Here is a 55479-nt window from a genome sequence, read left to right as displayed (position 1 = left end):
AAGAGCGGTGCAACCGGAAGCCTGTTCCGGGTTGCGAGGCTGCGTATCTTACGCTTTTCGCCTCCAGAGTCAAGCGTTTATTTTCGCTTTTCTCCGACTTTCCTCAGCGGCTTTTCTCAGCTCAGCGTCGGTCAGTGGTGGCGCATTATAGGGAGTTTTCTGAGGCTGGCAATAGTTTTTTTGAAAAAAAATACCGACCGCTTACTATTGCGCCAAATTTAACTTAAGTTGGTAGTTTTTTCAGCATCAGAAAGCCATATTCGCGTAAAACGGAACGTAACGCCTCACTCTCTGGATCTATTTTTGTACAGTAAGCTAAATTATCTGCCGTTGTTAAAAACAAATCATTCCGATTTTTAACCAGCCAAGCGGTTCGACGCGCGATTGCAGCCCCTGAATCAATTAATCTTGTGCCATCCGGTAACACTTGTGACAGTTCTTCTGCTATCAAAGGGAAATGAGTGCAACCCAAAATGACAGTATCCGGCGGCTCTTTCATTTTTAACCACGGTTTCAATATTCTTTCCAGCTCTTGTAGCGGAATGTTTTCTCCGTGCAGCTTCTTTTCTGCTAACTCTACCAGTTCAGCAGAACCTATCGAATGCACCTGACAATCCGTCGCAAATCGGGCGATGAGTTCTTTGGTATAGTCTCGATTCACCGTTGCGCGTGTCGCCAATAATCCAACAACGCGGTTACAACTTAATTTGGCTGCTGGCTTTATTGCCGGCACCACACCAACGACGGGGAAAGAAAAGCGCTCGCGCAGAGCAGGCAAGCTGACTGTACTTGCTGTATTACAGGCAATAACTACCGCAGCCAAAGGATGTTGTTGCTGGATACCATCAACAACTTGAACGACTCTTTCGATAATCACTTCAGCTGTTTTCTCGCCATAAGGAAACGCTGCATTATCGAAAGCATATATATAGTGGTGATCCGGCAAGAGTTGCCGAATCTCTTTATAGACAGATAAGCCACCCACACCAGAATCAAAAACCAGAATCGTCGGACGGGTGGCCTTATTTAAATCGGAGGTCTTGTACAAATCAGAAGTTGTAACTGCCTGTAAGGTAGTATTCTCTTCCTGGGGTACGATAGCCATAGGCTGTCTCATAATTTTTATCAAACAGATTAGCTATTTTAGCATGAATTGTGAGGCGGTTAGTGATTGGATATGAAGCATTGATATCCCACAAACTCACTCCTCCTACTTTCATTCTTTTTGGAGGATATACATTGAAGTCTTGATCATAGCGCTGACCAATGTATTGGTAAGTTATCCCCCAATCAACATTGAATGCCTCCCAATCTAACTGATATTTAACTTGTTGTTTTGCCCTGCGGATTAACTGCTGATTATCGTCATCGCGTGGGTCAACATACTGTAGCGTTAGTTGATGCTGGAATATGCCGGTATCCATTGTTCCCGTCCATTCAACACCTTTAATTTTCGCCTTACCGATATTTTCATAGTGGCCATTGGCAAAATTTATTAACTGCTCTATATCATTACGATAAACAGACAAGCGCCAGCTCAATGTTCCGGTCAATCCTTCAATACCAGCTTCCCACTGCTTACTTTTTTCTGGTTTCAGCGCGGGATTAGCCCCCCAGCCATATAATTGCCCAAGTGTTGGAGCCTTAAATGCCGTTCCATAAGAAGTAATGAAACGATAACCGTCCATGAATTCCCAGCTTATCCCTGCTTGTTGGGTTGTATTCCAATCATACTCAGAATGATGGTCTGAGCGCACAGCGCCTTCCAGGGTGAAATTATTGATTTTTTGCTGGGCGGTTAAATATAATCCCGTATTATCCACTTCCTTTTGCACGGGAATAAAGTTGGAGCCTGCAGCAACTGATACTCTTTTCCAATCAATACCACTACTGATCGCACCATGACCCACTTGCCATCGATTTCCCCACTGAACATTGTATTGCTTGGAATTACTTAGACTGGTGCTTTGACTATAACGTCCACGGTCAGAGGAATGATTATAATCTTTTACATGACTATAACTGGCAATCAGTTGGGAAGAGTAACTCCCTTGATTAAATTGAAGCCCGGCATCATAGGTACGACTGAATAGTTCACGAGTATCCGCTTCACCAAAACCCCATGCATCATAATCTGTCCGGTTATTAATCCCATACACCCGAGCAAATCCCCTCATCTGCTCATTGATTTTATGGTCTATTTCCAACCACAACATTTTGCTCATAAAGCCATCGCGATCTGGCTGACGATATTCACCGGCTTTACCATCAACAATCACATCAAACCCTTTGGTATAGGTATAACCTGCGGCTGCGGTCAATAGAGTATCTTCACCCAACTTCTGCTGAGTAGAACCGTTATAACTCTGATATCCGTTAGAACCGATCCCTGCATTTAGTGTTGTTCCGGGCTGTTCACGTTTCGTGATGATATTGATTACGCCTCCGATAGCATCGGAGCCATATACAGCGGAACGTGCACCCCGGATATATTCTATTCTTTGTACCATTGAAATCGGGATCTGACTGAAATCAGCCGACCCTGAAATGCCCGCCTGATTTAAACTGCTCCCATCCACCAGCACGAGTGTATGGTTTGAATTCGTGCCACGAATAAATAAAGACGAGTACTGCCCCATCCCGCCATTTTGGGCAATATCAACACCAGGCAAGCGACGCAAGACATCAACCAAGCTATTGGATTGCCAATGATCGATATCTTCACGGGTGATTACCGTCGTTGGTGCCAAAACTGAAGAAATCGGTTGTTTAAAGCGATTGGCTGTCACGATCAACAAATCTTGGTTATCAGCAGTTGCAGAAACACTCCAACCAGAAAACGCCGCTGCAAGCGCAGCAGATAAAAGAATATATTTTTTATTTATCATGATACTTATGATGAGAAAATGGCATGTAACAACAAAGAGCCATGCTACGATGAAGCCAATGGAGTGTCCAGAATGGTGCCCTTATTAAAAAGCGTACTGACACACCAGAAAACTGGACATCCTTCCCGCTTGCCCTAAAATGCCGCACAGAAATTCATGCCGCCCGGAAACTTTTCTTAACGCGACTATACGAGAACCAGATGATGCAGAATGTTTTGCCAACGGAAAATTATGAAAATCAATTGATGGAAAAGGCCCATCGCTTAAAAGAAATGATGGCCCCATTTAATGCACCAGAGCCTGAAGTTTTCCGTTCCCCAGCATCACATTACAGAATGCGAGCAGAATTCCGTATTTGGCATGAGGAAGATGACCTCTACCATATTATGTTTGATCAGCAAACCAAACAGCGTATCCGCATTGAGCAATTCCCGGTTGCCAATCAGCTCATCAACAATATGATGCAGGCGATTATCGCTGGCGTAAAAGATAACCCTGTATTGCGTCACAAATTATTCCAGGTGGATTATCTTTCTACCCACAGCAACAAAATCATTGTTTCCCTGCTTTACCATAAGAAATTGGGGGACGAATGGCGTGAGCATGCCATTACTCTGCGCAATCAACTAATTGCAGACGGTTTTGATGTTCAGCTTATCGGCCGTGCGGCAAAAACCAAAATCATGCTCGATCATGACTATATAGATGAAGAATTGCCGGTTGCGGGCAAAACCATGATTTATCGTCAGGTCGAAAACAGCTTCACGCAGCCAAATGCCTGCATCAATATTCATATGTTGGAATGGGCGATTAATATCACCAAAGGCGCTAAAGGTGATTTGCTGGAATTGTATTGCGGTAATGGTAATTTTTCTCTGGCGCTGGCACAGAATTTTGAGCGGGTATTGGCGACAGAGATTGCCAAACCTTCCGTTGCCGCTGCTCAATTTAATATTGCAGCCAATCAGATTGATAATGTACAGATTATCCGAATGTCAGCGGAAGAATTTACACAAGCCATGAATGGTGAACGCGAATTCCACCGGCTACAAGGAATTGATTTAAAGAGCTATCAATGCGAGACCATTTTTGTTGATCCGCCACGAAGCGGGTTGGATGAAGAAACAGTTAAAATGGTGCAAGCTTATTCCCGCATTCTTTATATTTCCTGCAATCCGGAAACTCTCTGCCAGAATCTGGAAACGCTGACACAAACTCATCAGGTCAGTAAACTGGCACTCTTTGACCAATTCCCTTATACCCACCACATGGAATGTGGCGTATTACTGGAAAAAAGAGTTTAACCCACCTAATCACAGTTCAATTAAAAAACGCCACAAGGTTAACTCTGTGGCGTTTTTTTATGAATCATTCTCAAAAAATAATCAATGCTGGCTTTCTGATTTAAATGACCCCAGCTTTTTGCGCTGTTTTACTTTCAGGTAAATCCAAAACACCAAAACTGTACCGATGATGACAGGCAAAATATTCGAGCCAATTTCTGGGTGTTGCACCCGAATAAAGGCACTGTATACGAACATTCCCAAGAAAAAGCATCCCGTGGCCAATTTGGGTAAACCTTCAGCCATTGGATAATTCAAATAACGTTGATGGAGACAATACAAAGAGAGAGCCAATGTGATAATCGGGAAAATGGAAAAAGATACATATGAATTGAAAAACGCAGAGAAGGTTCCATGTGTGGCCAACCCAACGATAAGAGCCAGCAACATCGTGCTTTTATCTTGGCGGTATTGTTCCATCGTATTATTCTCCTTTCATTATTATTCAGAGGATTTAGGAATCGCTTTAGGGACAGTGTTTTTTTCTTGCTCACGACGATACCAATAATAAGCGCCTTTGGAAATCATCCGGAGTTGCAAAACTAAGCGCTCTTCTAGGCGGCGTCTTTTTTCCTCATCAATATCAAGTGCTTCAGCACCAGCACTAAATACAATTGTCACCATCGCCTCGGCTTGTATCTCGGTAAAATGACGTGGCATATGGCTTGCTTGCTCAAGATAGTCTGCCAATTCGGCAATAAAATGTTGGATTTCCCGTGCGACCGCCGCACGAAACTCAGCCGATGTGCCAGAACGTTCGCGCAGCAACAACCGAAATGCGTTGGGATTATTACCGATGAACTCCATAAAGGTAGAAACAGAAGTGCGGATGACACTGCCACCCTTTGCGATACGTTGACGTGCCTGGCGCATCAATTGGCGCAACATCAGGCCACTTTCATCCACCATTGTCAGCCCCAGTTCATCAACATCCCGAAAATGGCGATAGAAAGAAGTCGGCGCAATACCTGCTTCCCGGGCGACTTCCCGAAGGCTCAGGCTGGTAAAACTGCGTTCAGCACTGAGTTGGCTGAATGCCGCTTCAATCAAAGAGCGACGAGTTTTTTCTTTTTGCTTTGCTCTAACGCCTGTTACGTTACTCACAACAATCCTGATCTATCCGGCTCTATAATGGAGCAAATATAACAGATTCTGCTAAGTTTGCTGTGATTGTTCTCTTAAAGATATTATTCAACGCATTTCGGTTTTATCGCTAAACAATAAGATAAAAACCTCATGTTGATTGGGTTATTACACTAAGTAATGTTAAGATAGAGTTGTTATTTTGTGTAAAAACAGGTCTTTCCTCTATGCAATATACTCATTTTGATGCCATTGTGATTGGCTCTGGTCCCGGGGGGGAAGGAGCAGCAATGGGGTTGGTAAAACAAGGCAAAAACGTTGCAGTTATAGAACGTTACAATAACGTCGGTGGCGGATGTACCCATTGGGGCACAATTCCGTCGAAAGCCCTCCGCCATGCCGTTAGCCGTATTATAGAATTTAATCAAAACCCCCTCTACAGTGATAACTCCCGCATCCTTCGCTCCTCATTTTCTGAAATTCTTCGCCACGCTGAAGTTGTTATCAATCAGCAGACCAAAATGCGCCAAGGGTTTTATGAACGTAACCGGTGCCGAATGTTTGCTGGCGAAGCGACTTTCATTGATGAACATCGGGTTAGTGTGCGTTATGCCGATGATAGCGTTGATGTCTTGAGTGCAGACAAGATAATCATTGCCACCGGTTCCCGCCCCTACACCCCGCCTGATGTCGATTTTTCTCACTCCCGCATTTATAACAGCGATACTATCCTGCAACTGGAACATGAACCGCACCATGTGATTATTTATGGTGCCGGGGTGATTGGTTGCGAGTACGCATCTATCTTTCGGGGGTTGGGCGTTAAAGTCGATTTAATCAATACCCGGGATCATCTGTTGTCTTTCCTTGATCAAGAGATGTCTGACGCTTTGTCTTACCATTTCTGGAATAGTGGCACGGTCATCCGCCATAACGAAGAATATGAAAGGATAGAAGGTGTTGATGATGGTGTAATTGTTCACCTGAAATCCGGTAAAAAAGTTAAAGCTGATTGCCTGTTATATGCAAATGGGCGGACGGGTAATACCGATACGTTGGGTCTGGAAAATGTTGGCCTGGAAGCTGACAACCGTGGCTTACTGAAAGTAAACCGTGTTTACCAAACCAGCAATGAAAACATCTACGCAGTTGGCGATGTCATTGGCTACCCAAGTCTAGCTTCTGCTGCCTATGATCAGGGGCGCATTGCCGCGAAAGCAATCACAACAGGCAATGCAAACTTTCATCTGGTAGAAGATATACCTACAGGGATTTATACCATTCCTGAAATCAGCTCCGTAGGGAAAACCGAGCAGCAACTGACGTCAATGAAAATTCCTTATGAGGTAGGGCGCGCCCAATTCAAACACTTGGCAAGGGCGCAAATTTCAGGCCTGAATGTCGGCAGCATCAAGATCCTGTTCCACCGTGAAACAAAACAGATTTTAGGGATCCACTGTTTTGGCGAACGCGCTGCGGAAATTATCCATATCGGCCAAGCCATCATGGAACAAAAAGGTGAAGGCAACAATATCGAATATTTCGTTAATACTACCTTCAACTATCCAACAATGGCAGAAGCCTACCGTGTTGCAGCTCTTAATGGGTTAAATCGGCTATTTTGATGTCTCTTTGAGAGCGTCGAAATAAGCCCCCATTTTTGCCCCGATTGCCTCTGCCAATTGCTCATAGCGACCACGCAGAGGCGAGCCGGGACGGTAAACCAATATAATTGAACGGCTGGGTTCTGGTTCAAAACATTTCAGATAGCAAACGCCATCACGTTTGTTTTCTTTTGGAACTGATAATTCTGGTAGTAATGTAATGCCACTACCCGCCGCCACCATATTGCGCAACGTTTCCAGACTGGTTGCCCTGAAATGTGTATCTTCTTTTGCCCCTGCCTGAAAACAAAACCCCATTGCTTGATCCCGCAAACAGTGCCCGTCTTCCAGCATCAATAACTTTTCGCCGGAAAGTTCCTCCATCTTGATTTGCGTTCGTTCTGCCCACTTATGATCATCATAGATAGCCAATCTCATTGGTTCATCAAACAAGGGAACTTCAATAAATGCTTCCGTCTCTTTCACCTGAGCCAAAATGGCGCAATCAAGCTTTCCGCTATCGAGCTGGGCCAACAAATATTGGGTTTGAGCTTCGTGCAGATACATTTCTAATTTGGGGAACAATTTATGCAGTTCAGGAATGATAAGAGGAAGAAGATAAGGCCCGACGGTAGGAATCAGGCCAATGTGCAATGGCCCAGACATGCTTTCACCTTGAAGTGAAGCCATTTCCTGCAAGACCTTCACTTCCCGCAGGACAGTTTTGGCCTGATCCACCAACAGCATACCTTGTTGGGTGAATAATACCTTGCGGCTCGTACGTTCCAGTAACATTACGCCCAGTTCATCTTCCAATTTGCGGATTTGCCCACTCAGCGTCGGCTGGCTGACGTGGCAGGCATCAGCAGCCCGGCGAAAGTGCCGAAATTCAGCAAGTGCCACAAGGTATTCCAGATCGCGGATATTCATTCCCAACCTCAGTATTTGGTATTAATGATATTTTTTGATATCAATAATAGTATTGACCAATAAATCATTATATCCATGAGGATAAAAAACTATCAACCGCTTGTGATTTCAGACATTTTTTGCTTAATGCGCTGCTTCGCTTGGGCAATCGCTTGTTTCACTTGTTCCTCCGCGACGCCACCTTTTGCCTGACGCTTATCCAGACATGACTTCAGCGATAAAATGTCATAAACATCCACTGAAATAATCTCACTGAATTTCTGTAATTCAAATAAAGAAAGTTCCTCCAGCGCTTTTCCTTTCTCAATAGCCGTTACGACAACTTCACCAACGATATGATGCGCTTCACGAAACGGGATTCCGCGTGCCACTAAATAATCCGCTAATTCAGTCGCATTGGCATACCCCTGCTTGGCTGCTTCTTCACAACGGGCGCTTTTAACTTGAATGCCATCCAAGACCAAAGCAGCCATGTGCAGGCAATCCAGCCACGTATCCAACGCATCAAACAGCCCCTCTTTATCTTCCTGCATATCTTTATTATAGGCGAGAGGAAGCCCTTTCAGCGTCATCATCATCCCCGTCAATGCCCCTTGTACCCGGCCGCATTTTCCACGGATCAGCTCCAACGCATCTGGATTTTTCTTTTGTGGCATCAAGGAAGAGCCGGAAGTTACCCTATCGGACAATTCGACAAACCCCGCTTCTCCACTGTTGAAGAAAATGAGGTCTTCAGCAAAGCGAGACAGGTGGATCATGCTAATACTCGCGCCTGACAAAAGTTCCAGAACATGATCGCGATCAGAAACACTGTCCAAACTATTATTGGTTGCAGAGGCAAAACCAAGCCATGATGCCAGTTGTTCCCTGTCAATGTTATAAGCAGTGCCGGCCAGCGCCCCACAACCCAACGGACTGACATCCAACCGTTTCAGCGCGTCTTGCAAGCGGCTTTCATCACGGGCCAGCATTTCTGCATACGCCAGACACCAATGGGCAAAAGTAACAGGTTGTGCACGTTGCAAATGGGTATAACCCGGCATCACTGCATGCTGGTTATTTTCAGCGGTGAGCACCAAGGCTTGTTGCAGTTCAACAATGCCTTTGTGGAGATAAGTAATTTGCTCTTTGCACCACAGCTTCAAATCAGTCGCGACCTGATCATTACGGCTGCGCCCCGTATGAAGCTTTTTCCCCAGCTCTCCCACCTTTGCGATAAGTTGCCCTTCAACCCAGCTGTGAATATCTTCCACATCGCTTTGCAATATGGCTTCGGGGTTGGCGCGAACTTCATCGAGCAACTCGTTCAACGCCAGTTCCAGCTTCTGCTGATCTTCAGAAGTTAAGACTTCCACTGTGACCAGTGCCTTTGACCATGCTATCGAGCCTATGATGTCCTGCTCCGCCAAGCGGTAATCAAACCGCAGTGAGTCATTGAATTGTTTAAACCGTTGATCGGCTGCCTGACTGAAACGTCCACCCCAAAGTGCCATAATATCGTTCCTGTTTTCTCTATCTGTTTTTCTCTATCTGTTTACGGTCATTTATTCGCTGTTATTGATGCTAAAAATTACTTTTTGCTGTTCAGTGCACGAATGCGCGAAGACAGCGAGTAAAGACGAATAAACCCTTCGGCATGGCTATGATCGTAAACTTCGTCCTCTCCGAAAGTCGCAAACTCTTCAGAATAGAGGCTGTGGGCAGATTTCTTCTGTACTGCGGTTACCTGACCTTTGTAGAGTTTCAGGATAACTTCGCCGCTGACGTTAGCAGCCAAGATTTCTGCCGCAGCTTGAATTGACTGGCGTAATGGCGCAAACCAACGCCCGTCATAAACGACATAAGACATTTCCAGCCCCAGTTGCTGGCGCCATTTGAAACTATCGCGATCCAAAACCAACTGCTCAATACCACGCAATGCTTCCATCATGATGGTTCCCCCCGGCGTTTCATAACAGCCACGGGATTTCATGCCAACCAACCGGTTTTCTACTATATCAATTCGGCCAATACCATGCTTGGCGCCCAATTGATTCAATTCATTCAGGCATTGATACGGTGAAAATATCTGGCCATTCACACCAACGACCTCACCTTTTTCAACCGTCACCGTGACATATTCAGGTGCATCGGGCGCCTCTTCTGGTTCTGCTGTCCACACCCAACAATCTTTATTGGCGGCATTCCAAGTACTTTCCAGTACGCCCCCTTCGGTTGAGATGTGCCATGCATTTTCGTCACGGCTATAGATTTTTTCCAATGTTGCAGTTGTGGGAATATCACGGACTTTCAAGTAATCCAGCAATGCCTCACGGGAGCGTAGATCCCATTCCCGCCACGGGGCCACAACCTTCAAATGAGGGGCCAATGCGGTATAAGTGCTTTCAAACCGAACCTGATCATTGCCTTTACCGGTTGCACCATGAGCCAGTGCATCTGCGCCCACTTTCAGGGCCAATTCAACCTGTGCCTTGGCAATGATTGGGCGGGCCATTGACGTCCCCAGCAAATAACTACCTTCATACAGTGCGCCAGTTTTCAATACCGGATAGACATACTCTTTGATGAACTCTTCACGCAAATCGGCGACGTGGCACTCAGAGGCACCAGAGCGCAATGCTTTCTGCTCCACCCCTTCCAAATCTTCGCGACTTTGGCCGACATCGGCCACAAATGCGATAACTTCGCAATTATCGTAATGCTCTTTTAGCCACGGGATAATTGCGGATGTATCCAAACCACCTGAATATGCCAGAACGATTTTTTTAATCTTTTTAGTCATAGGGATAACCTTTTAAATTTACGCCGAGATCCGAGTGCCAACAGGTATGCCATTAAATAACGCAATCAATTGATCCGTATATCGCCAACTCGCAATATCAACAGGCTGCCCAAGCGATTTGGCAGCATCCAATGCGGCATGTACTTTCACTATCATGCCTTCGGTAATGATGCCCTGCGCAATGAGCTGCTCTATTTTTTCTGCGGTAGCTTCGGGGATTTTTTGACCTTTTCCATCCAAAATGCCGCTGACATCAGATAAAAATACTAAATCTGCATTTAATACCTGAGCAATGGCGGTTGCCGCTTGATCAGCATTCACATTCATTAAATCACCCTGCTCGGTGATACCGATTGAGCTGATAATCGGCATGTAACCCACATCCAACAGAAGTTTCAGGAGATCAGGTTTCCCCGGCTCGGCCTTTCCGGTATGGCCGAATTCCTCACCAAGCTGAGTCACCTTCGCAATTCCACCATCCCCCAGACATAACCCAATCCCGGGTAAACGAAATTTGGTTGAGCACGCCAACAGTGTTTTGTTAGCTGTTCCAGCCAATGTACCGGCAATGATGTCGATTTGATCTTCTGGCGTAACCCTCAGCCCCTGTTTCTTTGAAATCGGTAGCTCCAATCTCTGCATTAAATCATCGACCAAACAGCCACCACCGTGCACAAGAAGCAACGGGCGTTTATGGTTTTTCCGGTATAATTGCAATGTGGTAAATAACCGTTCCAATGCCTCTTCACTGTCTAACAGCACACCACCCAACTTGATAACTAACGGAACCATCGGATTTATCCTCTGCCAGTACTATACCCTTCGTCTTTCAAATCGCTTCTTTGTTGGCTGCGATGCAACTTGAAATCCATTGGGTATAACTTGTATTAAAAATAACGGTTGTCGGAAACTTCACTCGTTGGAATTAACGCATTCAATTCAAAATCAAAGCAGAGCCTGAGTTTCCTCATAGCCAAAACGAATATTCATGCACTGCACTGCCTGTGCAGCCGCACCTTTTAATAGATTATCTTCAGCCCCGACAATGATCAGATGTTGCCCCTGAACAACAAAGCCAATATCGCAAAATGGCAACCCCACAACGGCTTTCAGCGCAGGAACCCCTTGGTCGTACAGGCGAATTAGCGGTTTATCGTGATATGCCTGCTGATAGGCTGCCTTGATTTGATCTTCTGTCACGCCGGGTTTCAATTTACAGGTAATTGTGGCGAGAATGCCGCGGGCAAAGTTGCCTAAATGGGGCGTAAAAATCACATTTGTACCTAAATGTGTAGCAATTTCAGGATGATGACGGTGGTTAAACACACCATAGGGCTGCAAGCTGACTTCGCAAAAGCTATTTGCGATTGATGCCTTTCTTCCGGCGCCACTGACTCCGCTGACAGCATTAATGACAGGCCAGTGCTCTGTATCCAATAAGTTCTGTTCAAGCAAAGGCTTTAAGGAAAGCTGAGAAACTGTAGGATAGCAACCCGGGACTGCAATCAAATGTGCTTGTTTGATTTTTTCCGCCTGCCACTCCGCCAAGCCATATACCGCTTGTTCTAACCACCCGGGATTTTTATGCTCGAATCCGTAGTATTTTTCGTAGAACTGTGTATTTTGTACGCGATAGGCACCAGATAAATCGAATACGATACAACCCGCTTCCAGGAATATCGGTGCAATATCGTGGCTAACTTTGTGATCTGTAGCGAGGAACACCACATCAATCCCATTTGCAGCCTTAGACACATCAGTCAATGGTTGTAAGGGCAAATCGAGCAACCCTTTATATTGCGGATAAAGTTCTGAAAAACGTTTTCCTTTATCTAAGCTTTGAGAAGAAACCATCAAGCCAGAAAGATGGACATAAGGATGACGTTGTAGATATGCTGCTAACTCTGCTCCGGTATAACCACTGGCACCAACGACGAGTGTCTTCAACATGGGAACTATGCACCTTACTATTAATTATTCAAATAAATTAATTATCCAAATAAGATTGTGTTAAACAGTAACATTAGTGAATTTTTATTCATATTGTGTGAATCAATATTCATATCATTATGAGGAAAGGCTGTCAACAGTGAACATTAAATTACCGTCATTTATGCAGTTATATCATCAACTCATTGCCGCACCTTCTATCAGTGCGACAGATGTTGAATTAGATCAAAGTAACGAAATTGTGATTAATCTACTGGCTGAATGGTTAACAGAGATTGGTTTTTCCATTGAAATTCAGCCCGTCCCTGAAACCCGGGGAAAATTCAATTTATTGGCGACATTAGGCAGTGGATCAGGTGGATTGTTGCTTTGCGGTCATACAGATACCGTCCCTTTTGATGCCAACCGCTGGACACAAGATCCATTCACATTGACCGAGCGTGATGGCAAGTTATATGGCCTCGGCACCGCAGATATGAAAGGTTTTTTTGCCTTTATTGTTGATGCACTGCGGGATATTGATGTCAGAAAACTGACTCACCCTCTTTATATTCTTGCTACTGCTGACGAAGAAACATCAATGGCCGGCGCACGTTACTTCGCTGCCAATACCCATATCCGGCCTGATTTCGCCATCATTGGCGAACCTACCTCATTACAGCCTATCCGAGCCCATAAAGGGCATATCGCTCAGGCAATCCGTATTGAAGGGAAATCAGGGCATTCAAGTGATCCCGCTCGGGGTATCAATGCCATCGACTTGATGCATGAATCCATCACTCAATTGATAGAATTACGCAATACATTGCAGGAACGCTATCACAATCCGGCTTTTGTTATCCCCTACCCCACTATGAATTTCGGTCATATTCATGGCGGGGATGCAGTGAATCGCATCTGTGCCTGCTGCGAACTGCATATGGATATTCGCCCGTTGCCGGGGCTGACGTTACAGGATCTAAACGGATTGCTGAATGAAGCACTGGAACCCGTCAAACAGCGCTGGCCGGGGCATTTAAGCGTCACCGAACTTCATCCCCCAATACCGGGTTATGAATGCCCAACAAACCACGAGTTGGTTGGTGTCATTGAAAAACTTTTGGGAACAAAAGCGGATACCGTCAATTACTGTACAGAAGCGCCTTTTATTCAGGAATTATGCCCAACATTGGTTTTGGGGCCGGGATCGATTGAACAAGCGCATCAGCCCGATGAGTTTTTGGATATGACGTTTATTGAACCGACAAGAAAACTGCTTTCACAACTTGTGGAGCATTTTTGTTTGGAGGCGGGTTAAAGAGCTTTAAATCAAAAATCATAGTTCACCTAACCATCAAGTGACTAATTGACTTTCCCTCAAAAACGCTCATAATTAGTACCATAAATGGACTGGGAGTGCCCGGTCGGCGTTATAACCTCGGTGAGTGCATCGGGGTTTTTCGCTATTTAGAGCTAAGGAAATATTTTTAATCCCCGCTGCTTATAATCTATTCCAACAGTATTTCTTCCGCCTGCGCAAAAGAACTTTTTCTCCAAGATAGCAAATGCTTGGTTAGATTGTTCTGGTTTCAAAACGTACCTACCAATAGGCCGAGCAACTAAATCAGCAAGCTGCAAGCCAGAGGAATTGCTTGTTTTTGCAGCCATCCTAATCTTAAAAGGCAATTCTTTGTGGTACTTATTTTCTCCATTACAAATTCGGAAAAACTCTAGCTCAAGCTCCTTGTCCTCTTTAGCACCTCGTTGTTCCACAATAACGTGTGTTTCTCGCTCCTGTTGCCCCTTTTCTACTACAAAATCATACAAAGTCTCTAAACAATAACGTAATGCAATATGATATGGATTCTGGATCTCATTTTTGTGGGCGTTTAATTTATGCTTTTCAATCACACACGATGACAATATAAAGTTACTTTCACTGATGAAAGTGCTAAGCCGGGCCAAAAACTGATTTTTCTCCTCTCTATTCTTAAAAATTGTAAAATCGCCTTTTTCCTTACGAATTTCGTGTTCATGAAGAATCACAAGGTCATGACCAAAATAATCAAATTTAATTCTCTGTAATTTAGGCACAACTTTCGAAAGATAGTGTTCTTTGTAAAAAATACAAAAAGCTAAAACGAATACAGGATAATTTTTATCAAGCTGTACTAAACCATGGTCACCACTTTCGTCAACATACACGACAAAATCACTAAAACCTTTACTCATTTTTCATCCCCCCTTTTGATTAGTGAATTACTTTCCAGAGCCACCCATAACTTTCCTTTGCATACCTCGTTAAAATTATTCTTATTTCTCACAGCACTATACACGAGTATAAATATCATCCAACTATATAGACATTGATTGCCCTGCATTCAATACACACCATATTCCCCAATGTGAATTTCTTTCACGTTCACTTTGAATATTCCTCATTGGTAATAAGCCATTTCTGGATTGACTAAAAATCCTGCTTACCCCATTCTATTTGGACATCTAAACGTATAGACATATAAGCATTTAAACATCTAAATGTGAGCGGATATGATAAAAATTCCGCTTGTTTGCGAGGGTACAGGGTATGAGTTTTTTTCACGCTAATCAGCGAGAAGCGCTGAACCAGAATTTGGCTGAGCTTGAAGGACAAATTCGAGTTTCTTTTGAATTTTTTCCACCCAGCACGGCGGACATGGAAAACACCCTGTGGAAATCCATCGATCGTTTAAGCAAATTGAAACCTAAATTTGTTTCTGTGACTTATGGGGCCAACTCCGGCGAACGTAATCGCACCCACAGCATTATCAAAGGAATCAAAGAAAAAACCGGCCTTGACGCCGCACCTCATTTGACGTGCATTGATGCCAGCCGCGAAGAATTGCGCAACATTGCCCATGATTATTGGCACAGTGGCATTCGTCATATCGTGGCACTGCGCGGTGATTTACCCAATAATTGTTGCAAACCAGAAATGTATGGTGCTGATTTAGTTGAGCTCTTAAAAACAGAGGCGGATTTTGATATTTCTGTTGCCGCTTATCCGGAAGTACATCCCGAAGCGAAAAGTGCCCAAGCTGATCTTATCAACTTAAAACGCAAAATTGATGCGGGTGCCAATCGCGCCATTACTCAATTCTTTTTTGATGTGGAAAGTTATTTGCGTTTTCGCGATCGCTGCGTTGCAACGGGAATTGATGTGGAAATTGTGCCGGGAATTTTGCCTGTTTCGAACTTTCGTCAGTTACAACGATTTGCCACAATAACTAACGTCCGCATCCCAAGCTGGATGACCAGAATGTTTGAAGGGCTGGATGATGATCCGGAAAGCCGTAACTTAGTTGGTGCATCGATTGCCATGGATATGGTGAAAATTCTCAGCCGCGAAGGCGTGAAAGATTTTCATTTTTATACCCTGAACCGGGCTGAGTTAAGTTATGCCATTTGCCATACATTGGGGGTTCGCCCTGTATAACTACATTGTCCAATGGATTAAAAAATGGGAATATCAGCCTCAATCAACACTTCTGCATTGAGGCTGTTCATATTTCTTGCAACCCCGGCTTTTGATAAAAAATACCACCATAAATGCCCCAATTACGACTATACCTGCACCATTCAGAATACCCCATCCTGCTTGGTACCCCATAATCGCCCCAATAGATAAAGATGCCGCCATATTAGAAAAATAGGTCACCAACGAATTGATTCCCTGTAATTTATGTTTAAAGGGGCTGTTAATAAATTCATTCAGTAAAAATGTCCCACCATTAAACATAAACGCCCAACCAAGACCAATAAAAATCAGTGAAAACAGAAAACCGAGTTTTTCATCCCAGAAAATCGCGATGACCATGCCGACAAGAAAAAATACAGCCCCCGACATAATCAAATTCGCCGTCTTAAACCTGCCTACCCAAAATGGCAGAGCCAAAGCAGGTGCGTACATGGCGAAAAAATGCCATTGCAGCACAAATGAACTTTCTTCTATAGAAAATTGTTTATGCAGCATCGCCAATGGAGTCGCATTCATTAATAACGTCATCAGGGAAAAACCGACTGCACAGCTTCCTGTCGCCAGAAAAAATAATTTTGATTTTAAGAGGCCAGAAAAATCATCACGCTGACTACTTTCCTTACTGACCAAAGGGGTGGTTTTGTTTTTATGAACAACAGGAAGACGAATAAAAAGCTGCGTTATCAATGTCACGATACACACCGCAGCCGAAAGTAAAAACGTCCCCAAGAAGTGATATTCAGGAAATAAATAAGCGCCTTTTGCCGCAATATAAGGCCCCAATATTCCTCCAGTAATGCCACCACCAATAATCAATGAAATTGCTTTTTTCTTACTGGAAGCGTTATCAAAGACCTCTGCCGCCGCAAAGCGGTAATATTGATTAAAAACCGTTGAGCCACCCAAAATAAATGTTCCCAAAGTAAAAAAAGCGAAAGATTGATGAACAATCGCGATCCCCGCCAATCCACTTCCCGCTATTCCAATTACATTGCCAATGGCAAAAGCATTTCTTCTGCCATATTTTTCCATCAGCATTGAAGCATAATAAACCATCAATGCAGCACCACACACCGTCGCGGTTACAGGCAATGTTGATAGAGAATCCATGGGAGACAATCTGTTGCCCACCAATGTTGAGGTTAACGTTAATAAAGAAACAATCGTTCCGGTAAGGCCCTGTCCGATAAAGAGTAGAAATATGTTCAAATGATTTCTGTTCATTATCACTGTCTTATACCCAATGAATTTGAAGATACAGCGTAAACTACGTGGATGAATACGGCCGATTAAGCTGCAATTTAAAAGGTGGCAGATACTTTCATTATCTTTTGATTAGGGAATGATGAATGTCTGCCCTACCTTCTTATTACCATAAAAGATATTTATATAAAGAGTGGAATATCTCTTTTTTGAATGGGTTAGAAAAATTGAATGGATTAAAAACGAAAAACCGAATAGTTCCCTATTCGGCTCAAACTGGTCAAAGAATCAAGACCGGTGCCATGAGTTATTCAGCAATAGTCGTTTCATGCAAATAACGCCAACGAGGATATCCATCAACACATGAAATAATCACCACAGACCAACGGCTATGGGTAACTCCGTCTTTGGTTTGTCTTTCACGGTAGCGTAAGACAACTTCCTCATCGTTTGATGTCATTACCTTGCATTCATCAATCTCAATTTTTAGCCCTGCCCGGGCACCCGCGTTAAGATTAAACATCGCCTTGACTTGCTCTAAGGTGACATATTGTCCTGCTGTCGTGACCATAGCGAAATCCGGGGTAAAACTATCCAGCAATTTTTCCAGAGCCGCAGAACCTTTCTGTTGCTGATTGGTAAAAACATCTTCAATCCATTGGGAAAGTTCGAATACACTCTGATAAGCCGTTATCTCTTGTTCCTTTCTCATCTTTTCTACACCTATTTTTTCAATTGATTCAATCTGATTAATGGCAGTAGGTTAAATATCGCAGCAAGAACAAAAGTAAGGTGATACGCATGGGTATCATTAAAACTTTGCTGCAATAAATTAAAAAGCATCATAAATAACGCGGCACCGACACTGAATGACATTTGGCGATTGAGGTTCCAGACCACACTGGCGCGAGATAATTGTTCCTCAGCAAAATCCATCAATGCCGTTGTTTGTGCTGTATTGGCGCTAATCCCGCCACCAATCCCCATCAATAAATAAGCAGCCACTAAGCTGAAGAAATCATCGCTGTGATTAATCGTCGTCAAGAGAGCAATGCCAATGGCGTGAAGAATCAAGCCACAGAAAAACAAACGATATGCCCCTAAACGGTTATACATGCGTCCACAAAACAGGATCGCTCCCAATGAACCCATCGCATACAGAAACATCAGAGAACCTGTTTTTTCCGCCGACCAACCCAACTTGTGCTGCAAATAAAAAATATTCAGCAGGTTAACCCCAGTAAATGCACCCGGAACTGCATGATAAATCCATGCCGAAAGGCGCATACGTGTATTCGCCATGACCGAGAGATCCAAAATGGCATTTTGCACATAACGGCAATGTCGTCGGTAAAATAAGGCAAATAAGCCGCCGAAAATGACAGCCGTAATTGGCAACCATTTAGATTCAGCATCTGCGTAGGTAGAAAGGCCGAGTAGTAGGAATACCAAGCTCAAACTGACCAATAACAACCCCTTGAGGTCAGGCTTTCGAGCAAGGATTTTTTCATGATTTCGCAACCACATGAACGAAAGTAACGACGCCAGCAAGCTAAAAGGAATATTGCACAGAAATATCCATCGCCAACTGTAGTGATCGACAATCAGCCCGCCCAAGCCAGGAGAAAATGCCGGGGCAATCAGGGCAACCCCCATGACTAATGCCGAGATTTTGGCTCGCTCATGTTGTTTAAACAGACCAAAAGTGAGGGCTTGCCCTACAGGGATCAGTAATCCGCCCCCTAATCCTTGTACAAAACGCCACAGCACCAGGCTGTAAAAACTCTCCGCCAAACCAGAAAACAAGGCTGCTATAGAAAAAAGTAACATGGATAGGGTCATAATCTGGCGTGTGCCGAAGCGCTCAGCCAACCAGCTACTGATAGGAATAATCAGTGTTAATCCCAAAATATAACTGTTTGCGACCCAAGAAACATAAGATTCAGATACCGTCATTTGCTTGGCAATATCTGGCAAAGCAATGGCTGACATGAAAATATTGATACAGTCGATAAAAAAGCCAAGCAAAAATATCAAAACGATACGATAGCGATAAGTCATTGTTTCTCCTCCATTGATGGAGTGTAGATTCTGTTGACTCACCACGTCTATCAATCTATTTTAAACACTGAGTTTCATTAAATTTGACAATAAAAATGCACCCCCACCTTAATCGCATACAAACTTTCCTTGCTGTAGTAGAGTGCGGTTCTTTTACCCGCGCAGCAGAACGCCTGTTCATCAGTAAAGCCGTTGCCAGTATTCATGTGAAAGCACTTGAAGAGGCATTGAATGTGCCATTATTGATACGCAATACACGCGGCCTGGCATTAACCGAAGCGGGGAAGGAGTTTTATCGGGACTTCAAGGCAATATTTGATAACATCCAAAATGCCTTTGATAATGTGACTGAGCGGCATAACTCATTAACAGGCAGGTTGCGCATTACTTCCACCGCCGAATTTGGTGAAAAATATCTTCTCCCCCTTATTAGCCAGTTTTGTACTATTCACCCCCAACTTGAAGTCAGTTATTTCGCTGATTCTTCTTTGAATAATTTAATTACCGAAAAGATAGATCTGGCTATTCGGCTAGGGACTCTCAGTGATTCCTCCCTGAAAAGCCGCCGATTAACCAGCTATGGTATCAAACTGATCGCGGCCCCTGCCTGGCTTGAACAAAATCCCATTACCACCCCAAAAGATCTCAATAACGTCAATTGGATTGCAAACAGTAACTTGACTAACCCGACACAATGGGAGCTTAAGCGCCCTAACGCGCCGACCCTGAATATCCGGGGGAAAGCCAAGTACAGCGCCAATGTCCCCTCTGCAATACGTTTTCTGGCAATTTCAGCCCTTGGCGTCACCGTTTTGCCTGACTGGATAATAGCGGACGATCTGGAATCGGGTGATTTGGTGGAACTGTTTCCCGAATATCAATTACCGCGACAAGATGTCTCTGCCATATTTCCCAATAACACCCAACTACAGCATAAAAGCCGCCTATTTATCGATTATTTGCTGGCAAACCTGACAATCTGATGCAAGAGCATGATACGCCCGTGAACTTCAATGCCTAACCGAATAAGACATAACCAAACAGAAAAGCCGAACAGTTTCCTATTCGGCTTTTATCATTCAACAACCTGCAAAAAACAAGATTAGCCCGTATTGCGCATGCCTGCCGCAACGCCGGCGATCGTTACCATCAGAGCCTGTTCAAGATAAGGCTCTGGGTTTTTCTGCTGGCGGGAACGCTGTAACAGCTCAGCTTGCAGCACATTCAATGGATCTGTATAGACATTACGCAGCGCGATGGATTCCGCAATCCATGGTAAGTCTGCCATCAATTGCTCATCCTGCGAGATGGCCAGTACCGTTTTGATATCTTCTGCAAGCTGGTTGCGCAGCTTTAATCCCAGCGGCCAGAGGTTCGGCTCAACCAGCCGCTGGTCATAATATTCCGCCAGCCAGAGATCTGCTTTGGCAAACACCATTTCCAGCATAGCAATACGCGTCTTGAAAAATGGCCAGTCACGGCACATGTCAGTCAATACTGGCAACTTGCCTTCATCAACCACCTGTTGCAGGGCAGCGCCTGCCCCTAGCCATGCCGGTAGCATCAGGCGATTTTGTGTCCACGCGAATATCCACGGGATTGCTCGCAGGCTTTCAACACCGCCTGTTGGACGGCGCTTAGCTGGTCGCGAGCCCAGCGGCAATTTTGCCAATTCTTGTTCTGGTGTTGCTGCCCGGAAATAAGGCACAAATTCTGGCTGTTCACGGACATAGTCACGGTACATGTCGCAGGAAACATCTGAAAGTGTATCCATGACCTGATGCCATTCTGGTTTTGGCTCCGGCGGAGGCAATAAATTTGCTTCCAGAATGGCGCTGGTATACAACGCCAAGCTACTAATCGTGACCTGTGGCAAACCAAACTTGAAGCGGATCATTTCCCCTTGTTCAGTTACACGCAACCCTCCTTTCAGGCTGCCCGGCGGCTGGGAGAGCAGTGCGGAGTGCGCAGGCGCCCCGCCGCGCCCAATCGTACCGCCGCGCCCGTGGAACAAAGTCAATGTCACACCTTCTCGTGCACAAACTTTGATCAAGGCATCCTGCGCCCGATACTGTGCCCATGAAGCCGCCATCACACCGGCATCTTTAGCTGAATCGGAATAACCAATCATCACCATCTGTTTGTCCTGAATCAGATCGCGATACCATGTAATCCCCAGCAATTGCTTAATCACGTCTTCCGCATTATTCAGGTCATCAAGTGTTTCGAACAGGGGAGCCACTGGCAATGATAAAGAGCATCCCGCTTCTTTCAGCAATAATTTCACCGCCAACACGTCAGAAGGCACTTTCGCCATGGAAATCACATAAGCGGCAATCGCATCTGGTGGTGATTCTGCAATCACTTTGCAGGTTTCAAAAACTTCCTGGGTTTCTGCACTTGGCTGCCAATCACGGGGCGCAAGAGGACGTTTTGAGCTCAATTCCCGCAACAGAAATTCCTGCTTGGCGGCTTCAGGCCAACTCGCGTAATCACCCAGTTCCAAATATTGTGTCAGCTCTGCAATCGCATCCGTATGGCGAGTACTTTCCTGCCGAATATCAATGCGTACCAGAGACAGACCAAAGCAGCGAATGCGGCGCAAGATGTCCAGCAACTGCCCGTTTGCGATAATCTCCATGCCGCACTTTTTCAGAGATTGATAGCAGGCATAGAGCGGCTGCCATAATTGTTCGTTATGCAGCAATAAATCTGTCGGTGGTAAAACTTGTTCGCCTTTAAGACGTTTTTCCAGATAGTCCAACGTATTAATCAATTGAGTTCGCAGTTGCTTGGCGATTTGGCGGTAAGGCTCCAAGATATGATCGCCCCCCGCCATTTGGCGCAGTTCTGGGGTACACTCCGACATTGAGAGTTCAGAAACTAATATCTGAATATCTTTCAGGAAAAGATCGGCTGCTTTCCAACGGCTGAGTAACAGAACATGGCGGGTAATTTCAGCAGTAACATTCGGATTGCCGTCACGATCTCCGCCCATCCAAGATGTGAAACGAATCGGCACGGCTTCCACCGGCAAACTGTAACCAATGGATTCTTCCAATTGCTCATTGAATTCACGCAAGAATGCCGGAACACCTTCCCACAGGCTATTTTCGACAACCGCAAATCCCCACTTTGCCTCATCAATGGGCGTTGGGCGGATCTTGCGGATTTCATCGGTATGCCATGACTGGGCTATGAGCTGGCGTAAACGGCGCATGATGTTATTGCGTTCATAATCGGCTAAATCATCGTGATCCAACTGCGCAAGGCAGCCATTAACTTCAACCAATTTATGGATCAATGTACGCCGGGCAATTTCTGTTGGATGGGCTGTCAGCACCAATTCAATCGACAATTCACTAACGGCTTTAACCAAATCTTCGTTATTGAATTGCTGGTCTTTAAGGCGGTCAAACAATGCCGCCAACGCAACCGGATTGCTCGCGGCTTCGCCGTGGGGTGAGATACTGTGATATTGTTCGGCAACATTGGCCAAATTTAAAAACTGGTTAAAAGCACGCGCAACCGGCAATAATTCATCGTTGGATAAGTTTTCCAATGTCGATAAAAGCTGCTGGCGGTGAGCTTCGTTACCTGCGCGGGATGATTTGGATAGCTTCCTGATCGTTTCAACTTTATCAAGAATGTTTTCTCCCAAAGCCTCTTTGATGGTGTCGCCCAGCAACTTACCGAGCATACTGACATTACTTCGCATTGCGGAATATTGTTGATTCATGTGGTTCCTGGCCTTGTGTTGCTGTATGTCTCCCGTTTTACCAAATCATTGGCAAAATCGGCGCCTACCCTGTATCTGTCAAAACCGTGCCTACCAAAACTGTATTTATCAAAGCTGTATTTGCCAAAAGTAAGGCACGTTATTTTGTCTACCCCTGACACTCTATTCATATCAGAAAATAAACAATTTGGGCGGATTTTATGAAATTTAATCAAGATCCCTTTTTAAATGATAATCCGATGGCCTACCTTGCCCGGACGCAATAAAAAGATTTATAAGATGTTTTTTGGCTGGTTGGGTGGTGATAAAAACTGTCCGTAATGATTAGCCGGGCAGCTTATTTTGGAACAATTATTTTGAGGTACTTGTTTTGAGGTACTTGCTTTCGGGTATTACCCTGCAAATCTGGGCAGGGATATGCTATCCCCACCCCACTTTCATCTATGAAATGCTATCTACAGAAGTTGTGACAAGCGATTGAGATCTGATTGGATAGCGCCCGCTGTCACATCCCGCCCGGCACCGGGGCCGCGGATCACCAGAGGATTGTCGCGATACCAACGGCTTTCTATGGCAAATACATTATCTCCCGGCAGTAATGCCGATAATGGATGTTCACTATGTACCGCTTCTACCCCCACCTTGGCTTTACCACTGGCATCAAAACGAGCCACATAACGCAGCACCATGCCCATTTCACGGGCGGCTTCCAACCGCTGGAGCATCTGTGCATTGACTGCCGCGCTGTTTTCAAAAAACTCCTCAATTGAACCGAATTGCGCCTCTTTCGGCACCAATGATTCAACGCGTACTTGATCTGGTTCTATTTCATAACCCGCTTCGCGAGCCAATATAACCAGCTTGCGCATGACATCCTGACCGGAAAGATCAATGCGTGGATCAGGTTCCGTCAACCCTTGCTGCCATGCTTGTTCAACCAAATCGCTAAAAGGCACTGAACCATCGAACTGCAAGAATAGCCACGATAATGTCCCGGAAAAAATCCCGCTGATGGATAAAATGGTATCCCCGCTTTCACGCAAGTCTCTGACGGAATAGTTGACCGGCAATCCCGCGCCAACGGTGGCATTGTATAACCAATGACGCCCTGTTTTCGCAAACGCGTCACGGATCATGCGGTATGTATTGCTGTCAGAAGAACCTGCGACTTTGTTTGCGCTGATGACGTGGAAACCATAACTGGCAAAATCGATATACTCTTTAGCCAGCTCTTCACTTGCCGTCACATCCAATACGACTAAATCATCATAAGGATGCGCCCTCATCCATAAAAACAGGGCATCTTCAGCATGTTCTGTTGCATCATCATCAAAAAACGCCAAGGCCCGGCTGGCATCTATCCCCTGATAGTTCAGCAAGCTCCGGCGGCTATCCACCACCCCCGCCAAAATAAATTCAAAATCACTGCGGGCGGAAATATTCTTCTGTTCGCGAGCAAACAGTTCCAACCAACGCGATCCGATGTTTCCTTTGCCAAACAGCACTAAACCAATACGCTTTTCTGCCCGGAACAAGCTTTGGTGCAACCCTTGGATCACATGCGAAGTTTGGCTAAGGCGCAAAACAGCCACAAGACTGATGCCATCTTCAGCATGCCAGATAAATTCAACGGGCTGGTCTTTGAGTTGTTGATAAAAACGGTGGCTATGCAGCGGATTTTTGCAGACACCCGCCCCTACCAAGGCAACCAATGCCAAACCTTCACGCAAAGAAAGTTTTCCGGGTAATGATGCATCCTGCAAAACATCAAGGGCACTGTTCACCAGCTCTGAGGTATAGCAGAGCTGGATAAGGTTGCAATCCGCATGCAACCCGGTCGCCAAAGGCCGGACTTGTGCCCGTTTCAGTAATGAATCGATGTCCTTGTAAATCTTTTGGAAATCATGGGATGAAGAAACATGCAATTCAATCAAACAGACATCATCATGACTGGTAACGATTTTTGCCCCAGTCCCTGTCGCCAGCACCCGCTCAATGCGGGTTGAGCCTTGCTCCGGTTGATAACTGCAACGCAGTTGCAGGTCAATATCACTGATGGAAACAGGCTGCAATGTCCGGGTATGGAGCACCGGTGCCGCCAGACGAGCCAATTCGCTGGCTTCATCTAAACGCAACAATGGCAGCAGGCACGCATCATTGACTTTGCGCGGATCAGCACTGTAAACGCCCGCTACATCACTCCAAATCGTGACTCTCTTGGCACCAGCCAGAGCACCCACTTGAGTCGCTGAGTAATCGCTGCCATTGCGCCCCAGCAAGACTGTTTCACCATTTTTATTGCTGGAAATAAAACCGGTAACGACCAGCCGTTTGCCGGGATTCTGGATCAATAACTGGCTGAGCAGAGGCTGGGACAAGCTGACATCAACCTGTGGCTGGGCTGCGCGTTCCGCACACAGAAATTGACGGGCATCCAGCCATGCGCTTGGAATGCCACGGTGTTCCAGTACTGCTGACATCAGGCGGGCAGACCAGACTTCACCGTGCCCGACCACTTCTGCATATGTAATATCGGTAACGGGTTTATCCAACAAAGCACTCAATCGTTCCAGATCGGCAATAAATTTTGCGATCAATTCTTCTGCAACTAATTCTGGCAACAAACCGCGGATCAAATCTTGCTGATAGCGACGCAGCGATTGTTGTATCTGGTGAGCCGATATCCGGTCACTTTGGCTCAATTTCAGCCAATCAATAAGTTGATTGGTTGTACTACCCGCCGCTGATACCACCATCAAATCACCCGGCTGGCTATAATTCGCCATAATGTCCGCTACTCGCTGATAACATTTCACATCAGCCAAGCTGCTGCCGCCAAATTTATGTAACTGGCGGTCAGATTCCGCCCCTATTGTTGCCAGTGCACTCATGATTAATGATTACCTCGTTACCGCCGCCTGAAATGCATTATCCAGATCGGCAATTAAATCCTGACTGTCTTCAATTCCCACAGAGACACGAAGAAGCAAATCCGTAATCCCTGCCTGAGCTCTTGCTTCTGCTGACATTCCCGCGTGTGTCATTGTTGCGGTATGAGAAATCAACGATTCCACCCCACCGAGAGATTCAGCCAGAGTAAATAATTTTAACGCAGATAAAAAGCGACGTATGGTCTGTTCATCGCCATCCAATTCAAAACTCAGCATTGCTCCAAATCCCTTTTGTTGCTTAACAGCAATTTTATGCCCCGGATGATTTTCCAGTGCAGGATAGTAGAGTTTTTTCACTTGTGGCTGCTGTTGCAGATATTCCACAATGGCAGCCGCATTACTTTGCTGAAGCAATACACGCGCCGATAAAGTACGGATGCCACGCAATAGCAGGTAGCTATCGAAAGCACCACCTGTCACGCCAATATTGTTCGCCCACCATGCTAAATCAGCAGCAATTGCCGGATCTTTGGCAATAATTGCACCCGCTATCAGGTCAGAATGCCCATTTAAGTATTTTGTGCAGGAATGAACCACGATATCCGCGCCTAAATCCAGCGGCTTTTGCAGCACAGGGCTAAGAAAAGTGTTGTCGACGATAGCCAACGCCCCGACCTCATGGGCCAAATCGCAAATACGCTGAATATCGACGATCCGCAAGAGTGGATTACTGGGAGTTTCAATCAACACCAATTTCGGTTTTTGCGCTAATGCCAATTTCAGAGCATTCTCATCTGCCTGATCAATAAAAATGACATTATATGCCCCTCGCTTGCTTAAGCTGTCAAACAGACGATAACTGCCACCATAACAATCATGGGGAGCCACCAATAAGTCTCCCGGCTTCAGGAACACAGTGCATAACAAATGAATAGCTGACATACCGCTGCTGGTCATTACAGCACCACTTCCTCCTTCCAGTTCACTCAAAACCTGCTGGACGATATCACGACCGGGATTGCCGCGGCGCGAGTAATCATGTTCTCTGGGGGTATTGAAATCAGTGAAGTTATACGTGCTGGAAAGGTAGACAGGCGGAACAACACAACCATATTGCTCATCAATATTTAAGCCACTATGAACCGCGACTGTTGCTTGCTTACATTCCATGAAATTTACCCATCATCATTATTATTGACGTTTCGCAAGCATAACGACTGAAAAGATAGACGTCAATACATCTAGACATCCAAAATGAATTGCGGTTTAATATGGCGATTCAGTGATTATTTTTATACCTCATATTTCGTCTGGTTCTATTTCATAGACTGCGACTGCATGTTCATAGGCAGCATGGATGCCTGAAACAGGTACGTTAATATCCAAATGGATTGCAAACGGCAGTACAGCGGCGAATGTAATAATAGATGGCATGGGTGAATATAGATGGTATGGATGAATGTATAGACGGCTATAGTCGATAAGCGAGTTATGCTAGAATAGCCTATTACTAACATGAAAACAGACAGAAATATCCCCTGATTTCTGGTTCTGATTACTTGATCCAAAACTATTTAAGGTACCTCATGGCTGAGTGGAATGGTGAGTATGTCAGCCCTTATGCTGAACATGGCAAAAAAAGTGAGCAGGTCAAAAAAATTACGGTTTCGATTCCGTTAAAGGTATTAAAAATACTGACAGATGAACGCACCCGCCGTCAGGTGAATAATCTGCGTCATGCAACAAACAGCGAATTGCTGTGCGAAGCATTTCTCCATGCGTTCACTGGACAGCCTCTGCCCGATGATAATGATTTACGCAAAGAGCGTCATGATGAAATTCCGGAAGCGGCAAAAGACATGATGCGCGAACTCGGCATTGATCCTGATACATGGGAATATTGATAACAAAAACGCCCGGTGCAAAGCATCGGGCGTTTTTGTTTCAACTATTATTCTGCCTGTATGGGTAACAGACAGAAAAAAGTCATTACTTCTTAGCACCTGGAACGCTGAAACGTTTGTTAAAGCGATCAACACGACCACCGGTCGCAACATCACGCTGCTTACCAGTATAGAACGGGTGGCATGCACCACAAACGTCCAGGTTCAGGTCGTGACGTACAGTAGAGTTGATTTTCATAACGTTACCGCAAGAGCAAGAAGCAGTAATTTCTTCGTATTTAGGATGGATACCTTGTTTCATGGGAAACCTCTGTTAAGGCCGTGTCGCTATCCAGCCTTGTTGCCGCCGGACACCACACGTCGTGTTGATAAAAATACGTATCGGTAATTTCTATACCAAAGGCGGCGGATCATACAGAATATCGGGTTATTGCGCAATGAAATCCGCAGCTTTGCTATGATACCCTTATTAATATGTGTTTTTTCACCCTATTGTTTCATCGGGTCACCATTTATCCGGAAATCGCCTTATGACAGTTGTTCAGGTTGTGTTGCCTGTCCCTCTAGCCCGTGCCTTTGATTATCTGCTGCCCACAGAATTGCCGCTACCGGCTACCGGTGTTCGCGTGCTTGTGCCATTTGGTAAGCGCAATGCGATAGGAATTGTTGTCGGCGTGACGGACAAGAGCGAATTTCCTCTTGAACAACTCAAGACTATTTCTTCTATTCTGGATACTCAACCGCTTTTCCCTGATGACCTCTGGCAATTACTTTTATGGTCAGCCAGCTATTATCATTATCCGCTGGGAGAGGTTTTATTCCATGCCATGCCCGTCTTGTTACGACAGGGAAAAAATGCAGAATTTGCCCCACTCTGGCAATGGCAGGCAACAGATGCAGGCCGAGAATTTCCGCTTGCACAACTCAAGCGTTCAGCCAAACAACAGCAGGCTTTGGCTACCATACGCCAGAACCCCATTTATCGCCATCAAGTTTCTGAATTGGCATTAAGTGAAAGCGCCCTGCAATCACTGAAAAAGAAAGCACTGATAGAGTTGTACCCAACGCAACCCAAAGCAGAAGATTGGCGGGCCAATTTCAAGACCATCGGTGAACGATTAAAACTCAATACTGAACAGGCCACAGCAGTTGGTGCCATTCGCGCAGAAGACCAAACGTTTTCCCCGTGGCTACTCGCGGGTATCACGGGGTCAGGCAAAACCGAAGTGTATCTCAGTATTTTGGAAAATATTCTTGAACAGGGTAAACAGGCACTGATTTTAGTGCCTGAGATTGGTTTAACCCCGCAAACTATCCGGCGATTTCGGGAACGTTTCAACGCCCCTATCGACGTTTTGCATTCCGCCTTGAATGACAGTGAACGGCTGACAGTCTGGCTGCGGGCGAAACAAGGGGAAAATGCCATTGTTATTGGGACTCGCTCTGCTCTCTTTACTCCTTTTGCACATCTGGGCGTCATCATTATTGATGAAGAGCATGACAGTTCTTACAAACAGCAAGAAGGCTGGCGCTACCATGCCCGTGATCTGGCCGTATTTCGCGCCAAAAAAGAGGGCATTCCGATCGTCATGGGAACGGCCACTCCAGCGCTCGAAACACTGTATAACGTTCAACAGAATAAATACCGCCAACTCAAATTAACCAAGCGGGCAGGCCATGCACAGCCTGCAACCCAGCATTTACTGGATATGAAAGGATTGCCGTTGACAGTCGGTCTGTCACAGCCCCTCATCAACCGGATCAGGGAACATCTTAAGGCCGACAACCAAGTGATCCTGTTCCTGAACCGCCGAGGTTATTCCCCGGCCTTGCTCTGTCACGAATGTGGCTGGATAGCAGAATGCCAACGCTGTGATCACTACTACACCCTGCATCAGAACCATCGTCACTTGCGTTGCCACCATTGTGACAGTCAGCGCCCTATCCCGCGCCAATGCCCACAATGTGGTTCAACCAACTTAATGCCGGTCGGTTTGGGTACGGAACAACTTGAAGATGGCATAACAAAACTGTTCCCCGATACCCCGGTAACCCGCATCGATCGTGATACCACCAGCCGCAAAGGTGCACTGGAGCAGCAACTGGCCGAGGTTCAACAAGGCGGAGCCCGCATTTTGATTGGCACCCAGATGCTGGCAAAAGGCCATCATTTCCCTGACGTAACACTGGTTGCTTTACTTGATGTGGATGGCGCCTTGTTTTCTGCCGATTTTCGAGCAGCAGAACGTTTTGCCCAACTCTATACCCAAGTCTCTGGTCGCGCAGGCCGAGCGGGGAAACGGGGAGAAGTCGTACTTCAAACCCACCATCCTGAACACCCTTTGTTACAGGTCTTGCTGGAAAAAGGCTACGATGCCTTTGCCCAGCAAGCAATGGAAGAGCGCCAGCAAGTGCACCTTCCTCCCTTTGCCAGCCATATTCTGCTTCGTTCGGAAGATCACGACAATCAGCAAGCCCCCGCATTTTTGCAACAAATGCGTCAATTGCTCGAACATCACCCGCTCAATGATAGCCACTTGTGGGTCATGGGGCCGGTTCCAGCCTTACAGGCCAAGCGCAGTGGGCGCTATCGCTGGCAATTGATGATCCAACATCCCTCACGGATTTTTCTCCAGAAAATGATGGCGGAAATCTACCCGAAAATCATGGCATTACCACAAGCACGTAAAGTGAAATGGAACATTGACGTTGATCCTACCGAAGGTTGATAACAGAAAACTGTTAACCAATATACCCAATGGATTTCAAATTGCATCGCGGTGACAAGGAAATGACAAAGGGTATAACAGAAATAGAAAATTGCGCCCCGTCGCAAAGCGGCAAATTTAGTCAGTATCTCTAGGAAAAAACAGGGACAATTATTTCCTTAATTTGCGAAGCATCTCTAAAAAATGACGCGTATCACACTTTTTATGCAAACAAAGTAACGGATAGTTCTATTAATCAGTTTAAAATGAATTTATTAATATGACTGTAGAAAACGACCCGCCAGTACTTCCTAACAGGAATGTCTGGCGTTTTTTTAGCAGCCGGAGAGCAATCGTTTCGCTGCCTGTGGAAAGTGAGGTGTGAACTATGGAAAAAAAGAATTGCGCATTGGCAACCATGAAAGATGTTGCCAAAGTGGCTGGTGTTTCTACCGCAACCGTATCAAGAACACTTATGAATCCCGACAAAGTTTCTGCCCGCACGAGACAAAAAGTTGAGAATGCGGTACTGGAAGTTGGTTACTACCCTCACAATCTTGCCAAAAATTTACGGCGCAATGAATCCAGAGCAATCTTGGTTATCGTTCCCAATATCAGCGATCCATTCTTTACTGAAGTCATCCGTGGCATTGAAGAAAGTGCAGCAGAACATGGGTATCTCGTGCTGATAGGTGATTGCAAGCATCAGCAACAACAGGAACATGCATTCATCAATCTTCTGATCACCAAACGCATTGATGGCATGGTATTGCTGGGCTCCAATATTCCTTTCGATGTTTCCAAGGAAGAACAGAAAAATCTGCCGCCAATGGTAATGGCAAACGAGTTTGCGCCAGATCTGGAACTGCCGACTGTCCATATTGATAACCTGACCTCTGCCTTCAATGCCACCCACCATTTGCAAAAACTGGGACACAAACGCATTGCTTGCATTACCGGGCCGGAAAATATGCCGCTGTGCCACTATCGCCTGCAAGGTTACATTCAGGCATTGCGCCGCACAGGGAAAGACATTCGCGAAGAGTATATTGCCCGTGGTGATTTTACCCATGAGAGTGGAGCTGCATTAGCTGAAAATCTGCTGACCCTGCCTGAACCTCCCAGCGCAATTTTTTGCCATAGCGACATTATGGCGATGGGGGCAATGTGGCAAGCTAAAAAAATGGGATTAAAATTACCAGAGGATCTCTCTGTTGTAGGATTTGATAATCTGAATCTGGCTCAATATAGCGAACCTGCTTTAACCACGGTGGCCCAGCCCCGCTATGAGATTGGGCACCATTCCGTCCTTTTATTGCTGGAACAACTTCAGGGGCGTCTGGTTTCCAAAGGCTCAAGATTATTGGATGCAGAATTAATTATTCGTGAAAGTACCTGCGCGCCTAAAAGCTAGGCAAATAAGCACAGGTTAAGTAACATTAGTTATCCATTCCTTAATTTTTAATTAACTCAGTGAATTAAACAGTGGCACAACGAGATTATGTAAGTCGCGGGCGAACTAATCCCCGTAAGAAAAGTACTGGTAAGAAAAAAAATCAGTCTCAAGGATTACCCAAAACTACATTAGCCGTTGCAGTGGCCTTGGTGATCATGTTTATTGGTGGCCTGTTTTTCATCGTACATAACAAAAAAGAAAGTGTACAAAATGCCCCGCCACCTTCCCATAATCCTAAAAGCCATGGCCTGCCACCAAAACCGGAAGAGCGCTGGAGTTATATCAAAGAACTGGAAAACCGTCCGGTCAATGAGTCTTCAATACAAGATCCCTCTGCGGTATCAAACCAGCCTTCTGTTCGCGCGCCCCAACTCACGCCAGAGCAAAAACAGTTGCTGGAACAAATGCAGTCAGATATGCGCCAGCCTCCTGTTTCGTTGAAAGAAGTGCCTTACAACGGCGAACCTGCTTCACTTCCGCATATAACAATGGCTCCTCCGGCGCAGGCACCGGAATATGAGCCAAAGCAAGCGAAACAAGCGACCCCTGAACAAAAAACCGCCACAAATGACACCCGATTAATGCTACAATGCGGCTCTTTCCGGGCGATGGAACAAGCTGAATCAGTCCGTGCCAGCCTTGCTTTCGCTGGCATTGAAAGTCAGATTACGACGAAAGACAACTGGAACCGCGTGGTACTCGGCCCTTATAACAATAAGAACAGTGCTGAAAAAATGCGTAGCCGTGTTGCCGGTGCAGGAGTCTCTGGTTGTATTCTCCGCCCTGTTGGGGGTTGAAAACCCAGAAAATTCCCCCATCTTACCTACTAATCACATACATGCGGTGTTTTTTCTCGGCAATCACGCAGATAGCTGCGAACAAATGAGCCAATGCCCCGCATGTACCATTTTCTATTTTGTAACCAGGGGCTAACTCGTGACTACAATCGTAAGTGTTCGCCGTAATGGCAAAGTCGTCATCGGCGGTGACGGACAAGCAACAATGGGTCATACCGTTATGAAGGGCAATGTCCGCAAAGTGCGCCGCCTCTACAATGACAAAGTCATCGCGGGTTTTGCCGGCGGTACTGCTGATGCTTTCACCCTGTTCGAACTGTTTGAGCGAAAACTCGAAATGCATCAGGGACACTTGACCAAAGCAGCTGTTGAACTAGCCAAAGACTGGCGAACGGATCGCATGCTGCGCAAGTTAGAAGCCTTACTTGCGGTCGCAGATGAAAATGCGTCTCTGATTATTACAGGTAACGGTGATGTGATTCAGCCAGAAAATGATCTCATTGCCATTGGTTCCGGCGGCTCATACGCACAAGCTGCTGCCCGTGCAATGCTGGAGACCACTGAACTCGGCGCCAGAGAAATCACCGAACGCGCCCTGTCTATCGCCGGCGATATCTGCATCTATACCAACCATAATCACAACTTCGAAGAACTTCCTTCAAAAGCGTAAGGATAGATAGTATGTCTGAAATGACTCCTCGCGAAATTGTCAGCGAACTCGACAATCACATTATCGGTCAGGATCAAGCAAAGCGCGCTGTTGCCATTGCACTGCGCAACCGCTGGCGCCGCATGCAGTTGGATGAAACCCTGCGTCATGAAGTTACGCCAAAAAATATTTTGATGATTGGTCCAACAGGTGTGGGTAAAACTGAGATTGCCCGCCGTCTGGCAAAACTGGCCAATGCACCGTTCATCAAGGTTGAAGCCACAAAATTTACTGAAGTTGGTTATGTCGGCAAAGAAGTGGATTCCATTATTCGTGATCTGACTGATGCTGCGGTGAAAATGGTGCGCCTGCAATCCATTGATAAAAACCGCTATCGTGCCGAAGAGCTTGCAGAAGAGCGCATTCTGGATGCCCTGCTGCCACCCGCAAAAAATAACTGGGGGCAAACAGAAACTCAATCTGAGCCATCTTCAACTCGTCAGGCATTTCGCAAGAAACTGCGTGAAGGCCAGTTAGACGATAAAGAAATTGAAATCGAAGTTGCAGCCGCTCCAGTTGGCGTTGAAATCATGTCACCTCCGGGCATGGAAGAGATGACCAACCAGTTGCAGTCTATGTTCCAGAATATGGCAGGCCAGCGTCAAAAAAGTCGCAAGATGAAAATCAAAGACGCATTCCAGTTGCTGATTGAAGAAGAAGCCGCGAAGCTGGTAAATCCTGAAGAATTGAAACAGCAGGCCATTGACGCCGTTGAACAGCACGGTATCGTTTTTATCGATGAAATCGATAAAATTTGTAAGCGTGGTGGTCAATCTTCCGGCCCGGATGTTTCCCGTGAAGGTGTTCAGCGTGATCTGCTGCCATTGGTCGAAGGCTGTACAGTTTCCACCAAACACGGCATGGTCAAGACCGATCACATCCTGTTCATTGCATCTGGCGCATTTCAGGTTTCCAGCCCTTCTGATCTGATCCCTGAACTTCAGGGCCGCTTGCCTATCCGTGTTGAATTGCAAGCACTGACTACAGAAGACTTCGAGCGCATTCTGACTGAACCTAACGCTTCCCTGACTGAGCAGTACAAGGCGCTGATGGCAACCGAAGGCATGAGTATCGAATTCACCACCGACGGCATCCGCAAAATTGCAGAAGCTGCATGGCAAGTGAATGAATCCACTGAAAACATTGGTGCCCGCCGTCTGCATACTGTGCTTGAACGTATGATGGAAGATATCTCGTTTGATGCAAGTGAGCGTCAGGGGCAATCAGTTGAAATCAATGCGGAATATGTCAAAGAGCACTTGGATGAGCTGGTAGCTGATGAAGATTTGAGTCGGTTTATTTTATAATCGGTCGCAAATTTGATTTGCTCTTATTCGCCAAATTTATTCACGCTAACGTGACTAATCGCGAACTTAGCGCAAAGAAAACTTGAAGAAATCATAAATGGGAGGCTAAAAGCCTCCCATTTCTCTATTTTCGATGATATAAAATTTATCATACACACACCAAATAGTGATAGATAGTGACTATATGAGCATAAGCCCATCAACGCCTACCAGTCAGACTCAGGCATGGTTAGAAAGTTTACGCCCTAAAACACTCCCACTGGCTGTAGCGGCTGTCATAACCGGATCAGCTCTTGCCTCATGGACAGGTCATTTTAAATGGCCCGTAGCACTGCTTGCTTTATTGACCGCCGCCATTTTGCAAATCCTTTCCAATTTGGCCAATGATTACGGTGATGTTGTCAAAGGCAGTGACACAGAAAAACGCATTGGCCCAATGCGCGGAATGCAAAAAGGCTTGATCACCGCAACGCAGATGAAAAATGCCTTGAAGATCACCGTACTGCTCTCTTGCCTATCAGGTATTGCACTTATCATCGTGGCCTGCAATAGCTTCAATGATGTTATTGGCTTTTTGGTCTTGGGGCTACTGGCTATCGTGGCTGCTATCACTTATACAGTGGGAGCCAAGCCTTATGGTTATATGGGCCTAGGCGATATTTCCGTCCTGATCTTTTTTGGCTGGCTGAGTGTTCTTGGCACTTACTATCTACAGGCCAACTCCTTTTCTCTGAGTACGGCCCTGCCCGCAACAGCCTGTGGTTTACTCTCCGTGGCGGTATTAAATATTAATAATTTGCGTGATATCGAAAGTGATCGAAAAAATGGGAAAAATACACTGGCAGTCAGGCTGGGCGGAAAAAAAGCGCGTTATTACCATGCAGCTTTACTGACTGGCGCGGTCATTTGCCTTGTTTCCTTTACCCTACTATACATAAAAGGTTGGTCTGGTTGGTTATTCCTGCTTGCCTTGCCTTTGATTATCAATCACATATCGCAAGTACTGCGAGACCCGACACCAGAGGGCATGCGCCCTAAACTCGTGCAAATGGTGAAAGTGGCGTTATTGACGAATGTGCTGTTTTCTATTGGATTGTTGTTTAATTAGGCGAGTAGATGTCAATTTTATCTTCAAGTTTTGAGATTGATGATTTTGCCAACATTGACTTTAAAAGGATATACTGTCCGTTCCTTGCATAAACCAGACGTAAATCCCATGAAATATGATACTTCCGAACTTTGTGATATCTATCAAGAAGATATAAACGTGGTAGAACCACTATTTTCCAACTTTGGTGGGCGTACTTCATTTGGTGGTCAAATCATCACGGTGAAATGCTTTGAAGATAATGGCCTGCTTTATGATTTACTTGAAGAAAATGGGCATGGCCGTATTTTGCTCGTTGATGGTGGTGGATCAGTACGCAAGGCGCTCATCGATGCAGAGCTTGCGCAACTGGCTGCCAATAACGAGTGGGAAGGCATTGTCGTCTATGGCGCAGTACGCCAGGTCGATCATCTTGCCGAACTTGATATTGGCATTCAAGCAATGGCTGCCATTCCTGCCGGTTCCAACAGCGAAGGCATAGGGGAAAGCGATATCAGAGTGAACTTCGGTGGTGTAACGTTCTTCTCGGGCGACTATCTCTATGCAGACAACACGGGCATGGTTTTATCCGATGTATCGCTGGAAGCCGAAGAAGACAATGATATTGACGAAGAAGATGAAGTGTAAACCCGAAGGTAATTCATTACACGTTTATCTCCCATCATAATGACAGGGTTGCCGTTTTATCCTGCATCATAAAAAAAGGGCGATTGTTACGCCCTTTTTCAGCTAAGCCGTTAAATACCTTACTGTACATCTTCCATTTTGCCCAACAGTGTACGTAAGCGCTCTTGCCATGCTGTTTGTTCTTGTTTGAGCTGCTCATTTTCACGCACTAATGACTCACGGCTGTCTGTCGCATTCTGGACATCCTGGGTTAATACTGCGTTCTTTTCTTTTAATTCTTCAATTTCCATTTGCAGCAAAGTGATGGTATCAATCGCTTGCTGAACTTTCGATTCTAGTTTTTCAAAAACTTCAAATGACATTCTATGGCCCTCTTGTAAGCAATGCTCTGATTGTATTTAGCCTATTAGCGCCTGTCTAGTTTCATCCTTTCAATGTGCGGTATAACGAGAAATATAGTGACTAAACCGAAATGTCTGTAAGATCACATTTAGAAGCCAAACAAAACCGCAATCAAATGCGAATTCGCTCATTTTGTTGACGCAACACGCAGATTTCAATTTCGCTATTTCTCGTTTACGCGCATTAACGATAAATTCACAGGGATCTTTCTCTAATACACACTTTATCGGATTACATATAAGAGAAAAGACTAATAATTAATCTTTATTGTACTTTTATAGGATATAGAAATGAGCCAGACCACGACTCCAGCATTATCAGGTCAATGCATTTCAGAATTTTTGGGAACAGCATTGCTCGTTTTCTTCGGATTAGGCTGTGTTGCTGCCGCCCGACTCGCCGGCGCACAACTAGGTTTATGGGAAATCAGCGTTATCTGGGGTTTTGGTGTAGCCTTGGCAGTTTATCTCACGGCAGGCATCTCCGGTGCGCATCTCAATCCAGCCGTCACCATTGCTTTATGCCTATTTGCCAATTTTGATAGAAAAAAAGTGTTGCCTTACATCATCGCCCAAATGCTCGGTGGTTTCACCGCGGCAGCCATTGTTTACATGATGTATTACAACCTCTTTTTTGACTATGAACAGGTACACAATATCGCCCGTGGCTCACAGGAAAGCCTCTTCACGGCAGGTGTTTTCTCCACATACCCTGCGTCACAGATTTCTGTACTGCATGCGTTTATCATTGAAGTCATTATTGCAGCCGTCCTGCTGTGCCTGATCTTGTCTTTGACTGACGATGGCAACGGCATCCCTCGCGGCCCTTTAGCGCCTTTGTTGATTGGTATCCTCATTGCAGTTATTGGTGGCTCATTCGGCCCTCTGACCGGATTTGCCCTGAACCCGGCCCGTGATTTCGGCCCTAAACTGGTTGCGTATTTAGCGGGCTGGGGAGATATCGCCCTGACAGGCGGCCGGGATATTCCTTATTGCCTTGTTCCATTGACTGCCCCTATCGTTGGTGCAATTTTAGGTGCCTTTGGCTACCGAAAACTTATTACTCGCCATTTACCACGCGAGGTTTAAATTTGCCATACTGTATAACTGAAGCAACAAAAAACAGTTATGACAAACAGTAATGACAACTCAATAAAACAATAAAAAATACATGCTTAAAACCAGGTTATAGTTATGACAACAGAAAATATCACCGAGAAAAAATATATCGTCGCTCTGGATCAGGGCACAACCAGCTCACGAGCAGTTGTACTTGATCACGATGCCAATATTGTCTGCATCTCACAACGAGAGTTTCCGCAAATCTACCCCAAGCCCGGTTGGGTGGAGCACGATCCAATGGAAATTTGGGCAAGCCAAAGCTCCACATTGGTTGAAGTACTGGCAAAAGCAGATATCAGCTCAGATCAAATTGCCAGCATTGGTATTACTAACCAACGCGAAACAACGATTGTTTGGGAAAAAGCGACCGGTAAACCTGTTTATAACGCAATTGTATGGCAATGTCGCAGAACGGCTGACATTTGTACCAAACTGAAACAAAAAGACGGGCTGGAAGAATATATCCGCCAAAATACAGGTTTGGTTGTTGACCCTTATTTTTCCGGCACCAAAATAAAGTGGATCCTGGATAACGTTGAAGGCGCACGCAAGCGTGCTGAAAACGGTGAGCTATTATTTGGTACGGTCGATACTTGGCTGGTCTGGAAAATGACCCAAGGGCGCGTACATGTCACCGATTACACCAACGCTTCCCGTACCATGCTATTCAATATTCATAATCTGGACTGGGATCAGAAAATCCTTGAGGAACTGAATATCCCACGGATTATGCTGCCAAAAGTCTCAGCGTCTTCGGAAGTTTACGGCCAAACCAATATTGGCGGTAAAGGAGGCACCCGCATTCCTATCGCTGGCATCGCAGGTGACCAACAAGCGGCGCTGTACGGGCAACTGTGTGTTCATCCCGGCATGGCGAAAAATACTTATGGTACAGGCTGCTTCCTGTTGATGAATACAGGCACGGATGCGGTTCGTTCCAACCATGGATTACTGACCACGATTGCCTGCGGCCCGCGCGGTGAAGTCAATTATGCTTTGGAAGGTGCAGTATTTGTTGGCGGAGCTTCCATCCAATGGTTACGTGATGAATTGAAACTTATTGCCGATGCCACCGACTCCGAATACTTTGCTACCAAAGTAAAAGACAGCAACGGTGTTTATGTTGTTCCGGCATTTACCGGGCTTGGAGCACCATACTGGGATCCTTACGCCCGTGGCGCTATTTTCGGCTTGACCCGAGGGGCAAACAGTAACCACATTATTCGTGCCACACTGGAATCCATTGCTTACCAAACCCGTGATGTCTTGGATGCAATGCAAGCAGATGCAGGTACACGCCTGCAAGCTCTACGGGTGGATGGTGGCGCTGTCGCCAACAACTTCCTGATGCAATTTCAGTCTGATATTCTCGGCACTCGGGTAGAACGCCCGGAAGTCCGTGAAAGTACAGCATTGGGAGCAGCCTTCCTTGCAGGTCTGGCTGTGGGTTTCTGGCGGGATTTGGATGAAGTGAAGAGCAAAGCGACCATCGAAAAAGAGTTCCGCCCTGGCATCGAAACAACAGAGCGCAACCATAAATACAATGGTTGGAAAAAAGCTGTTGCCCGTGCTCAAGATTGGGAAGATCGCGCCTGATAACGAAAGATTAATAACCTGAGATCGATTTGAGCCATTATCTGACGTGCTGTTTTTTCAAAATTAGTAACATTCAGTGATGGCTTTTTCGGTTTCAGGCAATATGCCATCAACCCTCCAGTGAATCCAGCATAAAATATTCTGTTTATCCCGAATTCACATTAAGTAAGATTAGAAGGCTTGAACAAGCCTTCTAATCCACCAAAGTTCAAACCTTGTTTCCGATTTTATGCCACCTGCACATGAATTAATCCATGCTTTATTTCTTAAGAATTTTTTTATATTCACCTACGGAAGCACTAAACATTCTTGGCACTCTGATCTCAGGACGAAATAATCCATTAATAACGTCACTTATTTCCTTATCGCTTCTCGCATATAGAATTGTTTCTCTATCACGCTGTAAAGTGATATTGAATTTCCTAACCGTTAGAATAATTGAATAAAGAAGCCCTGTTAGGCAATTATCAATACCTGAAAAAATAATTCTATGATTAATAAATCTTCGATGATCAAGGTGTACATTAGCACCATTAGTAAGCCCCTTAATCATTCGACTATCTGGAGCTGTTAATAAAATCTGATCAACTAATGCCATTGAAGAATGACGAAGTGACACATTCTCTTTTGTGTAGGGAATACGATAAAACTTATTGCCGAATCGACTACGTTTTTTTTGCAATTCGCCACCTACTTCAAGTGAAAAAAACACATAGTCATCATTAGCCAGCTCACGTACATCATCTATCGTAGTGTTATTCTTGAAAAATCCAGTCCCTTTTTTTTCCAGATAACGGTGGGAACAGATAAGTAATTCTCTTTTAGAATTATCATTCAAATCATTACTGCTTGCATGAACAATGAAGAATTTTTTTCCCATAAATGCATTAGCAAACTGCTCTTCTTCGGGTGAATATGGATGAGCCTGTATTTCACGCTGTAGATCATCTATATTGCGCTTTATATCATCATGTAAATTTCTATTCCCTTCACGGTGCCATGCTTTTCCTTCATTCATCATGGTATCTACAGCCTGTTTATTCCATCGGCTACGTACATTTTCTCTATATATATCCCAATATTTCCTTTGCAGTTCCAATTCATTTAATTTATTAAATTTCATAATTAAGCCTTAAAAATAACAAAAGACATTTTTACGAAATTGTAGATGCCCATCGGTATAGAAACCTAACGCTCAGTAGAGCTAAAAGTAGTGTATTTACATAACAATTCGAACATTATAAAAATAATAAAACCATCAAAGAAAATTGAAAGTCATAAGAAAAATAAACAGTTAGTAACTTCACATCAAAGGAGTAAATGAACACGGATAGGAACTATATCTAAACTCATGTGGGGTAGAGCCGATTCAAGGCACCTGCCAGATCTCGCCGTATCGAAAAAAAACGAAACTGATAGATTGTATTAAGACTAATCCATATCATGCACTTTTATAACCCCCAGAGGCAAATTAATACTAATTACCTCTGCCGCCATCCAGCGCTGATGCGCTTTCACGTTTATATTCAATCAATTGAATAACTAGCACTAACATAATTTTTTCAACCACCAACCACGACATACGGATCGAGCTCAGCAGCACGGACGCAGCAGATCCCTGTTTAGTAACGTCAGCCGTTTGTACTGAAATTGCATGAATAGAATAAAGGCTCCGGCATTGTTTATTCACTTTGCCGGAGCCTTTTGATTTTTAAACTTTCCCGTTAGAAACCGTTTTCTGCTTTATAAAGCCATGTGCTCTTTGCGTTGGAGGCGCTGGGAAATCGGCAACCAGAAAAAGAGGATCAGCAGAGCCATTGAAAACATCAATAAACCAACGCTGAACTGACTATTTTGTGGCAGCATCGCTGACAGCCACGTTGCCAGGCCGGAACCTATATTTTGGAATCCCCCAACCAGCGCGCCCGCCGCACCCGCTAAATAAGGGAATGGCTCCATCGCCCCCGTTGTCGCCAGTGGAAACAGCATGCCGGCACCAAAAAAGAATAAAGTGGCAGGTATCAACAAGGTCCAGACATTCATAATCCCAAATAAGCCGGGTAGCCACATCAATGCTCCCGCCAACAGGCAACAAATGACGGAGTGCCACATCAGCCGATAAAATGTTTTACCTTCACGGCCTGCATACCAAGCCCCAAGGAAAGCCGCCGGTATTGGAAAAATAAACAAGATACTGACAGTTATACTATCCAGCCCCAGAACAGCACCCATCAATACGCCACTGCTGGCTTCAAAAACAGCAATACCCGCCAGGCCACCCACCAGCATAATCAGATATGCCACGAAGGAACTATGGGAAAGCAATTGCTGGAACGAAGCCAACATAGTGTTATGTGCCGTCTGCTCGGGACGGGTTTCCGGTAAATGTCGGTATAGGAAAAAAGCAATCGTCGCCCCAAATATCAGCAGGAACCAGTAACAGGCTCGCCAGCCAAAATAATGGGCAGCAACTCCGCCAATAATGGGAGCCAACAAGGGGCTGACCAATACCGCCATATTCAGCAAGCTATTGGCATAACGCAATGTTGTACCGGTATATAAGTCCCGCGGCATGGTTCTCACCATCACACCCGCAACGCCCGTCCCCAATCCCTGAAATGCACTGGCAACGACCAGCACCAACAAATTATGGGCAAGCAGGGCACACAGGGTGGCGGCCAGAAAAATAGACATTCCCGCCAAAATAACCGGCCGACGCCCCACCTTATCTGATAACGGCCCATAAAAAATCTGCGAAAGCCCATAAGAAAACAGATACGCGGCCATCACCCGCTGAACTTCACCGGCAGGTTTGTTAAAGGCACTCGCTATATCTGCAATCACCGGCACATAAATTGTTTGTGTCATTTGCCCGACTGCGGCTAATACAATCAACATCAACAATAAATTAAAGTGTTCTATTTTTCTCATCGCATTTACATACAATTGTTTATTTGAGAACAGGTTTTCTTAAAGAATGAGTGCTAAAAGCAAGAGATTGGACAGTAACAGAAACCATCAGATGCTCTATTGAGCACCCGATTGGATTTATGTCATTCAATCTCGCTTACTTAGCAATCTATATTTTTTATCGGCAGTATACAATTTTACATGAATAAAAAAATCCAGCCTAATCAGCCATAAATGTCAATAAAAGTGTACATATCAATCCATGTAACTCACGAATCACCAGACAATTAATCTGTAACACGTAATCGATAATGCTATTTCAGGCAATCGCGTAAAATCGTCACGAAAAATCATCTATCCACCACTCTGTAGCAACTTTCAACGCAGAGGTCTCATTACACTGAGCATATTTATTTGCCTAGTATCGTGTAGAGGGGTTAATCGTAATGGCAAACTGGGTTACAGGAAAAGTTACCGACATAACTAATTGGACAGATTCACTCTTCAGCATCAAAGTTCATGCTCCGATTGAAAAATTTACTGCCGGACAATTTGCAAAGCTTGGACTTGAAATCGAAGGTGTGCGCATTCAGCGCGCATACTCTTACGTCAACTCTCCCGATGACAATGACTTGGAGTTTTATTTAGTCACTGTTCCAGAAGGGAAACTCAGCCCCAAACTGGCAGCCCTAAAAACAGGGGATGAGCTGCTGTTAACGGAACAAGCCGCCGGGTTTTTCGTCCTCGATGAAATACCGGATTGTCAGACACTTTGGATGCTTTCAACGGGTACTGGCATCGGGCCTTACCTTTCCATTCTCCAACAAGGAAAAGATCTGGAGCGATTTGAAAACCTCGTTTTAGTTCATGCTGCCAGATGGGGGGATGATCTGAGTTATTTACCGATCATGCAGAAATTAGAAGAAAAGTTTCAAGGTAAATTAAGGATACAGGCCGTCGTCAGTCGAGAGAAATGGCCGAACTCCCTGATGGGACGGATTCCGGCTTTGATTGAAAATGGCGAACTGGAAGCTGCGGTGGGTTTACCAATGCAGCCAGAAAACAGCCATGTTATGTTGTGCGGGAATCCCCAAATGGTCAGGGATACCCAACAACTTCTAAAAGAGCAGCGCAGCATGGCAAAACACCTGCGCCGTAAACCGGGGCATATTACCAGCGAACAATATTGGTAATCACCTGTTCCTTAGCCACATGCCCGCATCAATTCATCAACTTTTTCGAGTCGGCTCATTGGCAGAAATGTAATCAACGATTTCTGCCATCTCACCAAAACGATTGGCGCCTTCAGTGCCACGGAAAACGCCGCAATCCAGCATAATCATCACAAAAATGAGCGTCGGCACAAAACGGCCGATTCCCCATTGCCATATTGGTGCCATTGCGCTCCAGTCCAGAGAGACCAATATCCACGCCAGTGCGAATAATAACGCCCAACCGCCCCGTTTATCCCGATCATGCAGGCGCTTAGAAAAAATTGCAGCCGTTGGATATAACAGGAGGACAACACCTATCGCTGTATAATTCATGGGGAGAGCATGCATTCCATGCAGCGTCAGGAGTATAAAGATCAAGGCAAAACAGATACCGATGCCGATCCAGAATTCCCGTCGTCCAATTCGGCCTTTGAATGAGAATCCCCATTGTTGTAATGTCATGTATTCTTTTCCAAGTGTGGGTGCTGTTTTTCCTGTATTTGACTGAGTCACATTTAACTTATGTCAGTATTTAACTTAGTGAGTAGCAAAATGAAAACAGGCATGAATAAACTTCTGGTGACAATTTTAATCGCTTTTGGCATCAGTTTGCCATTCTCAACCGTTGCTGATGAGCCTTCTATCACACCAGACACAAGCTCACCGTTGATATATCTGCTGCCGGACTCCCCGACTTTCGAAGATACCATCCCTGTCTTGCGGGAGAAATATAACAAAAAAAATCCTAAAATCCCTTTGTATGAATACAAGGTCGTCGCCAGTAAAGATATTTCCCAGCCTTTCATCCGCGCAGCCAGCAAAATCAATGAAAATATCTACTCTTCGGCAATATTGGAACGGGGCAGTGAAAAAATTAAAAGCCTGCAAATTACATTGCAGCCTTCGCAAAATGCACAAGAGAATGATAAAAATTTCGCACTGGCAAAACAGTACATAACAGCTTTGATCAGCCAATTTGACCCGACACTTTCTCCGGTTCAGGCCAAAACTCAATTGGAAAAACTGTTAAAGGCCGCGGAAAAACAATCAATGCTCAGTCAAAAAATGGGCGCGGTGCGTTATGTCATCGTAAACAGCAGCGAAAATATAATGACCTTCGCGATTGAACCGATTAAGCTATCGCTATCTGACGCCTCAACAAATGAAAATTAGTGACGCAGCGCAGAGCTATTCGTGTTGATGATCTTTATACTGTTGGGATTCCGCTTACAGGGGGTGACATCATCGTTGATGTTGTTCCGCAAAGAAAGAATATTCATTCAGTTCGCAATTTGATTATTTTCTGGTTGGAGGGAAAAATATGCGACATCCACTCGTTATGGGTAACTGGAAATTAAATGGCAGTACCCACATGGTTAACGACCTGATTGCAGGCCTGCGTAAAGAATTGAGCAACGTTGACGGCTGCGGCGTCGCTATTGCACCACCAACAATTTATGTTTCTCAGGCAAAAGATGCTCTGGCAGGCAGCCGTATCGCCCTCGGTGCACAAGATGTTGGTGTTAACCTTTCTGGCGCATTCACGGGCGAAACTTCCGCTGAAATGCTGAAAGACATTGGCGCGAAGTACATTATTATCGGCCATTCTGAGCGTCGTACTTACCACAAAGAAAGTGATGAGTTCATCGCCAAAAAATTCGCTGTTCTGAAAGAACAGGGTCTGATCCCCGTTCTGTGCATCGGTGAAACTGAGCAGGAAAATGAAGCAGGCCAGACCGAAGCCGTTTGTGCTCGGCAAATCGATGCGGTTCTGAATACTCTGGGTGCCGATGCATTCAAAGATACCGTTATTGCCTACGAACCTGTTTGGGCCATCGGAACCGGCAAATCTGCTACGCCTGCCCAAGCGCAAGCAGTGCATAAATTCATCCGTGACCATATTGCGAAGCAAGATGCCGCTATCGCTGAACAAGTCATTATCCAATACGGCGGCTCCGTCAACGCCGGCAATGCGGCAGAGTTGTTCACCCAACCTGATATCGACGGTGCTCTGGTCGGTGGTGCATCTCTGAAAGCCGATGCTTTTGCCGTGATCGTAAAAGCCGCAGCAGACGCTAAAAAAGCATAATTGCTTTGGTTTTACGGCATGCATGAAAAACCGCCACAGAACATCATTCGTGGCGGTTTTTATCTGTTTGATATCACCCATAGAGCCAAATAACTGGCCCAACGGTTAGACATTGAAAAATTAACGACGCAGTATTTCGTCAAAAGTCCCGCCGGTCGCAAAATGTTCCTTCTGCGCTTTATCCCAGCCACCGAAAACATCATCAATCGTAAAAAGTTTCAGCGCCGGAAAAAAAGCATGGTATTTTTCTGCGATAACCTTATCGCGAGGACGATAATAATTTCTGGCCGCAATTTCCTGCCCGACCGGAGAGTAAAGGTATTTCAGGTATTCCGTTGCCAGTTCACGCGTTCCTCGCTTATCAACCACTTTATCAACAACTGCAACCGTTGGTTCAGCCAGAATAGAAGTGCTCGGTGTCACAATTTCAAATTGCCCTTTGCCCAAGGCATTAATCGCCAGCAGAGCTTCGTTTTCCCATGCGATTAACACATCACCAATGCCACGTTCGACAAAGGTATTTGTTGCCCCACGAGCACCGGAGTCCAGCACTTCTACATTTTTATAGAGCGCCTTCACGAATGCTTTGGCTTTCGCTGGATCTTGCTTGTTATGCGCTAAGGCATAACCCCAGGCAGCCAGATAATTCCAACGTGCACCACCGGAAGTTTTCGGATTTGGGGTAACAACAGAAACACCCGGACGAATTAAATCTGGCCAATCCTTGATCTGCTTAGGATTGCCTTTTCTCACCAAAAAAACAATCGTTGATGTATAAGGTGCCGAGTTATCCGGCAAACGCTTAATCCAGTTTTTATCGATCCGACCACTTTCAGCGATAGCATTCACATCATATGCCAGCGCTAAAGTGACGACATCCGCCTGAAGGCCATTAATGACTGAAGTTGCCTGCTTACCTGAACCCCCGTGAGACTGCCGGATTTTGACAGTATCTCCCGTTTTTTTGTGCCAGTATTCGCTAAAGGCCTGATCATACTGTTGGTACAATTCACGAGTCGGATCATAAGATACATTCAAAAGTTGGCTCTCTTTTGCCCAGGCACGGCTTGTCATCAATGCCATTGCCAAAACAACCAAAAGAATCGCCGATACCACGTATCCTTTCACCCCTGCTTTTATAACCACAATTTTTGTAACCACAATGACATGCTTCCTTAAGCTACTATGATTTTCACCATAAAAACTGACAGAAAGCGCTATAACGCAGAAATAATTTAAAATTCCTGCTTATGCTGGAGAAGAATATAGGAAGTGAGACAGCCACATGATGCGGCTATCTCTGAAATTTTTTTGCAGCTATTTTTTCAGGAAAAAGCAGGGGAAAAACTCAATAAAGTTTCTTCGCGGTTTCCAGCCATTCTTTTTTGAAGATACGCTTCATATTCATTACGGCATCAATGATATCGTGATGAACCAGTTTTTCGTTCTGGATCCCGACGCAGCGGCCACCATGCCCTTCCAGCAACAACTGAACAGAGTAAGCGCCCATGCGGGAAGCAAGAATACGGTCATAAGCCACTGGTGCCCCACCACGCTGAATATGCCCCAACACCGTTGCTCGGGTTTCATGACGGGTTTCCGCTTCAATATATTTTGCCAGCTCATCAACATCACAAACGTGTTCAGTGATAGCAACGATCGCGTGGCGCTTACCTTTATCAATGCCAGCCTTAATTTCAGCCAGCAACTCTTCGCGGTCGAAAGGTATTTCATTTTCAGGCAAAACGATGAACTCACATCCACCCGCAATTGCCGCCGATAAGGTCAAATCACCACAATAACGCCCCATCACTTCAACAATTGAAATACGCTTGTGAGAAGTCGATGTATCACGCAGGCGGTCAATCGCTTCTACCACCGTTTCCAGTGCTGTGAAATACCCAATGGTGTAATCCGTACCAGCAACATCATTATCTATCGTTCCCGGCAAGCCAATACAAGGGAAGCCGGCTTCAGTCAGCTTCTTCGCCCCCAAATAAGATCCATCGCCCCCAATCACCACCAACGCATCAATATCATTTTTGCGCAAATTCTCAATGGCAGTTTCTCGGACTTTATCATTTCTGAACTCAGGAAAGCGTGCTGACCCCAAAAATGTACCGCCACGATTAATCATGTCAGAAACACTAAAACGGTCGAGCTTTTTCATGCGGTTTTCATACAGACCCAGATAGCCATCATAAATGCCGCAAACTTCCAACCCTTCGCTTAGAGCGGCACGAACAACACCACGAATAGCGGCGTTCATACCAGGCGCATCACCGCCACTCGTTAAGACTCCGATTCTTTTAATCTTGTTGACCATGATGACCTCTGACTTGTAAATATAATATTTATCAATCTGCTGATGACTTCCTGAGGGAAGAGTTACGGCAATTTTACGAAACCTGATCGTCAACTCATAAGCTGAATTGATTCAACAGAACCTATAATACGGAAAAACGTTCACTCTGCATTAAGATTATGTCTATTTTTTGACGTTCTTTTGATTATGGATAAATTCACCCTTAATCCCAGCGGTTTTTATATTCTTCAGGCACCTCTGAGCTAGGATCTTGATGAATAATAATATCGGCCCCCGGAAAACGTTCCCGCAATTTATTTTCAACGCCTGCAGCCAAAGTATGGGCTTGCACCAAGGGCAAATTATCATCCATTTCCAGATGAAGCTGGATAAAGCGGGTCGGCCCCGATTGGCGGGTTCGTAAATCATGCCCGCCAGATATGCCGGGATAATTCTGGACAATATTGATGATTTCCTGCCGCTCTTCATCCGGCAAAGCCCTATCCAGCAAAGATTGTACGGCATCATATCCCATCCGTAATGCACTGTAGAGGATATAAACACCAATTCCCAAAGCAAATAACGCATCCGCACGCTTAAAGCCATACAAACTTAAAACCAGCGCCAGCAAAATGGCCACATTCATCAGCAAATCGGACTTATAATGCAACATATCTGCGCGGATAGCCTGACTTTGGGTCTTATTGATCACCCATTTCTGGAACGTCACCAAACATAATGTCGATACCAGAGCAATAACGATGACCCAGACACCCAGCTCCGCATGTTCCAATGGCTTCGGGGAAACAAGATGCTGGAAGCCGGTCAAAAACAGGAAGATTGCCGAACCACAGATGAACATGCTTTGAGCCAATGCTGCCAATGATTCAGCTTTGCCATGCCCGAAAGAGTGCTCTTCATCAGCCGGTTGAAGCGAATAGCGTACAGCAAAAAAATTGGTCAGAGATGCGGCCAGATCAACCAAAGAATCCACCAGCGCCGCCAATAAACTCACCGAACCCGTTATCCACCACGCAAATATTTTTACAATTAAAATAATACTGGCCAGCACCGTCGCAGCTAGCGCCGCCGTGCTGACCCATCGCCCATAATTTATGCTCATGACGACAGCCCTTCGGTTATTTAGCCTCAGGTATAAAAATAGCGCGTCAGATGGAAAAATATAGGGGCAGCGAAACAAAGCGAGTCAATTCTATCCAGCATTCCGCCGTGCCCTTCGATAATCCCACCAAAATCTTTCACACCACTGTCCCGCTTAATCGCTGACATACACAAACCTCCAATGAATCCCATCAAAGTGATCGCAAGCGACATCAGACCCGCTTCCCACGGGGAAAATGGTGTAACCCAGAACAACGATGCTCCCAGCAAAACAGATGCAGCGATTCCCCCCACAAATCCTTCAACGGTTTTATTGGGGCTAAGTTTCGGCACAATTGGGCGTTTGCCAAATAACTTCCCGAATACATACTGCAAAACATCCGACATTTGCACCACTATCATCAGGAACAGCAGTAACTTAATATTCTGGCCCTGATAGTCAGGAATATCCAACATCAGCAAAGCCGGTGCGTGGCTGATGGCAAAAACCGTCACCAACATTCCCCACTGGATTTTGGCTGCCCGTTCCAGAAAATGCTTCGTATCCCCAGCCAGAGCAGATCGGGCGGGCAGGAACAAAAATACATAGACGGGAATAAACACCGAAAATAGCCCATACCACTGCACACCGACCAAAACATACTGGATAGGCATAAAAATGAAGAAACACCAGAAAAGGGCTTCATGATCACTTCGGCGGGTTGGTGTTAACGTAATAAATTCACGTAAGGCAAAAAATGACATCACCGCAAACAAAACCACCGACCCCACAGGCCCAACAATAATTGCCACCACGCAGACAATACACATCATCCACCAACCCCGGATTCGGGCATTCAGATTGTCGATGGTGGAGTTGCTCTTGTCCCCCGAATACCAAAGGGCCAACACCGCGCCAATTACACTGGCGATGACTAATACTCCAAATATCCCACCCAGTAACATCATCAGTTCATGATCAAGATTCATCATAATACCAACGCCTCCAACGCGGATTGAGCGCGTTGCAGGAACGCCTCCTTGCTTTCATCCTCACCCAATTTCGCTAACGGCTTGCCAAAAGTGACGGAACAGATAACCGGAATTGGCAGTTTTTTTCCTTTCGGCAAAGCACGGTTCAAATTTTCCAGATAAACAGGCACAACCTCAACATCGGGATATTTTCGCGCCAAATGATACAAACCACTTTTGAACGAATTGATTTGTTCACCATCTCCCCGAGTTCCTTCAGGAAAAATAATCAACGATCGCTTTTGTGCCAAAACGCGTTCCAAAGGAGCAAGAACCTCCTCCCTGACTGTCTTTTCACCGTTACGCTCAATTAACACCGCCCGAAATACCTTGTGGACAAGATAACGCCGCATTTTGGTTTTAGCCCAATAATCACGAGCAGCGACAGGATGAATTTGGGGTCTCAAGACCGATGGAAGCCCCGACCAAATAACTAATCCATCAAGATGGCTGGAGTGATTGGCATAATAAATGCGACTCACCATGGACGGCTCACAGCCAATCCATCGCGCCTGTACCCCCGTTAAAAGCCGACACAAACCCGATAACATCGAGCCCATGCATTTCGCCAATAGACTGAATTTATAAGAATTATCCATGTTTGGGTATCCTTATCCCTTATTGTGAGGAGAAGTGATAAGATTTTTTAATAAGCGGTGAATATAGTGTGTAAGATAATCAATGTTGGTTAAGATAACAACAGATTGGATAAAAACTAATAGATTGAGTATTTTTACTGATTAAGGTGCCCTTCCTGAATTTCATGAAATAAAAGAAAAAATCGCCAAAATTTGCATTAAATTATCACCTCATATTTTTATTCGTGCCTGAAGTATGAAAATGGTACAAAATACCAACCAGAGATCCACTTTCCATTCTGGTAAGGTTATGTTTAAAGAAACCATTAAAAATCATCTATCTTGGGGTACTTTCTGCGTCGGCGGCTATATCACGCTTGTCTACGTAACAGGCATTACTCGCTATAAAAATTTATTTTTTGCTTTAATAGCACTGACTGCGCTCTATTTTTTCATCAAAAATCCTAAAGGATGCCTCTCTACACTGAAGAACAATATTCTGCTGGCTTTAGGAGCATTGACGCTTACCTATATCTATTCGGTAATTATTTCACCTGACCCTAAACTCAGTTTCCATGAAATCAAAACACCTTTTTTCAGAGATGTCTTACTCTCCGCAATTCTCATCACATTAGCGTTAAGTCACACAAGTACGCATAAAATTCAGAAAATGATCATAGGTTCATTTCTACTTGGACTATCCTTCATCACACTGAAAGAAATGTATTTGTTTTATCTAGATTATCAGAACAATATCATGCCTTTTACTACCTATGACCACCGTAGCGTATCCGATGGCATTGTGTTCTTCTTCCCCGCATTAGTTGCTTTATGGCACTTTCAAAACTACAAAAATTATGGACGATTAGCACTGACGATACTGCTGATTCTGTCCGTACTTTTTGTATTGCTGGGAACACTTTCCAGGGGAGCCTGGCTTGCTGTTTTTGTCATGTTTTTCATGATGATAATCATGAACAAAAATTGGAAAACCTTAATTGCCAGTATTGTTATCATTTTCGCCACTGTATTTGCCATCAAATATGACTACTTTTTCAAAGGAACTGTTTTGACTTACAAGTTAGAACAGACCGATAGTAGCCATAGATATGACAATGGAACCCAAGGCACAGCGTTAACCTTAATACTGGACCATCCGATTAAAGGCTATGGTGCTGGTAACAAAATCTATGATCAAATTTATAATGAGAATGTGAAAAATTATCCTGATTGGATAGTTAAGAATTCCATTGGCCCACATAATATTTTCCTGACCATTTGGTTTGCTGCTGGAATATTGGGATTAGGTGCCTTTTTATCATTGGCTTTCCTATACCTAAAACAATCAGTTCAGGAATGGAAATCAAGTAGTAACAATAATAAACAAGCTGCGTTAATTTTATTTATCTCGTTCTTCGGGTATTTTATTGTCAGAGGAAATTTTGAAAGTGTTCATTTGAACATTTTAGGTATCTATCTTGGTTTATTGGCTGCATTGTGCCAGCAAAGATGGAGTAAAAGCGAGCAGAAAATCGGGACGAAAAATTAATGATCCAACGGGCTATTCAACATTTTTGGATAGCCCACATAAAATGAATACTGGTTAAAACCAATCAGAAAGTATTTTTGAGAAAGACGTGTGAACATTGCTCCAATCATATTGAGTTATGGCTACTTCCCTACCTCGTTCAGCAACAACTCGTAAATCAGTATTCGATAAAGTATCCGTAATATCCCTGGCGATACTTTCTGGAGACAAAGGCTCTTGCAGCAAAAAACCCGTATTACCAGGGCGCACAAACTCTTTAATTCCACCTCTTGAGCTAACCAAAACTGGAACTCCACATGCCATGGACTCCAGCGCCACCATACAAAATGCTTCTTCTCCCAGTGAAGGAACAACCGTTAAATCAGCCAATGGATACACTTGATGCATATCTGACGGCGGCAGACTTCCCGCTAAGATACAGTTCATTCCCATGACAGATGCTTTTTCCAACACTTTTCTCCGATAAACTTCTCGCTCACCTTTTTTAATTGTTGCATGATCCCCGATCAAAAGTAGCTTTATATTCTGCCCTTGTTGATGCATCAATGTCACTGCATCCATAAGCTCAATAACACCTTTTCCCTTATCTAACCGGCCTGCATACAAAATTACTTTTTCGTCATTTTTTAAACCAAATCGTTCCCTTTTCCAACACGTTTCCCGCATATATAAGGTATTATCAATACCATTGGGAACAATTCTGATATTTTCTATACTCGCCTCTGAACGGAAAAAATCAGCTAAAAAAAGACTGGGAGTAATGAGTTTTGTTCTTGGGTTTAAGTTCGTTGCCTTATGTTTATTATGTAAATGAAGTACCATCATCTCTTCTGGATAAAGCTTCTTCAGTTCATTATAAAGCGGAATGGAATTTTGAATAACCAGAATAGGATACTCGCCACTTGTATCTTGGTAATGCCTGACAGTATCTATAATTCTTTTGGCATAAGGGTAAGGGTCTAAACGAGACCACTTTCGGAAAAAACGCTTATAAATCGCACTGGTGTATACTCTATGGATGGTCGAGTATTCACTGATTTCCTCTATCTTTTTCTCCGTTTTTTCTCCTTTACAGACAATTAAATTATCAATTTGACTAATTTTGGCAACATTATAGATCCACCACTCCACTGCTGCGGCATAGTTTGGTGGAATAGAGTGAAATTCAGGAGCAATAAAAACAATTTTTTTCATGAGAAAAAGTAATCAGCAGGAATCATTCACCAAATTAGATAAAAAAAAGCCAATTTATGCAAGTGAACTATGATGCGCATAAAAAAAGGCCCCTCAAGGGGGCTGAAAGACAGGGATGGTGTCTATGGCAAGGAAAATCGTTGTTGGTGCTGATGCACCAAAGTACTAATAAAAAATCAGTACACTTCCCGGGTGATGCGCGTTTTATTACGTTCTTGTAACTGCGCTTTCTGCTCCGGTGTTAACAATTGGTATATCTGGTTGCGAATACGTGCGATGTCCACACCCAGCTCAATCTTCTTTTCTGCTATTTTTTCAAGCTGCTGCCGAATTGCAGCTTCATCGAAATCTTTTGCTATCAAAAGGTCATGTAGCTTCTGACGCTCTTTTCGTATATCAATGAGCGATTGCTCTTGCAGACGCTGTTTTTTCACTAAATCCCAGATCTGCTGGCGTTGCTCTTCAGTTAATTTAATTCCGCCGAAGACATAACTATAGTTGTAATTATGTTCATCACTACGGTAATAACTGGAATCCTTCTTATGGCAACATGGCGTACAATATGATGACGAAGGATTCACACTATCGGGGTCACTTCCCGTATCAGCAGTCTCAGCTAAGGCGCCAGTCGTTCTCAGAACAACCATTGACGCTAAAGCCAATATTGCTATGTTACGCATTAAAATTCCCCGCTTTCTCGAACAGAACCATTCGATTCAGTGTGGATAACTATAACCCTGCGGCTGCAAACTAGCGTCAGAGCATGTAAAAGTACGTAAAGTCATGGAATAGCGGAGTTTGTTATCGTATTTTGCTCTTGGAGGAAGAATTAATGCATAAAATCTTATTAGTTGATGATGACCGCGAACTGACATCGCTATTAAAAGAACTGCTCGAGATGGAAGGATTCAATGTTGTCATCGCCCATGATGGCGAACAGGCTTTGCAATATATAGATTCTTCAATTGACCTGTTATTGCTGGACATCATGATGCCTCGCAAAAACGGCATTGAAACGCTTAAAGAACTACGGCAATACCACCAAACCCCCGTTATCATGTTAACAGCACGAGGAAGCGATTTAGACCGTGTTTTAGGGTTAGAATTGGGTGCAGATGACTATCTTCCCAAACCTTTCAACGATCGCGAACTGGTTGCCCGTATCCGTGCTATTTTGCGCCGTTCCAACTGGAGCGAACAACAAGCTGATATTGGGACTCCGATACTTGAGGTTGATAAACTGCAACTTAACCCCGGGCGTCAGGAAGCCAGCTTTGATGGTGCTATTTTGGATTTGACAGGGACTGAGTTCACTTTGCTCTATTTATTAGCACAACATTTGGGACAAGTTGTTTCCCGTGAACATTTAAGCCAAGAAGTATTGGGAAAACGCTTAACACCTTTTGATCGTGCCATTGATATGCATATTTCTAACCTGCGCCGCAAATTACCCAATCGCACTGATGAACTGCCATGGTTTAAAACATTACGTGGCCGAGGATATTTAATGGTTTCTACAAAATGATCAATAGCTTAACGGCGCGCATATTCGCAATTTTCTGGCTCACACTTGCACTTGTTCTGATGGTGGCCTTAATGGCCCCCAAACTAGACTCACGACAGCTGACTCCCCTACTGGACAACGAATACCAGCAGGGAAGGATGCTGGCCAAACAAATAGAAGACGAGTTGGCACTCTATCCTGCAGATGACATGTTCTGGTGGCTACGGTTGGATCGAGCCATCGCTCAATTAACGCCACCGAGCCAACGTATACTGCTGGTGACCCAAGAAGGACGTAT

Annotated in this window: 51 protein-coding genes (1 of these 51 only partly in view); 22 read left to right on the top strand and 29 right to left on the bottom strand. The window is 44.9% G+C overall.

The features are described 5' to 3' along the window. Positions 1-222 (top strand): hypothetical protein (locus tag FE392_RS03860; protein ID WP_319928904.1); only part of this gene is annotated, 222 nt, incomplete at its 5' end. A 1-nt stretch (position 223) separates the two neighbouring features. Here the strand turns inward: FE392_RS03860 and murI are convergent. Beyond that, on the bottom strand, positions 224-1105 hold the full coding sequence (murI, locus tag FE392_RS03855; protein WP_319928903.1) for a glutamate racemase: 882 nt from the start codon (positions 1103-1105) through the stop codon (positions 224-226). Continuing rightward, complete coding sequence (gene btuB / locus FE392_RS03850) at positions 1050-2888, bottom strand: TonB-dependent vitamin B12 receptor BtuB (RefSeq protein WP_319928902.1); 1839 nt, start codon at positions 2886-2888, stop codon at positions 1050-1052. The genes murI and btuB overlap by 56 nt, the downstream gene beginning before the upstream one ends. 200 nt (positions 2889-3088) lie before the next feature. On the opposite strand from btuB, the gene trmA reads away from it, so the two are divergent. Next, positions 3089-4192, top strand: a complete 1104-nt coding sequence (gene trmA, locus FE392_RS03845) for a tRNA (uridine(54)-C5)-methyltransferase TrmA (RefSeq protein WP_319928901.1) — start codon at positions 3089-3091, stop codon at positions 4190-4192. An 81-nt stretch (positions 4193-4273) separates the two neighbouring features. On the opposite strand, the gene FE392_RS03840 is transcribed toward trmA, so the two are convergent. Together FE392_RS03840 and fabR are read right to left on the bottom strand one after the other, a co-directional pair. After that, entirely contained in the window at positions 4274-4651 is a 378-nt protein-coding gene (locus tag FE392_RS03840; protein WP_319928900.1) for a YijD family membrane protein, read from the bottom strand. Positions 4652-4672: 21 nt separating this feature from the next. Continuing rightward, on the bottom strand, positions 4673-5335 hold the full coding sequence (gene fabR / locus FE392_RS03835) for an HTH-type transcriptional repressor FabR (protein WP_319928899.1): 663 nt from the start codon (positions 5333-5335) through the stop codon (positions 4673-4675). 206 nt (positions 5336-5541) lie between these two features. Between fabR and sthA the strand changes: the two genes are divergently transcribed. Next, complete coding sequence (gene sthA / locus FE392_RS03830) at positions 5542-6939, top strand: Si-specific NAD(P)(+) transhydrogenase (RefSeq protein WP_319928898.1); 1398 nt, start codon at positions 5542-5544, stop codon at positions 6937-6939. Here the strand turns inward: sthA and oxyR are convergent. The 5 genes from oxyR to argC form a co-directional block, all read right to left on the bottom strand. Beyond that, on the bottom strand, positions 6931-7848 hold the full coding sequence (gene oxyR / locus FE392_RS03825; protein ID WP_319928897.1) for a DNA-binding transcriptional regulator OxyR: 918 nt from the start codon (positions 7846-7848) through the stop codon (positions 6931-6933). The two genes, sthA and oxyR, sit on opposite strands and share 9 nt — an antisense overlap. 92 nt (positions 7849-7940) lie before the next feature. Next, positions 7941-9341, bottom strand: coding sequence for an argininosuccinate lyase (gene argH, locus FE392_RS03820; RefSeq protein ID WP_319928896.1), 1401 nt, complete (start codon positions 9339-9341; stop codon positions 7941-7943). Between the two features lie 77 nt (positions 9342-9418). Beyond that, on the bottom strand, positions 9419-10630 hold the full coding sequence (locus tag FE392_RS03815) for an argininosuccinate synthase (protein ID WP_319928895.1): 1212 nt from the start codon (positions 10628-10630) through the stop codon (positions 9419-9421). Between the two features lie 18 nt (positions 10631-10648). Continuing rightward, positions 10649-11422, bottom strand: coding sequence for an acetylglutamate kinase (argB, locus tag FE392_RS03810; protein WP_319928894.1), 774 nt, complete (start codon positions 11420-11422; stop codon positions 10649-10651). Positions 11423-11575: 153 nt separating this feature from the next. Beyond that, complete coding sequence (gene argC / locus FE392_RS03805; RefSeq protein ID WP_319928893.1) at positions 11576-12580, bottom strand: N-acetyl-gamma-glutamyl-phosphate reductase; 1005 nt, start codon at positions 12578-12580, stop codon at positions 11576-11578. Between the two features lie 139 nt (positions 12581-12719). On the opposite strand from argC, the gene argE reads away from it, so the two are divergent. Further along, positions 12720-13877, top strand: a complete 1158-nt coding sequence (argE, locus tag FE392_RS03800) for an acetylornithine deacetylase (protein WP_319928892.1) — start codon at positions 12720-12722, stop codon at positions 13875-13877. A gap of 155 nt (positions 13878-14032) precedes the next feature. On the opposite strand, the gene FE392_RS03795 is transcribed toward argE, so the two are convergent. Further along, positions 14033-14791, bottom strand: coding sequence for a DUF3800 domain-containing protein (locus tag FE392_RS03795; RefSeq protein WP_319928891.1), 759 nt, complete (start codon positions 14789-14791; stop codon positions 14033-14035). 355 nt (positions 14792-15146) lie between these two features. On the opposite strand from FE392_RS03795, the gene metF reads away from it, so the two are divergent. Further along, entirely contained in the window at positions 15147-16034 is an 888-nt protein-coding gene (gene metF / locus FE392_RS03790) for a methylenetetrahydrofolate reductase (protein WP_319928890.1), read from the top strand. Between the two features lie 39 nt (positions 16035-16073). Here metF and FE392_RS03785 read toward each other — a convergent pair whose 3' ends face one another. The 3 genes from FE392_RS03785 to FE392_RS03775 form a co-directional block, all read right to left on the bottom strand. Beyond that, a complete protein-coding gene (locus tag FE392_RS03785) occupies positions 16074-17300 on the bottom strand; it encodes an MFS transporter (protein ID WP_319928889.1) in 1227 nt (408 codons plus the stop codon). 286 nt (positions 17301-17586) lie between these two features. After that, complete coding sequence (locus FE392_RS03780; RefSeq protein WP_319928888.1) at positions 17587-17991, bottom strand: hypothetical protein; 405 nt, start codon at positions 17989-17991, stop codon at positions 17587-17589. A gap of 11 nt (positions 17992-18002) precedes the next feature. Next, positions 18003-19340 (bottom strand): MFS transporter, encoded by a 1338-nt coding sequence (locus FE392_RS03775; RefSeq protein ID WP_319928887.1) that lies wholly within the window; start codon positions 19338-19340, stop codon positions 18003-18005. 95 nt (positions 19341-19435) lie between these two features. On the opposite strand from FE392_RS03775, the gene FE392_RS03770 reads away from it, so the two are divergent. Further along, on the top strand, positions 19436-20323 hold the full coding sequence (locus FE392_RS03770) for a LysR family transcriptional regulator (protein WP_319928886.1): 888 nt from the start codon (positions 19436-19438) through the stop codon (positions 20321-20323). 119 nt (positions 20324-20442) lie between these two features. On the opposite strand, the gene ppc is transcribed toward FE392_RS03770, so the two are convergent. The 3 genes from ppc to metB all read right to left on the bottom strand — a co-directional run bounded on the left by ppc (position 20443) and on the right by metB (position 27140). Beyond that, on the bottom strand, positions 20443-23079 hold the full coding sequence (ppc, locus tag FE392_RS03765; RefSeq protein WP_319928885.1) for a phosphoenolpyruvate carboxylase: 2637 nt from the start codon (positions 23077-23079) through the stop codon (positions 20443-20445). 455 nt (positions 23080-23534) lie between these two features. After that, positions 23535-25970, bottom strand: a complete 2436-nt coding sequence (locus tag FE392_RS03760; RefSeq protein WP_319928884.1) for a bifunctional aspartate kinase/homoserine dehydrogenase II — start codon at positions 25968-25970, stop codon at positions 23535-23537. A 9-nt stretch (positions 25971-25979) separates the two neighbouring features. After that, the gene (metB, locus tag FE392_RS03755) at positions 25980-27140 is read right to left on the bottom strand and encodes a cystathionine gamma-synthase (RefSeq protein ID WP_319928883.1); all 1161 of its coding nucleotides are present in this window, start codon (positions 27138-27140) and stop codon (positions 25980-25982) included. Between the two features lie 416 nt (positions 27141-27556). Between metB and metJ the strand changes: the two genes are divergently transcribed. Continuing rightward, positions 27557-27874, top strand: coding sequence for a met regulon transcriptional regulator MetJ (gene metJ, locus FE392_RS03750; protein ID WP_092512161.1), 318 nt, complete (start codon positions 27557-27559; stop codon positions 27872-27874). A gap of 85 nt (positions 27875-27959) precedes the next feature. Here the strand turns inward: metJ and rpmE are convergent, their stop codons facing one another. Then, positions 27960-28175, bottom strand: a complete 216-nt coding sequence (rpmE, locus tag FE392_RS03745) for a 50S ribosomal protein L31 (RefSeq protein ID WP_319928882.1) — start codon at positions 28173-28175, stop codon at positions 27960-27962. 229 nt (positions 28176-28404) lie between these two features. On the opposite strand from rpmE, the gene priA reads away from it, so the two are divergent. The 7 genes from priA (at position 28405) to rraA (ending at position 36586) form a co-directional block, all read left to right on the top strand. Then, complete coding sequence (gene priA / locus FE392_RS03740) at positions 28405-30603, top strand: primosomal protein N' (protein WP_319928881.1); 2199 nt, start codon at positions 28405-28407, stop codon at positions 30601-30603. A gap of 367 nt (positions 30604-30970) precedes the next feature. After that, the gene (gene cytR / locus FE392_RS03735) at positions 30971-31996 is read left to right on the top strand and encodes a DNA-binding transcriptional regulator CytR (RefSeq protein ID WP_319928880.1); all 1026 of its coding nucleotides are present in this window, start codon (positions 30971-30973) and stop codon (positions 31994-31996) included. A gap of 71 nt (positions 31997-32067) precedes the next feature. Then, the gene (gene ftsN / locus FE392_RS03730) at positions 32068-32835 is read left to right on the top strand and encodes a cell division protein FtsN (protein ID WP_319928879.1); all 768 of its coding nucleotides are present in this window, start codon (positions 32068-32070) and stop codon (positions 32833-32835) included. Between the two features lie 139 nt (positions 32836-32974). Continuing rightward, positions 32975-33505 (top strand): ATP-dependent protease subunit HslV, encoded by a 531-nt coding sequence (hslV, locus tag FE392_RS03725; RefSeq protein ID WP_047962233.1) that lies wholly within the window; start codon positions 32975-32977, stop codon positions 33503-33505. Between the two features lie 11 nt (positions 33506-33516). After that, entirely contained in the window at positions 33517-34851 is a 1335-nt protein-coding gene (hslU, locus tag FE392_RS03720; protein ID WP_319928878.1) for an ATP-dependent protease ATPase subunit HslU, read from the top strand. A gap of 184 nt (positions 34852-35035) precedes the next feature. Further along, a complete protein-coding gene (locus FE392_RS03715) occupies positions 35036-35959 on the top strand; it encodes a 1,4-dihydroxy-2-naphthoate polyprenyltransferase (RefSeq protein WP_439153457.1) in 924 nt (307 codons plus the stop codon). Between the two features lie 108 nt (positions 35960-36067). Beyond that, positions 36068-36586, top strand: coding sequence for a ribonuclease E activity regulator RraA (gene rraA, locus FE392_RS03710; protein ID WP_319928913.1), 519 nt, complete (start codon positions 36068-36070; stop codon positions 36584-36586). A 119-nt stretch (positions 36587-36705) separates the two neighbouring features. On the opposite strand, the gene zapB is transcribed toward rraA, so the two are convergent. Then, positions 36706-36948: a cell division protein ZapB gene (gene zapB, locus FE392_RS03705; protein ID WP_319928877.1), complete on the bottom strand. Its 243-nt coding sequence runs from the start codon at positions 36946-36948 to the stop codon at positions 36706-36708. 330 nt (positions 36949-37278) lie between these two features. Between zapB and FE392_RS03700 the strand changes: the two genes are divergently transcribed. Together FE392_RS03700 and glpK are read left to right on the top strand one after the other, a co-directional pair. Next, the gene (locus FE392_RS03700) at positions 37279-38076 is read left to right on the top strand and encodes an MIP/aquaporin family protein (RefSeq protein WP_319928876.1); all 798 of its coding nucleotides are present in this window, start codon (positions 37279-37281) and stop codon (positions 38074-38076) included. A 105-nt stretch (positions 38077-38181) separates the two neighbouring features. Continuing rightward, complete coding sequence (glpK, locus tag FE392_RS03695) at positions 38182-39705, top strand: glycerol kinase GlpK (RefSeq protein WP_319928875.1); 1524 nt, start codon at positions 38182-38184, stop codon at positions 39703-39705. A 259-nt stretch (positions 39706-39964) separates the two neighbouring features. On the opposite strand, the gene FE392_RS03690 is transcribed toward glpK, so the two are convergent. The 3 genes from FE392_RS03690 to emrD form a co-directional block, all read right to left on the bottom strand. Beyond that, the gene (locus tag FE392_RS03690; protein ID WP_319928874.1) at positions 39965-40828 is read right to left on the bottom strand and encodes a hypothetical protein; all 864 of its coding nucleotides are present in this window, start codon (positions 40826-40828) and stop codon (positions 39965-39967) included. Between the two features lie 354 nt (positions 40829-41182). Then, positions 41183-41395 (bottom strand): hypothetical protein, encoded by a 213-nt coding sequence (locus FE392_RS03685; protein WP_319928873.1) that lies wholly within the window; start codon positions 41393-41395, stop codon positions 41183-41185. A 53-nt stretch (positions 41396-41448) separates the two neighbouring features. Next, the gene (gene emrD / locus FE392_RS03680) at positions 41449-42636 is read right to left on the bottom strand and encodes a multidrug efflux MFS transporter EmrD (RefSeq protein ID WP_319928872.1); all 1188 of its coding nucleotides are present in this window, start codon (positions 42634-42636) and stop codon (positions 41449-41451) included. Between the two features lie 425 nt (positions 42637-43061). On the opposite strand from emrD, the gene fpr reads away from it, so the two are divergent. After that, positions 43062-43808, top strand: a complete 747-nt coding sequence (fpr, locus tag FE392_RS03675; RefSeq protein ID WP_319928871.1) for a ferredoxin--NADP(+) reductase — start codon at positions 43062-43064, stop codon at positions 43806-43808. 36 nt (positions 43809-43844) lie between these two features. Here fpr and FE392_RS03670 read toward each other — a convergent pair whose 3' ends face one another. After that, complete coding sequence (locus FE392_RS03670) at positions 43845-44291, bottom strand: DUF805 domain-containing protein (RefSeq protein WP_319928870.1); 447 nt, start codon at positions 44289-44291, stop codon at positions 43845-43847. A gap of 90 nt (positions 44292-44381) precedes the next feature. On the opposite strand from FE392_RS03670, the gene FE392_RS03665 reads away from it, so the two are divergent. Then, on the top strand, positions 44382-45002 hold the full coding sequence (locus FE392_RS03665) for a DUF1454 family protein (RefSeq protein ID WP_439153456.1): 621 nt from the start codon (positions 44382-44384) through the stop codon (positions 45000-45002). Positions 45003-45150: 148 nt separating this feature from the next. Beyond that, entirely contained in the window at positions 45151-45918 is a 768-nt protein-coding gene (gene tpiA / locus FE392_RS03660) for a triose-phosphate isomerase (protein WP_319928868.1), read from the top strand. Between the two features lie 120 nt (positions 45919-46038). Here tpiA and FE392_RS03655 read toward each other — a convergent pair whose 3' ends face one another. The 5 genes from FE392_RS03655 to FE392_RS03635 all read right to left on the bottom strand — a co-directional run bounded on the left by FE392_RS03655 (position 46039) and on the right by FE392_RS03635 (position 50955). Beyond that, a complete protein-coding gene (locus FE392_RS03655; protein ID WP_319928912.1) occupies positions 46039-47001 on the bottom strand; it encodes a sulfate ABC transporter substrate-binding protein in 963 nt (320 codons plus the stop codon). A 265-nt stretch (positions 47002-47266) separates the two neighbouring features. Then, entirely contained in the window at positions 47267-48244 is a 978-nt protein-coding gene (gene pfkA, locus FE392_RS03650; RefSeq protein ID WP_319928867.1) for a 6-phosphofructokinase, read from the bottom strand. A 202-nt stretch (positions 48245-48446) separates the two neighbouring features. Next, positions 48447-49346: a CDF family cation-efflux transporter FieF gene (gene fieF, locus FE392_RS03645; protein WP_319928866.1), complete on the bottom strand. Its 900-nt coding sequence runs from the start codon at positions 49344-49346 to the stop codon at positions 48447-48449. A 26-nt stretch (positions 49347-49372) separates the two neighbouring features. Beyond that, positions 49373-50317 (bottom strand): phosphatidate cytidylyltransferase, encoded by a 945-nt coding sequence (locus FE392_RS03640; protein ID WP_319928865.1) that lies wholly within the window; start codon positions 50315-50317, stop codon positions 49373-49375. Further along, the gene (locus FE392_RS03635; RefSeq protein WP_319928864.1) at positions 50314-50955 is read right to left on the bottom strand and encodes a lysophospholipid acyltransferase family protein; all 642 of its coding nucleotides are present in this window, start codon (positions 50953-50955) and stop codon (positions 50314-50316) included. The genes FE392_RS03640 and FE392_RS03635 overlap by 4 nt, the downstream gene beginning before the upstream one ends. 289 nt (positions 50956-51244) lie before the next feature. On the opposite strand from FE392_RS03635, the gene rfaL reads away from it, so the two are divergent. Next, positions 51245-52483: an O-antigen ligase RfaL gene (rfaL, locus tag FE392_RS03630; protein ID WP_319928863.1), complete on the top strand. Its 1239-nt coding sequence runs from the start codon at positions 51245-51247 to the stop codon at positions 52481-52483. Positions 52484-52537: 54 nt separating this feature from the next. Here the strand turns inward: rfaL and FE392_RS03625 are convergent, their stop codons facing one another. Both FE392_RS03625 and FE392_RS03620 read right to left on the bottom strand, forming a co-directional pair. Beyond that, positions 52538-53677, bottom strand: a complete 1140-nt coding sequence (locus tag FE392_RS03625; RefSeq protein WP_319928862.1) for a glycosyltransferase — start codon at positions 53675-53677, stop codon at positions 52538-52540. Between the two features lie 176 nt (positions 53678-53853). Beyond that, a complete protein-coding gene (locus tag FE392_RS03620) occupies positions 53854-54357 on the bottom strand; it encodes a Spy/CpxP family protein refolding chaperone (protein ID WP_319928861.1) in 504 nt (167 codons plus the stop codon). Between the two features lie 152 nt (positions 54358-54509). On the opposite strand from FE392_RS03620, the gene cpxR reads away from it, so the two are divergent. Together cpxR and cpxA are read left to right on the top strand one after the other, a co-directional pair. Further along, complete coding sequence (cpxR, locus tag FE392_RS03615) at positions 54510-55202, top strand: envelope stress response regulator transcription factor CpxR (protein WP_319928860.1); 693 nt, start codon at positions 54510-54512, stop codon at positions 55200-55202. Then, positions 55199-55479: the start of an envelope stress sensor histidine kinase CpxA gene (gene cpxA / locus FE392_RS03610; protein WP_319928859.1), read on the top strand. 1096 nt of this gene lie beyond the right edge of the window; only the first 281 of its 1377 coding nucleotides appear in the window; the start codon lies at positions 55199-55201; its stop codon lies off the right edge, out of view. Before cpxR ends, cpxA begins: the two co-directional genes overlap by 4 nt.

This window comes from Xenorhabdus santafensis, from assembly GCF_033949405.1.
Taxonomy (GTDB): Bacteria; Pseudomonadota; Gammaproteobacteria; order Enterobacterales; family Enterobacteriaceae; genus Xenorhabdus; species Xenorhabdus santafensis.
The sequence above is the reverse complement of the archived record's forward strand: the minus strand, read 5'-3'. Positions and strand labels throughout refer to the sequence as shown.

What these genes read in the sequence shown, in the direction of transcription:
- hslU (WP_319928878.1), top strand. Translation starts at nt 33,517, where the DNA reads ATGTCTGAAATGACTCCTCGCGAAATTGTCAGCGAACTCGACAATCAC.
- FE392_RS03690 (WP_319928874.1), bottom strand. Translation starts at nt 40,828, where the DNA reads ATGAAATTTAATAAATTAAATGAATTGGAACTGCAAAGGAAATATTGG.
- zapB (WP_319928877.1), bottom strand. Translation starts at nt 36,948, where the DNA reads ATGTCATTTGAAGTTTTTGAAAAACTAGAATCGAAAGTTCAGCAAGCG.
- argB (WP_319928894.1), bottom strand. Translation starts at nt 11,422, where the DNA reads ATGGTTCCGTTAGTTATCAAGTTGGGTGGTGTGCTGTTAGACAGTGAA.
- FE392_RS03785 (WP_319928889.1), bottom strand. Translation starts at nt 17,300, where the DNA reads ATGAACAGAAATCATTTGAACATATTTCTACTCTTTATCGGACAGGGC.
- metB (WP_319928883.1), bottom strand. Translation starts at nt 27,140, where the DNA reads ATGGAATGTAAGCAAGCAACAGTCGCGGTTCATAGTGGCTTAAATATT.
- rfaL (WP_319928863.1), top strand. Translation starts at nt 51,245, where the DNA reads ATGTTTAAAGAAACCATTAAAAATCATCTATCTTGGGGTACTTTCTGC.
- trmA (WP_319928901.1), top strand. Translation starts at nt 3,089, where the DNA reads ATGATGCAGAATGTTTTGCCAACGGAAAATTATGAAAATCAATTGATG.
- emrD (WP_319928872.1), bottom strand. Translation starts at nt 42,636, where the DNA reads ATGAGAAAAATAGAACACTTTAATTTATTGTTGATGTTGATTGTATTA.
- pfkA (WP_319928867.1), bottom strand. Translation starts at nt 48,244, where the DNA reads ATGGTCAACAAGATTAAAAGAATCGGAGTCTTAACGAGTGGCGGTGAT.
- metJ (WP_092512161.1), top strand. Translation starts at nt 27,557, where the DNA reads ATGGCTGAGTGGAATGGTGAGTATGTCAGCCCTTATGCTGAACATGGC.
- cpxR (WP_319928860.1), top strand. Translation starts at nt 54,510, where the DNA reads ATGCATAAAATCTTATTAGTTGATGATGACCGCGAACTGACATCGCTA.
- FE392_RS03640 (WP_319928865.1), bottom strand. Translation starts at nt 50,317, where the DNA reads ATGATGAATCTTGATCATGAACTGATGATGTTACTGGGTGGGATATTT.
- FE392_RS03625 (WP_319928862.1), bottom strand. Translation starts at nt 53,677, where the DNA reads ATGAAAAAAATTGTTTTTATTGCTCCTGAATTTCACTCTATTCCACCA.
- ppc (WP_319928885.1), bottom strand. Translation starts at nt 23,079, where the DNA reads ATGAATCAACAATATTCCGCAATGCGAAGTAATGTCAGTATGCTCGGT.
- FE392_RS03665 (WP_439153456.1), top strand. Translation starts at nt 44,382, where the DNA reads ATGAAAACAGGCATGAATAAACTTCTGGTGACAATTTTAATCGCTTTT.
- glpK (WP_319928875.1), top strand. Translation starts at nt 38,182, where the DNA reads ATGACAACAGAAAATATCACCGAGAAAAAATATATCGTCGCTCTGGAT.
- FE392_RS03780 (WP_319928888.1), bottom strand. Translation starts at nt 17,991, where the DNA reads ATGAGAAAGGAACAAGAGATAACGGCTTATCAGAGTGTATTCGAACTT.
- FE392_RS03840 (WP_319928900.1), bottom strand. Translation starts at nt 4,651, where the DNA reads ATGGAACAATACCGCCAAGATAAAAGCACGATGTTGCTGGCTCTTATC.
- fieF (WP_319928866.1), bottom strand. Translation starts at nt 49,346, where the DNA reads ATGAGCATAAATTATGGGCGATGGGTCAGCACGGCGGCGCTAGCTGCG.
- rraA (WP_319928913.1), top strand. Translation starts at nt 36,068, where the DNA reads ATGAAATATGATACTTCCGAACTTTGTGATATCTATCAAGAAGATATA.
- murI (WP_319928903.1), bottom strand. Translation starts at nt 1,105, where the DNA reads ATGGCTATCGTACCCCAGGAAGAGAATACTACCTTACAGGCAGTTACA.
- fpr (WP_319928871.1), top strand. Translation starts at nt 43,062, where the DNA reads ATGGCAAACTGGGTTACAGGAAAAGTTACCGACATAACTAATTGGACA.
- FE392_RS03760 (WP_319928884.1), bottom strand. Translation starts at nt 25,970, where the DNA reads ATGAGTGCACTGGCAACAATAGGGGCGGAATCTGACCGCCAGTTACAT.
- sthA (WP_319928898.1), top strand. Translation starts at nt 5,542, where the DNA reads ATGCAATATACTCATTTTGATGCCATTGTGATTGGCTCTGGTCCCGGG.
- FE392_RS03620 (WP_319928861.1), bottom strand. Translation starts at nt 54,357, where the DNA reads ATGCGTAACATAGCAATATTGGCTTTAGCGTCAATGGTTGTTCTGAGA.
- rpmE (WP_319928882.1), bottom strand. Translation starts at nt 28,175, where the DNA reads ATGAAACAAGGTATCCATCCTAAATACGAAGAAATTACTGCTTCTTGC.
- FE392_RS03635 (WP_319928864.1), bottom strand. Translation starts at nt 50,955, where the DNA reads ATGGATAATTCTTATAAATTCAGTCTATTGGCGAAATGCATGGGCTCG.
- FE392_RS03655 (WP_319928912.1), bottom strand. Translation starts at nt 47,001, where the DNA reads ATGGCATTGATGACAAGCCGTGCCTGGGCAAAAGAGAGCCAACTTTTG.
- FE392_RS03815 (WP_319928895.1), bottom strand. Translation starts at nt 10,630, where the DNA reads ATGACTAAAAAGATTAAAAAAATCGTTCTGGCATATTCAGGTGGTTTG.
- tpiA (WP_319928868.1), top strand. Translation starts at nt 45,151, where the DNA reads ATGCGACATCCACTCGTTATGGGTAACTGGAAATTAAATGGCAGTACC.
- argC (WP_319928893.1), bottom strand. Translation starts at nt 12,580, where the DNA reads ATGTTGAAGACACTCGTCGTTGGTGCCAGTGGTTATACCGGAGCAGAG.
- FE392_RS03715 (WP_439153457.1), top strand. Translation starts at nt 35,036, where the DNA reads ATGAGCATAAGCCCATCAACGCCTACCAGTCAGACTCAGGCATGGTTA.
- FE392_RS03770 (WP_319928886.1), top strand. Translation starts at nt 19,436, where the DNA reads ATGCACCCCCACCTTAATCGCATACAAACTTTCCTTGCTGTAGTAGAG.
- oxyR (WP_319928897.1), bottom strand. Translation starts at nt 7,848, where the DNA reads ATGAATATCCGCGATCTGGAATACCTTGTGGCACTTGCTGAATTTCGG.
- FE392_RS03795 (WP_319928891.1), bottom strand. Translation starts at nt 14,791, where the DNA reads ATGAGTAAAGGTTTTAGTGATTTTGTCGTGTATGTTGACGAAAGTGGT.
- metF (WP_319928890.1), top strand. Translation starts at nt 15,147, where the DNA reads ATGAGTTTTTTTCACGCTAATCAGCGAGAAGCGCTGAACCAGAATTTG.
- btuB (WP_319928902.1), bottom strand. Translation starts at nt 2,888, where the DNA reads ATGATAAATAAAAAATATATTCTTTTATCTGCTGCGCTTGCAGCGGCG.
- FE392_RS03700 (WP_319928876.1), top strand. Translation starts at nt 37,279, where the DNA reads ATGAGCCAGACCACGACTCCAGCATTATCAGGTCAATGCATTTCAGAA.
- argH (WP_319928896.1), bottom strand. Translation starts at nt 9,341, where the DNA reads ATGGCACTTTGGGGTGGACGTTTCAGTCAGGCAGCCGATCAACGGTTT.
- FE392_RS03670 (WP_319928870.1), bottom strand. Translation starts at nt 44,291, where the DNA reads ATGACATTACAACAATGGGGATTCTCATTCAAAGGCCGAATTGGACGA.
- FE392_RS03775 (WP_319928887.1), bottom strand. Translation starts at nt 19,340, where the DNA reads ATGACTTATCGCTATCGTATCGTTTTGATATTTTTGCTTGGCTTTTTT.
- cytR (WP_319928880.1), top strand. Translation starts at nt 30,971, where the DNA reads ATGGAAAAAAAGAATTGCGCATTGGCAACCATGAAAGATGTTGCCAAA.
- priA (WP_319928881.1), top strand. Translation starts at nt 28,405, where the DNA reads ATGACAGTTGTTCAGGTTGTGTTGCCTGTCCCTCTAGCCCGTGCCTTT.